Origin of the sequence: Bradyrhizobium icense (assembly GCF_001693385.1) — a bacterium.
Taxonomy (GTDB): Bacteria; Pseudomonadota; Alphaproteobacteria; order Rhizobiales; family Xanthobacteraceae; genus Bradyrhizobium; species Bradyrhizobium icense.
In genome coordinates, this window is record NZ_CP016428.1 from 166,915 (window position 1) to 222,980 (window position 56,066).

Genomic DNA, 56,066 nt, shown 5'->3' on the forward strand with positions numbered 1-56,066 from the left:
CGGACGACACGAGCGTTCCAGCGGTTTGCATTGCAATGTTGGGCTTGCGGCTCCGGCCTGCCGGCGGCAGGTCCGGGCGCGGAGAGTTTGCGGTCAAGATTTTCCGGTTGCCGGTTTCTGCGGCAACCCCTCATAGGCGGCGACGATCCGCGCCACCAGTTCGTGGCGGATGACGTCTTCCGCGGTGAATTTCACCTGCGCAATGCCTTCGACGTTGTCGAGCAGCTTGCAGGCTTCGGCAAGCCCCGACGCCTGTCCGTTCGGCAGGTCGACCTGCGATGGGTCGCCGGTGACGATCATGCGGCTGTTCTCGCCGAGCCGGGTCAGGAACATCTTCATCTGCATCGACGTGGTGTTCTGGGCTTCGTCGAGGATGATGACGGCATTGGTCAGGGTGCGGCCGCGCATGAAGGCCAGCGGCGCGATCTCGATCTCGCCAGCCTGCAGCGCGCGCTCCACGATACGAGAGTCCATCAGGTCGTACAACGCGTCGTAGATCGGCCGCAAGTATGGATCGACCTTTTCCCTGAGGTCGCCGGGCAGGAAGCCGAGCCGCTCGCCGGCCTCGACCGCAGGCCGCGACAGGATGATGCGATCGACTTCCTTGCGCTCGAACAATTGCGCGGCATGCGCCACCGCAAGCCAGGTCTTGCCGGTGCCTGCCGGGCCGATGCCGAACACCAGTTCGTGGCGCTTCAGCGCGCGGATGTAGGAATCCTGCGCCGCGGTGCGGGCGCGCACCGGACGCTTGCGCAGGTTGATGGTCTCGAACGAGGGCTTTGCGGTCTTGGCGTCGAATTCGAACAGCGAGCCCTGCGCGAGCACCGCGCGGATCGCACCCTCGACCTCGCCCTGCGAGAGGTCGTGGCCCTGCACGGCCTGTGAATAGAGCGTCTCCAGCACGCGCCGCGCGGCGTCGCAGCCATCGCGCGAGCCTCCGATGGTGATGTGGTTGCCGCGGGAATCGACGACGACTCCGAGCCGCCGTTCGATCAGCGCCAGATTCTGACCGTAAGGGCCGACGAGCGCGGAAGCGGCGCGGTTGTCGTCGAAGTCGATGACGACCTGGGTCTCGGGCGGAACTTGCATGTCGCGATCAAATTTGCGGCTGGGAGCGAGCGAAGATGAATCCGATGCGCTTTTCGGCAAGGGTTCAGGCTCCCGTCATCATGGTTGAAGGCGTTGATTGGCCGGCTTGCGGGGGAGCGCTCGCGAGTTCGCCGAGCAGGCTGTAACGCTCCCGGCTCTCGATTCTGACCGGCAGCACCTGCCCGATGATGTCGGGCGAGGCAAACACATGCGCGGGCTGAAGATAGGCGGTGCGGCCGACGATCTGGCCGGGATTGCGGGCCGCGCGTTCGAACAGCACATCGACGGTGTTGCCAATCATGGCCCGGTTGAAGGCCGATTGCTGACTGTCGATCAATTCCTGGAGCCGCACCAATCGCTCGTCCATTTCAGCCGCTGACACCGTCTCCCGCATGTCCGCCGCCGGCGTGCCGGGCCGCGGCGAATATTTGAACGAATAAGCCGCAGCGTATCCGATTTGCATGACAAGCGCGAGGGTCGCTGCAAATTCTCCCTCGGTTTCGCCGGGGAAGCCGACGATGAAATCCGATGAAAACGCAATATCTTGGCGGGCGGTACGGAAACGGTCGATGACGCGGCGATAATCATCGGCGGTATGCTTGCGGTTCATGGCCGCCAGAATCCGGTCGGAGCCGGACTGCACCGGAAGATGGACGAACGGCATCAGGCCTGCGAGGTCGCGATGCGCTGCGATCAGCGAGTCCTCGACGTCGCGGGGATGGCTGGTCGAATAGCGCAGCCGCGCGATGCCCTCGATTTCGGCAAGCCGGTGCAGTAGCTTGCCGAGCGGCCAGGTCCGTCCGTCGGGGCCCTCGCCGTGATAGGCGTTGACGTTCTGGCCGATCAGCGTGATCTCGCGCACCCCGTTATCGGCCAGCCGCTTCACGTCGTCGACGATTTTAGCGACCGGGCGCGAGACTTCCGCGCCTCGCGTATAGGGCACCACGCAGAAGGTGCAGAACTTGTCGCAACCTTCCTGCACGGTCACGAAAGCGGAAATGCCGCGCGCGCGGATCGCAGCCGGTTTCGGCTGGGGCAGAAAGCTGAACTTGTCCTCGACCGGAAATTCGGTTTCCAGCGCACGGCCTTCGCTCTTCGCGCGCGCGAGGAGTTGCGGCAGATGATGATAGCTCTGCGGCCCGACCACGACGTCAACCGTCGGCGCGCGGCGGATGATCTCTTCACCCTCCGCCTGTGCGACGCAGCCGGCGACCGCAATGCGCATCTCGCGCCCGTTACGTGCCGCCTCGTCCTTGGCGACGCGCAGCCGGCCGAGTTCGGAGTAGACCTTTTCGGACGCCTTCTCCCTGATATGGCAGGTGTTGAGGATCACCAGGTCGGCGTCGTCAGCGCTTTCAGTCTCGACAAAGCCCTCGCCCGCCAGCGTGTCCACCATGCGTTGTGCATCGTAGACGTTCATCTGGCAGCCATAGGACTTGATATGCAGCTTGCGCGGCGGCTTCATGGAACCTGGGTTTCGGGGCTTGAATGGACGCCAATCCGGCGTCAGGGCTCAATTATAGGCTAAGGGGCCGAAAATCCAGCGCAATAGGCGCCATTTCCGGGGCCGATGCGCCAGAACCCGACCCGGAATCGCGAGATTCCCTCGATAATATGCAGGGACCCGTCTGCCCGCCGAAGGTCCGCTTTCAGGGGGCGTTACGCCGCCTCGGTTGCATGGACGAACGCATCCAGCGAAGCAATGGTGATCCGAATATTGTCCTTACGGACCCTCAGGCTCCGCGCCAGCAGCGGATAGGTCGGGTCCGACAGATCGCGAACGCCCGCGCGGGCCTCCTCGTGGTCTATTTCCAGGGTGAGCAGCTCGACCGAACGCGAGAGGCTTTCGATCAGTGTCGCAATTTGTGGCCGGCTCGACGTTGCGGTTCCCCGGAGAGTCTGAAGTTGATGTGAAATTGCCATTGGTAGCCTCTGCGTTGATCTGGTTTGGGACGCGTTCACGGCGCATTCCGGTGTCCAGCAAAGGCGGTGCCAATCAGGCCCGCGAAAACCTCCGTAGTTCTCCGGTCATGCATCTAGCCGGCCATTAGGCCGATCTGCGCAATCAAATCGGGCAATTGCCGCATATCGTCGAAGATCACGGCCGCGCCAGCAGCGCGCAACCTGTCGCCATATGCTTCCCGGCAATGGCTGCCGCCGTGAAAACCGAGCACGGTCATGCCAGCGGCGCGGCCGCCGGTGACGCCGGGAACGCTGTCCTCGATCACGACGCAGCGTTCCGGCGCAACGTTCATCTGTTCGGCCGCGAACGGAAACAGGTCCGGTGCGGGTTTGCCGTTGGAGACCTGCGAGGCCGAGAAAATATTCGGCGCAAAGCGGTCGTAGAGCCTGGTGCGGCCGAGGCTGATTCGCATGCGTTGATGCGAGCCGCTGGACGCCACGCAGACCGGCTGGGCGATGGCATCGAGCGCGGTGTGAATGTGCGGTATCGCTTCCAGATCGGCTTCGAACGTCCGGTACAACTCATCCTGCAACTGCAGATGAAAGTCGTCAGGTAGAGCGCGGCCGAGTTCGGCCTCGATTTCGATATTCGCCTGGCGTGTCGAGCGGCCGAGGAAGCGGTGAAACACCTGCTCCGACGTGATCGGATAACCGTGGCGCGTCAGTGTTTCCGCGTGCGCGCGGCACGAAATGACTTCGCTGTCGACCAGCACGCCGTCGCAGTCGAAGATGACCAGATCGAAGTTCGGATTCAAGTTGGCACGCGATCAGGATTTGTCGTCGTCGAGCGGCACGCAATAAAGCTCCAGCCGGTGATCGACCAGTTTGTAGCCGAGCTTGCGGGCGATCTCGGCCTGCAATTTCTCGATTTCTTCCGAGGTGAACTCGATCACCTTGCCGTCGCGCAGATTGATCAGATGGTCGTGGTGGCTGTCGGGCATCTGCTCGTAGCGCGCCCGGCCCTCGCGGAAATCGTGCCGCTCGATAATCCCGGCATCCTCGAACAGCTTGACGGTGCGATATACCGTCGAGATCGAGATCTTGTCGTCGACCGCGACACAGCGCCGGTAAAGCTCCTCGACGTCCGGATGGTCGGCCGAATCGGCCAGCACGCGCGCGATCACCCGGCGCTGTTCGGTCATGCGCATGCCGGTGGCGGCGCAGCGAGCCTCGATGCCGGTATTTTTTTGCGCAGACGGGGATTTCAGTACGGGCATGACTTTGGGCCTTGAAGAACAGGTCGGGGCTGTTGTGCCACCCTGCGCATATTACGACAAGTCACGCCGCATCAGAAGCGCATTCAATTGCTCCCCGCCGGGTTGCTGATAGTAGCGTTCCCGGCGGCCGACGACCTCGAAGCCGGCCCATTCATACAGACGCCGCGCCGGCTGATTGTTTTCTTCAACCTCGAGGAATACCTTGCGCACGCCGCGGCCGGCGAGATGACCGAGATGCGTCAGCAACAGGGTGCGTGACAGGCCACGTCCGCGTTGCGTGGCGTCGATCGCGATCGACAATAGCTCCGCCTCGTCGGCCGCCATGCGCGACACCGCAAAGCCGATGATCTTGCGCCCGAGCCTGAGACGGTGAACGAGCGTATTGCGCTCGGTCAGCATCACCTCGAATTCGCCTTCGCCCCAGCCGCGGTGAAACGATGCGCCATGCAGTTGCGCCAGACGTGCTGCGTCGCGCGGACTGGCCGGTTCGATCACCGCCGTGCCGCCACCCCACCAATCGGAGAGCCAAGTCATCATGACGCCGGCGGCTGCGGTGCGCCGGACAGCGGATTCTTCGGTGGCTTGGCGTCGGGGGCGCGCAGATAATAGGGCCGTGCCGGCGAGCTCTCGGGATTGACCGCAGCGCCCAGCCACGCCACCCAGGCGATATCGGGCGCGGCCTGCTGATCGATTTTGAAAGGCGGCGGCGCATCGGCCGGCCAGCGGTCGGCCAGAATTTTTGCTGCATTGCCGACCAGATGCGGCGCGCCGAAGCGCGACGCGGCGACCGCTTCCGCGATCGGCGCTACGGTTGCCTTTATCAGCGAACTGCCGTCGCCGCCGAGCATCTGAAAATAGACGTGTTCATGCCGCGCATCGACGGCTGATATGACGGGGTGTTCGCTGCTCTCGCTGACGATGGGGGCGGCAAACGCGGTCAGCGTCGTTACGCCCACCACGGGCTTGCCGGCGGCGAGTGCAATGCCACGGGCGGCGGAAAGGCCGACGCGCAATCCGGTAAAGCTTCCCGGACCGGTCGTCGCGGCGACGCGGTCGAGCGCAGCAAAGGCAATGCCGGATGCCTTCATCACGCGCGCGATCAGCGGCATCAGGGCCTCGGCATGACCGCGCTTCATCGCCTGCGATTCCTGCGCAATCACACCGCCTGCGCTGGTGTCGAGCACGGCCGCGGCGCAGGCATCGAGCGCGGTATCGATGGCGAGGATCAGCATGGAGAGAGGGCGAACAGCGAGTGGCGAATGGCGAGTAGATTATTCGAGTTCGTCTCTATTCGCCATTCGCTACTCGCCATTCGCCCCTCATCACATCGGCCGGACTTCGACCACGTCGGGCACGAAATGCCTTAGCAGATTCTGGATGCCGTGCTGCAACGTCGCCGTCGAGGACGGACAGCCGGCGCAGGAGCCCTTCATGTTGAGATACACGACGCCGTCCTTGAAGCCGCGGAAGGTGATGTCGCCGCCGTCATTGGCGACCGCGGGCCGTACCCGCGTCTCGATCAGGTCCTTGATCGTGGCGACGGTGTCGGCGTCAGCCTCGTTGAAGAACTCGCCTTCCTCGTCCACCGCCTCGTCATTGCCGGCGGTGCCGTCCGCCAGCAGCGGCGCGCCGGACATGTAATGTTCCATGATGGCGCCGAGGATCGCGGGCTTGAGATGCTGCCAGTCGCCGTCCGCCTTGGTCACGGTGACGAAATCGTAGCCGTAGAACACGCCGGAGACGCCGGGCACGCCGAACAGTCGCTCCGCGAGCGGCGAACGGGCGGCGGCATCGCGGTTGGAGAATTCCATCGTGCCGGTGTCGAGCACGGTGCGACCAGGTATGAACTTCAAGGTGGCGGGATTGGGCGTGGCTTCAGTCTGGATGAACATGATTTTTCTCCGGCGTCGCCGGTTCAAGGCCGGCGCGTGGGTGTCCCTTAGCAGATGGCGACCGGCAGCGCACCTTCAAGGGGCGCAAACCAGCAATTCTCCAAGTAGATCAAGCCCTAAGACAGCCCGTCGATCTCGGAATCGCTGAGGTCGCCGGGCACGATGACGACGGGAATTGGGAACGAGCCGGCGGCCTGGGCCATCATGCTGATCAGCGGCCCCGGCCCCTCGGGACCCGGATTGGCCGCCAGTACCAGCATTGAAATATCGACGTCCTTGTCGATCACGTCGAGAATCTGGGTGGTCGGATCGCCCTCGCGAATCACCCGTTCGGGCGTGATCGCGGCGATGCCGTTGGCGCGGCCGGAGGCGCGGTCGAGCGCCTCATTGGCGGCGTCCTCCGCCTCGGCGCGCATCAGGTCGGCGACACCCAGCCATTGCTGGTTCTGGTCCTCGATGGCGATGATGCGGAGCATCACCACGCCACCGTTGACGCGTACCGCCCATCGGCTGGCGTAGTAGACCGCGCGGTCCCATTCCGCGGTGTCGTCGACGATGACAAGGCATTTTGGGTTGTGACCCGTCTCGTAGCTTCGTCGCTGGGTGGTCATGCATGTCCCGGTGCTGCGCCAAACCGCCGCATGGTGCCACGGCGCAGCCGCTTTCGACAAGCGGCGTCGCTGTTGCAACGCAGTGGGAGCCATCTCTAGCTTTTTCGGATGAAACCGACGATGTCCCGCGTCGCCCGCATGGTTTCATCGGCTAGGACACGCGCGCGGTCGGCGCCATCGACCAGGATTTTGTCGACATGGCCGGGATCGGCGACCAGCCGCTTCATCTCGGAGGCGATCGGCGAGAGTTTTGCCACGCAAAGTTCCACCAGCGCATTCTTGAAGCTGGAGAACTGCCCGCCGCCGAATTCGCGCAGCACGTCGGATTTGCTCTTGTCCGAGAGCGCCGCATAGATGCCGACGAGGTTGTCGGCCTCGGGCCGGCTTTCCAGGCCCTTTTCCTCCGACGGCAACGGTTCCGGATCGGTCTTGGCTTTGCGGATCTTCTGCGCGATCAGGTCGGCATCGTCGGTCAGGTTGATGCGCGAATTGTCCGAGGCATCCGACTTCGACATCTTCTTGGTGCCGTCGCGAAGCGACATCACCCGCGTTGCCGGGCCGGTGATGAACGGCTCCGGCAGCGGAAAGAACTGGCCGTCGTTGAAGCCGTGGCCGCGAATCGAATCGCCGAAATCGTTGTTGAATTTTTGCGCGATGTCCCGCGACAGCTCCAGATGCTGCTTCTGGTCCTCGCCGACCGGCACGTGGGTGGCGCGATAAAGCAGAATGTCCGCCGCCATCAGCACCGGATAATCGTACAGCCCCACGGACGCGTTCTCGCGGTCCTTGCCGGCCTTCTCCTTGAACTGCGTCATGCGGCTGAGCCAGCCGATCCTCGCCACGCAATTGAAGATCCAGGTCAGTTCGGCATGGCCGGCGACCTGGCTCTGGTTGAACACGATATGCTTCTTCGGGTCGATGCCGGCGGCGATGAAGGCCGCGGTGACCTCGCGGGTGTTGCGGGCAAGCTCCGCCGGGCCGCCCCAGACGTCGACGCCCATCGTGATCGCGTGCATGTCGACGACGCAATAGATGCAGTTATGGGTTTCCTGCATCTTCACGAAGTTGACGATCGCGCCGAGGTAATTGCCGAGATGCAGATTACCGGTCGGCTGGACGCCGGAGAAAACCCGTTCAACAAAAGCCATTGTCAGCTTCCCGAGGATGCCTGTTTCGCGCCGTCGTTTGCCACGCAGGGGCTATCTGCGCAAGTCGCTACCCCTTTGTTTGCCTGACGGCGTTAACCGCGTCGCGCCAGCCGGTGACGCCGAAAAACCGCAGAAACAAGCCGTAAGTCACGATTCCTGCCGAGATCAGGACCAGCAGCAGGACGGCCTGCACGAGCCCGTGTGCACCCGAGGTGAGGGCGGGCAGCGAGCGCGCCGCAAGCCACAGCAACGCGCCCATCGCCAGCGCCGCCAGCGCGATGCGCGGCAGCCGCCGTTTTGCTTCCCTGTCGATCGAAAACCCAAAAGTTTCCGCGCCGCGGCGGATCAGGCTGAACGCCATGCTCCACGCGCCGACAGCGATGGCCGCCGCGATGCCCTCAGCGCCGTACCAATGGCTGAGCAGGAAGGCAGAAGCGATCGCCAGCACGACGCCTGTCAGCGCGGCGACCAGCGGCGTCATCGTATCCTCGCGCGCGAAGAACGCTGGCGACAGCGCCTTGACCAGCACATGCGCGGGCAACGCCAGCGTCAGCCACGTCAGCGCGCGGGCGGTGGCTTTGGTGTCATCGCCGGTAAACGCGCCGTGTTCGAACAACAGCCGCACGATCGGCTCGCTCAGCACGATCAGGCCGAGCGTTGCCGGCAGCGCCAATCCAACCGCGAGTTCGAGCCCGCGCGATTCCGCGTGGGCAATCGCGGCAAGGTCGGTGCCGCGCACCGCGCGCGTCAGTTCCGGGATCAACACGGTGCCCATGGCGACGCCAACAATGCCGAGCGGCAGTTCGACCAGGCGGTTGGCGAAATACAGCCACGACACCGCCGATGGCTGGGAGGACGCAATGATCGCGCCGGCGACAATAAGCAATTGCGGCGCGCTCGATGCCATCATGCCCGGCAGCGCCTTGCCGAGAAAGCCGCGGATCTCCTTGTCGAACGAGACGCGCAAAGGGGTCGCGACGGGTGTCGCGATGTTCCCGCCACGGCGCAGCACCAGCACGGAGAGCTGCAACAGCCCGGCGATGCCGACGGTCGCGGCAACGATTTGCGCCGCCTGTACGGCGTCCGGCCGCGCGACCAGCAATACGGCCATTACAGCGATCAGCGCAATGTTGAACAATAGCGGCGAGAACGCCGTCAGCGCAAACCGTCCCTGCGCGTTCAACAGCGCCATCATCACGGTTACCGGCCCGGCGAAGGCGAGGTAGGGCAGCATGAGGCGGGCATTTTCGACGGCGAGCTGCAGCGTCTCCCGGCCGGCAAATCCCGGCGCCAGCGCCGTGATCACCAGCGGCATCGCCAGCGCGAGCAGCGCGGTGGCGATGATCAGCGCCGCCGTGACCGTTCCGAGCACGCGCCCCGCAAACGCCGCCGCCGCAACCGCGCCGTCGGTTTCGCGGACCCGCAGCCAGGCCGGCACCAGCGCCGCGTTCAGCCCGCCCTCGGTCAACAGCCGCCGCACCACGTTGACCAGTTGAAACGCCGCCAGAAATGCATCCGCCACAGGCCCCGCGCCGAGCAGCGCGGCCAGCGACGAATCGCGCGCGAATCCCAATAGCCGCGAGGCCAGCGTTCCCGACGATACCGTGAGAAAGGAGCGGATCATGGAGGCTCTATAGCAGCCGCTTCACTTGCTGGCGCTACGCCGATCTGGTAGGCCGCAGCCTTCTTAGCCGTGCTCGGCTTCTTCGCGCAACGCCGTAAACAGGACGGGTGGATGACTGACGCAAAATACGACGTTCTTGCTATCGGCAATGCGATTTTCGACGTCTTCGCGCAAACCGACGAGAAATTCCTTATCCGTCACGGCATGACCAAAGGCGGCATGGCGCTGATCGACGAGGCCCGCGCCACGGCGATCTACCGCGACATGGGCCCGGCGACGGAGGTGTCGGGCGGATCGGCCGCCAACACCATTGTCGGCATCGCCAATTTCGGCGCCCGCACCGCCTATGTCGGCAAGGTCAAGAACGATCAGATCGGCGGCCTCTACACCCACGACATTCGCGCCGCCGGCGTAGCCTTCGAAACCAGGGCCGCGTCCGACGGCCCCGCCACGGGCTGCTCCTACATTCTGGTTACGCCGGACGGCGAGCGCACCATGAACACCTATCTCGGCGCGGCGCAGAATCTAATGCCGGCCGACATCGACGAGGCGCAGATTGCGGCATCGCGCATCGTCTATCTCGAAGGCTATCTCTGGGATCCCCAGAACGCCAAGGAAGCCTTCGTCAAGGCAGCGGGCATCGCCCATGGTGCCGGCCGACAGGTGGCGCTCACGCTGTCGGATTCATTCTGCGTCGATCGCTACCGCGACGAGTTTCTCGATCTGATGCGTAAACGCACGGTTGATCTCGTCTTCGCCAACGAGGCCGAACTGCATTCGCTGTATCAGACCTCGGATTTCGAGGGCGCGCTGAAGCAGCTCCGCACGGACACAAAACTCGCCGTCGTCACCCGCAGCGAGAAGGGCTGCGTAGTGGTGTCGTCCGATGGCGTTGTCGCGGCGCCGGCGTTCCCGATCGAAAAGCTCGTCGACACCACCGGCGCCGGCGACCTCTTCGCCGCCGGCTTCCTGTTCGGCCTGGTGCGCAATGCCAGCCATGAAATGTGCGGCCGGCTGGGTGCGCTCGCTGCAGCTGAGGTGATCCAGCACATCGGCGCGCGGCCGCAGGTGTCGCTGAGGGAGCTGGCGGGGCAGAACGGGTTGGGAGTGTAGGGCGAAGGTCTTTCCACTTGTCATGGCCGGGCTTGACCCGGTCATCCACGTCTTTTCCTCAGTTGCCGACTAACGTCCATAGCAGCCCGCTTCGTTTTCCATCCGACATTTGGTATGCAACCTGCGAGACGTTTCTCTCGGGGGCTGCATGCTGACTGGTGAACTTCGTTCCAAAATCGACAATGTATGGAACGCATTCTGGGCGGGCGGGATCGCCAATCCGCTCGAAGTAATCGAGCAGATCACTTACCTGCTGTTCATGCGCGGCCTGGATGACGCGCATACGCTCGAGGAGCGCAAGGCCAATCGCCTCGGTAAGCCGATGGAACGACGCATTTTCCCGCCCGGCAAGGACAAGATCGGCAAGAGCGGCGGCGTTGCCTATGAGGAGATGCGCTGGTCCAAACTGAAGCATAAAGACCCCGCAACGATGTTCGAAATCGTCTCCGAACACGTCTTTCCGTTCCTGCGCAACATGGCCGAGGCCGGCACCGCGCACGCCACCCACATGAAGGGCGCGCGCTTCACCATTCCGACGCCCGCTCTGCTCGCTAAAGTGGTCGATCTCCTCGCTGAAATCCCGATGGAGGATCGCGACACCAAGGGCGATCTCTACGAATACATGCTGTCGAAGATTGCGACCGCCGGGCAGAACGGCCAGTTCCGCACTCCGCGCCACATCATCGCGCTAATGGTCGAGATGATGGCGCCGGGACCGAAGGATGTCATCGTTGATCCCGCCTGCGGCACCTGCGGTTTTCTGGTCGCGGCCGGCGAATATCTGCGCGAGAACCATCCGAAGCTGTTTCATGAGAAAAAAAGCCGCGACCATTTCAACGAGGAGATGTTCCACGGATTCGATTTCGACGGCACCATGCTGCGGATCGGCTCGATGAACATGACGCTGCACGGTGTTGAAGACCCCGATATTCGCTACAAGGATTCGCTGTCGCAGGAGCATGCCGGCGACGAGGATCGCTACTCGCTCGTGCTGGCAAATCCGCCATTCGCGGGATCACTCGACTATGAGACGACAGCGAAGGATCTGCTCGCGATCGTCAAGACCAAGAAGACCGAGCTTCTGTTCATGGCGCTGTTCCTGAAGCTGTTGAAACCAGGCGGTCGTGCGGCAGTGATCGTGCCGGACGGCGTGCTGTTCGGCTCCTCGACCGCGCACAAGGCGATTCGAAAGATGCTAGTTGAGGACCACAAGTTGGATGGCATCGTCAAACTGCCGTCGGGTGTCTTTCGACCATACGCCGGCGTATCTACTGCAATCGTGCTGTTTACGAAGACCAATTCGGGAGGCACGGATCAGGTCTGGTACTACGATTGCCAGGCCGAAGGGTTTTCCCTGGACGACAAGCGCATTGCGCTCTTGCCGACAGAAAAGATCGGCTCGAAAGCAAGGCTCGCCGAAGGCGAGCACGCCAAGAACAATCTGCCCGACATAGCCGCGCGCTGGACGCAACGCCATGGCATCGAGCAGAGACGCCCCCGTACCGCGCAGAGTTTTTGCGTTCCCAAGGCCGAGATTGCAGCAGCGAGCTATGACCTTTCGATCAATCGCTACAAGGAGGTGGTGCACGAAACGGCCGCGCATCGTCAGCCGAAAGAGGTCATCGCGGAGTTAAAGGCGTTGGAGAAGGAGATCGCGGATGGGTTGGATGAGCTGGAGGCGATGTTGTGAACATCACGGCGCGCGTCCCTCCAATAGTAGGATGGAAGCGATTTACACTCGGCGAGGTGCTGACCTTAGTAAATGGTCGAGCTTACAAGCAAGACGAGTTATTGGAGAATGGAACGCCGGTTGTCCGCATTCAAAATCTGAACGGAGGAAGCAATTGGTACTACTCTGATCTCAATCTACCCGACGACAAGTATTGTGAGAATGGTGACCTCCTCTTTGCGTGGTCCGCAACATTTGGGCCGTATTTCTGGAGCGGATGCCGCGCAATATATCACTATCATATTTGGAAAGTTCTGCCTTCTCCATTGCTGGACAAGAAATACGCATTCTACCTGCTGCAAAATATTACTGAAAAAGTGAAAGCCTCAGGTCGAGGCATATCGATGATTCACGTGACGAAGTCAGGGATGGAAGCTTGGGAGGTAGATAGCGGCCCGGAGAAGCTATTTGATGAAGAGAGGGTCGCAAAGCTCGTTACAAGAATTAGGGCGATCAATGACAGCGCGGTAGCATAGTACTGTTTGTGCCTAAGCCAGCAGGCTTCGCCGGCGTTGCCGCTTCGTGTCCATCCAGCCGCCAGGCTACTTTGCATGGGGTTGTTTTCGATATTTTAGCTGAGGGGTGCGCGGAGCCCGGCGGCCGATGATGAGGCGAGGGCGCGCGATACGAGGATGCGCCGCCGCCACGCCTTCCCCCTCACGCCGTCTTCGCCGCTTTCAATCCGAGCCGCGCTTCCACCGCCTCCCGCATCAGAAACTTCTGTATCTTCCCCGTCACCGTCATCGGGAACTCGTCGACGAATTCGACGTAGCGCGGGATCTTGTTGTGGGCGATCTGGCCTTGGCAGAAGGCGCGGACCTCGTCGGCGGTGAGCGTATCGCCGGGACGCGTGCGGATCCAGGCACAGAGCTCTTCGCCATAGCGATCATCCGCAACGCCAAAGATCTGCACGTCCTGGATTTTGGGATGGCGATAGAGGAACTCCTCGATCTCTCTTGGATAGAGGTTTTCGCCGCCGCGGATCACCATGTCCTTGATGCGGCCGACGATGTTGCAATAGCCCTCCGCGTCGATCACGGCGAGGTCGCCGGTGTGCATCCAGCCATTGGCGTCGAGCACGTCGGCGGTCTTTTCCGCCTCGTCCCAATAGCCCAGCATGACGCTGTAGCCGCGGGTGCAGAGTTCGCCGCGCTCGCCGCGCGGCACCACGCGTCCCTCGAGGTCGACCACCTTGACCTCGACATGCGGATGAATCCGCCCGACGGTCGACACCCGCCGTTCCAGCGGATCATCGGTCGAACTCTGGAAACTGACCGGCGACGTCTCGGTCATGCCATAGGCGATCGTCACCTCGCCCATGTTCATCTCGTTGTTGACGCGCTTCATCACTTCGATGGGGCAGGGCGCGCCCGCCATGATGCCGGTGCGCAGCGATTTCAGGTCGAAGCGCGCAAACTCTGGATGATCGAGCTCGGCAATGAACATGGTCGGTACGCCGTACAGCGCCGTGCATTTCTCCTGTTCGATGGTCTGCAGCGTCGCCAGCGGATCAAAGCCTTCGCCGGGATAGACCATGGCGGCGCCCAGCGTGACGGAGGCGAGGTTGCCCATCACCATGCCGAAGCAGTGATAGAGCGGCACCGGAATGCAGATCCGGTCTTTCTCGGTCAGCCGCATCGCGCGGCCGACGAAATAGCCGTTGTTGAGGATGTTGTGATGCGTCAGCGTCACGCCCTTCGGCGAGCCCGTGGTGCCGCTGGTAAATTGAATGTTGACGGCGTCGTCGAACTGCAGCGTCTTCGAAAGCTCGGCAAGCTGCTCGCGATGCCGCGCCCCGCCCATCCGCGCCACGTCATCGAACGCGATCGTGCCGGGGCATTTCGGCCCGCCGATCTGGATCACCGTGCGCAGTTGTGGCAGCCGCGTTGCGTTCAATTCGCCGGGCTGCGAGGTCGCGAGTTCGGGCAACAGCGTGTTCAGCATCTCCATGTAGTTGGAAGTCTTGAAGGCGGTCGCCGTGACGATCGCCGCGCAGCCGACTTTCGCCAGCGCGAATTCGAGTTCGCTGAGGCGATAGGCGGGATTGATGGTGACCAGAATTAGGCCGGCCTTGGCGGCGGCGAATTGCGTCAGCGTCCATTCCGGGCGGTTGAGTGACCACACCCCGATCCGCGCGCCGCGTTCGAGGCCAAGCGCGAGAAAGCCCGCCGCCAGCGCGTCGACGCGCCCAGCAAATTCCTTCCACGTCCAGCGCACGCCATGGCTCGGCGAAACCAGCGCGTCGCGATCGCTCCAGCGATGAGCGGCCCGATCGAGGCAGCCGCCAATGGTGTCGCCGAGCAGGGACGCGTCGGAAATGCCGGAGACGTAGCTGTGGATGGTGTCGGTCAAATCATATCTCCAAGTGTTGAGAAAGTATGCGTCGCGATTGCAACTGCGCTCTCTCCCCCGCAAGGGGGGAGGGAACGGAGGGAGTGCGCCGTGACGCACGAAGAGGAAAAGCGATCACGGCGCCGTCTGCAATTAAGCCGCCTTCTGCCCGGCATCGAGCCCGGCATAAACCCCGCGCTCAAACCCCGCAAAGGCTTCCAGGCACCTGGCATCGGCGAACGGCAACAACTGCATCAGGATGACGCCGGCGACGTCGCGCGCCGGATCGATCCAGAAGTAGGTGTTGGCGAGGCCGGCCCAGGCGAGACTCCCGGCGCTGCGGCCCTCCGGCGTCTTGGCGGTGTTGATGAGGAAGGAGAGTCCCCACTTCTTGACCATGTCAGGGTAGAGATCGACATCGTTGGTGTAGATCGGCGCGACCGTCACCATCTTGCCCATGGTGAGTTCGCCGATGTTGTTCTGGCTCATCAGCGCGACCGTCTCCGGCTTCAGCAGCTGGTTGCCGTTGCCGCGGCCTTTGTTGAGGATCATCTGGGTGAATTTGATGTAGTCGCCGGCCGTGCCATAGAGGCCGCCGCCACCCATGTGGAATTCTGGATTCTGTTCCAGCTCGAACGGCATCGGCGCCAGCGATCCATCTTCGCCGCGCGCATGCATGCCGACCAGCCGCTGGCGCATGGAGTCGGTGATCTTGAAAGCCGTATCGTTCATGCCGAGCGGCGTGAGCATGTTATCGCGCAAATACGCATCGAGCCGCGTGCCGGTCACCGCTTCCACCGCCTTGCCGACGAAGTCGATGTTGGTGCCGTATTCCCAGCGCGTGCCGGGCTCGCTCATGATCGGCGTTTTCAGCGCGGCGTTCAGGCAGGTGGTGATAGCCGGGGTTCCGGTCTTGTCGAGATACGTCGCACACACTTCGCTCCACATGTTGTAGGCGAAGCCCGCGGTGTGGGTCATCAGATGGCGCAGCGTGATCGGCTTGGTGGCGGGACGCAGCTTCGGCTCGCCAGTGGCGTCGAAACCTTCCAGCACCTGTGGCGAAGCGAGATCGGGCAGCACTTTTCCGATCGGCTCGTCGAGCGAGAGCTTGCCCTGTTCCACGAGTTGCATGCCGGCGGCCGTCGTAATCGCCTTGGTCATGGAAGCGATCCAGAACACGCTGTCGGCGGTCATGGCATCGTCCTTGGAGAGGTCGCGCTTGCCGAACGCGCCCTGGTAGATCACCTCATTGCCGGTCGCGGCCATCGCGACCACACCGGGAATTTCCTTCGCCTCGCATTTCTGCCGCAGAATCTGGTCGATCTCAGCCTTGCTTTGCATGGGTCACCTCCCGTTTGCTTTTTATGGAGTGGAACGATCTTCCTACCGGCCGTGTGATCCCGCAAGCGCTCGGCGAGCGCCGGCGCCAATGTCGCGATCTCGTGATGGGCAAGAGGGCGGGCAGCGGGCGCGCAGGGGCCACGGCACAAAACTGCAACACCTCCCCACAATTCGCGTGGATGGAGATCTCGGCCGGTGACCCGATTGGGCAGCCACGATAACGTGATTCCGCGGCGATTCCCGGCGCCGATTTTCTGCAGTAAAGCGTTCAGATTCCAGCACAAACGTTGCTGGTTGCAGCATTGATTTGATGAAAAACGTTGTAATTTTCGAAGTTGCGAGGCGGTGCGATGATCTCGACCTGGAGTGAATGGAAGCGGTATCCCCGTCCTGGACGGGGCGAGAACATCGAGGCGCCGATCACGCCCGGGCTCTACGAAGTCCGCTATGCCGGTACCGGCGCGCTACACTCCTTCGAGGCGGTCGACAACGTCGCCCAGGCGCTGGCGCAGCTTGCGGTAGGCTCCAAATCCTGGTTCGGCCGCCGCGACACCGCCAAGCTGCCCGACCTCGAATACCGGACCTGTGCGACCTCCTCGAAGGCCGACGCCAAGGCGGCCGCGCAACGCATGATCGGCCGCCGGGAAACTTATATGAGCGGCGCGGCGTAAGGGCGCACCGTCGCCCTCAACATTCCTTGAAGCAGGGTTGCCTCAGCCGCCGGTGCATCGCCGCGGATATCGGCCTATACTCGGACTAATCCCTCAAGAAAATCCGAGGAGTACGCCATGAACCCGCCCGTCGCCGCACGCGCTTCAAAAACCCCCACACCCTCGTTGCATGACCGCCTGAAAGATCCCTCGCTGCTGCGCGACCGCTGCTACATCGACGGCGCCTGGGTCGGCACGCCGTCGCGCCCCGTCACCAATCCCGTCAATGGTGTGGAACTCGCCAAGGTGCCCGCATTCAGCACGGCCGAAGCGACGCAAGCCGTCGAAGCCGCCGAGCGCGCATTCCCGGCCTGGGCCAAGCTCACCGCCAAACAGCGCTCCAACATTCTGCGCAAATGGTTCGATCTGATCGCGGCGAACCGCGAGGATCTTGCGCTGATCCTCACGTCAGAGCAAGGCAAGCCGCTGGCGGAAGCGCTCGGCGAGGTCGATATCGGCGGCGCCTATGTGGAGTTCTTTGCCGAGGAAGCCCGCCGCGTCTATGGCGAGACCATTCCGACCCAGCGGCCGGATGCCCGTCTCCTCGCGATCAAGCAGCCGATCGGCGTCTGCGGCGCCATCACGCCGTGGAATTTCCCGTGCTCGATGATCACGCGAAAGGTCTCGCCGGCGCTGGCCGCCGGCTGCACCGTGGTGCTCAAGCCCGCCAATGAAACGCCGCTGACCGCGCTGGCGCTGGTGGCGCTCGCCGAAAAGGCCGGCGTGCCCAAGGGCGTGTTCAACATCCTCACCGGCAATTCGTCCGCGATCGGCAAGGTGCTGTGCGAGCACCCGGCGGTGCGTTTCGTCGGCTTCACCGGATCGACCGAAGTCGGAAAAATCCTCTATCAGCAGGCCGCGGTCGGCGTGAAGAAGCTCGGCCTGGAGCTCGGCGGCAACGCGCCGTTCGTGGTGTTCGATGACGCCGATATCGACGCCGCCGTCGAGGGCGCGATCGTCTCAAAGTATCGTAACATGGGCCAGACCTGCGTCTGCGCCAACCGCATCTACGCCCAGGACAAGATCTACGACTCGTTCGTCGAAAAGCTCTCGAAGAAGGTCGCGGCAATGAAGATCGGCGACGGCACGGAGCAAGGCGTGGTGCAGGGTCCCCTGATCAACATGGACGCGGTGCTCAAGGTCGAGAAGCACATCGAAAATGCGGTGAAGGGCGGCGCCAAGATCGTCACCGGCGGCAAACGCCACGCGCTCGGCGGCAGCTTCTTCGAGCCGACGGTGCTTTCGAATGTGAAGCCCGATGCGCTGGTGGCGCACGAAGAAACGTTCGGGCCTTTGGCGCCGGTGTTCCGCTTCAAGGATGAAGCCGACGTGATCGCAATGTGCAACGCCTCGCCGTTCGGCCTCGCCTCGTACTTCTACTCGCGCGACCTCGGCCGCGTCTGGCGCGTCGCCGAAGCGCTGGAGTCGGGCATGGTCGGCGTCAACACCGGTCTGATCACGACGGAAGTGGCGCCGTTCGGCGGCGTCAAGGAGAGCGGTCTCGGCCGCGAAGGCTCGCATCACGGCATGGAGGAATATGTCGAGATCAAATACGTGATGATGGCGGGCGTGTGATCTCTTCACCTTCCACGCGCCAGCCCTGGGCCCGCGCGCAGCGCCGGTGACGAGGGCGACTAAGAGGTCATGACGCGGTCCTTTGCTCGGACCCGCGGCATGACAGTTTAGTTGGTCGCGCGCGAGGGATCAGAATTGGGCACCGACGTACCTGAGGCGGCTTACGTCGGATTGTCCCTGCTCGGGGAATTCGAGCGTCGGCGTGACATGGCCGACGAGTATGCCGGGCGTCACTCTTGTCTTGATGTACTTCGTCTCGCCCGCTGCCAATTGGAACGTAACCGCATTTTCGACCTCGGTTGCCGTTGTAACGGCGTATTTCCCCGGGGATCGGTCGACATAAGAGAACCCGCCGGGCACAGATCTGCCGACGACTTCATTGTTCATCCGAATCTCGGGCTGAATAGCCGACCCCGTAAGTTCGCTCGCCCGCGTGAAGTAGACACGGCCGTAACCCGGCTTCAATGCCGGGATCTGCAAAGGCGGTTCATCGAGGCCGCGTGGACTCGCGCAACTCCCCAGCAAAAATCCGACAAACACAAGGGGCAGCGCCCCGATCTTCGACCCCATATGCCCCGTCTCGATATTGAAAGTGCCCAGTCCCAAATCGACGGCAAACAACAAACGGCTGGCAATTGCCTTGTTGTTTCCTCGCCCCAAGTGCTCAATTAGGCATACACGCGTTGATTGTGCAATCCTTTTTAGCTCCGCGCGATCTCTGCGACCGCGCGCGCGAGCAAATCGCCCCCGGCAACTCAACCGCGCACCAAGGCGCCACTTATTGACGATTTGCCGAGCGTCCACGGCCGCGCTTCAAATGAGCGTCACGAGCAGCACCCTCAATCATTCACCTCACGCCCAAACGCCCCGTGGCGTCCAACGCCCGACGCAAAGCGCGCTGCGCCGGCTAATGTTTCGCCTGAGCCGATCACCTCCAGGCCGCCGCGCATTTCGTTGCTAATCGCTTCCTCTTCCGACAGATCCCATTGCCGCAGCGCCGACAGCCGGTCGGCGCGCAGGCAGGTCTGCGGGAAGCGCGCGATTTCCCGCGCCAGCGCAATCGCCTGAGCGACCGCCTCGCCGCGGCCAACGACGCGGTTGGCGAGCCCCATGCGCAGCGCCTCCTGCGCGCCGACCGGACGTCCAGTGAGGATCAAATCGATCGCCTGCGAATGGCCGATTAGCCGCGGCAGCCGGATGGTACCGAGATCAATCAAGGGCACGCCGAAGCGGCGACAGAAGATGCCAAAGGTCGCGTCTTCCGCGACCACGCGCATGTCGGCCCATAGCGCGAGCTCCATCCCGCCGGCGACCGCAAAACCTTCGACCGCAGCGATGACCGGCTTCGACAGCCGCAGCCGGCTCGGCCCCATCGGTGCGATCGAGTCGTGTCCGCCGATCTCGCGCCTCTTGTTGGGATCGCCCGCCGCGACTGCCTTCAGGTCCGCGCCGGCGCAGAAATAGCCGCCGGTGCCGGTGAATACGGCAACCGAGGCCGCCTCGTCGGCGTCGAATGCGAGAAACGTGTCGTAGAGTTTTCGCGCCGTCGCGCCATCGACGGCGTTGCGGCAATGCGGGCGGTTGATGGAAACGATGGTCACGGGACCATCGCGCTCGACGAGCACGGTCTCGGCTTCGGACATGGGGCGCTCCCTGGATATTATTTCCTGGAAGCTTGGCATTAGACGCGAGGGTGACGCAATCCCAACGCCGTCATTGCGAGCCAACGGGTCGCGCGAATGCGCGCCCGATGACAGGCTCCGCGAAGCAATCCATACTTTCCGGGCGGCGGGATGGATTGCTTCGTCGCTGCGCTTCTCGCAATGACGCGGTTAGATACTCAACTCATCCCCCGTCACCCGCCGGTACGCTTCGAGATAGCGCTTGCTGGTCTCCTCCACCACGCTGGCCGGCAGCGGTGGGGGCGGGGCGTCGCCGTTCCAGCGGCCGGCGCGGCGCTCGGCGTCGAGATAGTCGCGCAGCGGCTGCTTGTCGAAACTCGGCTGCGGCCGGCCGGGCTTGTAGACGTCGGCGGCCCAGAACCGCGAACTGTCCGGCGTCATCACCTCGTCGATCAGGATGATTCGATCGTCGGCCGCCCTGCCGAACTCGAATTTGGTGTCGGCGATGATGATGCCCTGATGGCGCGCGATCCGTTCGCCGAAATTATAGACCGTGCGCGCCATGCCCTCGAGCTTCTCGGCGATGTCGCTGCCGACGATCTCGCGCATGCGCGCGACCGTGATGTTTTCGTCATGACCAGTCTCGGCCTTGGTCGCCGGGCTGAAGATCGGTGGCTCGAGCTTTCCGCTTTCGAGCAGGCCTTCCGCCAGTTCCTCGCCCGCAAGCGTGCCGGAGGCCGCATACTCCTTCCAGGCGGAACCGGAGATATAGCCGCGGATCACGCATTCGACCGGAAATACGGTGGTGCGCCGGCACAGCATTGCGCGCCCGAGGATGTCGGCGCGGTGGTCCTTCAGGCCGGGCACCTTGTGGATGATCTCGTCGGCGTCGGCGCTGATCATGTGGTGCGGCACCACGCCTTCGAGCTGGCGGAACCACCAGGCGCTGATCTGGGTCAGCACTGCGCCCTTCATCGGAATGGTTTCCGCCATCACGACGTCGAACGCGCTGATGCGGTCGGTGGTGAGTAGCAGCACGTAGTCGCTGCCGACGGCATAGATATCGCGCACCTTGCCGTGGCCGATCCGGGGCAGGGGCAAGTCGCTGGCGAGCATTGCGTTCATATGGTCAGGCTTTCAAACAGGCTCGCGCGCTGGCGCGCGGGCCCCGATAAGAGAAAGCGGAGCAATAGCTCACTCCGGCAGCGGAATGAACTCATGTTCTTGCGGAACGGCCGCAAACCGCCCGGTTTTCCAATCCTGTTTGGCCTGCTCGATCCGCTCCTTGCTGGAGGAAACGAAATTCCACCAGATGTGCCGCGGACCTTCCAGCGCATCGCCGCCGAGAAACATCATGCGCACCGGCGTGACTGCTTTCACCGTGATGCGATCGCCGGGGCGGAAGATCAGGAGCCGCGGTCCTTCGTAGCGCTCGTTGGCGATCTCGACCTCGCCGTCGACGAGATAAATCGCGCGCTCTTCATGGTCGGGGTCGAGCGGCACGGAGGTAGCAGCCTGCGCCGTCACTTCGGTATAGAACCAGGGCGAGACCATGCCGACCGGCGATTGCACGCCAAAGCCGTGGCCCGCGATGATGCGCGCGGTGAATCCGCTCTCCCTCACGGTCGGCAGCGCCTCGGCGGCGTAATGCTGGAACGACGGCGCGATCTCTTCCGAGCCCGCCGGCAGCGCGATCCAGCTCTGCAGGCCGAGCATCTTCTGGCCGTCGCGGCGCTGCACGTCGGGCGTGCGTTCGGAATGCGCGATGCCGCGGCCCGCCGTCATCAGGTTCATCGCGCCGGGCTGGATCTCCTGGATGTTGCCCTCGCTGTCGCGGTGCATGATCGAGCCGTCGAACAAATAGGTGACGGTGGCAAGTCCGATATGCGGATGCGGGCGGACGTCCATGCCCTTGCCGGCCATGAACTGCACGGGACCGAAATGGTCGAAGAAGATGAAGGGCCCGACCATCTGCCGCTTGCCATGCGGCAGCGCGCGCCGCACCGCAAAGCCATCGCCGAGATCGCGGGTGCGCGGCACGATGATCAGATCGAGCGCGTCGCAGCTTTTGGGATCGCCGAGCACGGGATCGTTGGAGGGTTGCCAGCTCATGGGGACTCCTTGATGTTTGCGGCGATCATAGCAGGAATTGCGGCGCGGCCTATCCACGTCATTGCGAGCGAAGCGAAGCAATCGTCTCGCCTTGGGGATAGATGGATTGCTTCGCTACGCTCGCGATGACGGCGGTAGGCACGTGCACAGACCTCTCCCACAAGGGGAGACGGCACGCCGTCGATGTGGTGCTAGCTCGATCTATTGCCGCCCCAACTGCGTGGCCTTCTCGACGCGGTCGAACCGCTCCAGCGACAGGATCGCGTCGGCGAGCTGGTCGGCGCGGCCGTTCAGCACGGGGCGGGCGAGCGTGAGAAACTTCTGCTGCATCGCCTGCGCGTCCGGAAACGTATCCGGCTCGCCGGAGGGATCGGCATAGAGCCGCTCGTGCACGCCGTCGTCGGTGGTGATCGAGACGCGCGCGCCGAAGGGGTGGGTGCGGCCGATCTCGAGGCGGTCGTCCTGCACCACGTCGAACTTGTCGGCGAGCGCGTTGACGGCGGCATCGCCGAGCCGCGCGTAATCGTCCCAGCCGAAACGGCCCTGGTCGAGCGCCAGCGCGCCGGTGAAGAACATCGAGAACTGTCCGCCGACGATCGAGGTCGGATGCCGCTTGGTGGCGGCATCTCCCGTCAGCGTGATGCCGTTGCGGTGCAGACCGATCTCGACCCGCTTGATCTGGTCCGGCGTCAGATTGTGTTCCCTGCGCATCGCGATCAGCGCATCCAGCGCGGCATGGGTGTAGCGGCAGCTCGGGTAGGGCTTCACGCCAATCTTGAGCGTCTCATAGGTCCTGCCGAGGCTTGCGACGGCCTTGTCGGGATGAGCGTCGTCGCTGTAGCCGACGAGGAGGCCGTGCTTGCCCTCGACCGACTCGGTCGAGCCGACAAAATTGTTGCGCGCCAGCGTCGCAGCAATCACGCCGTTCATCGCGGCGGCGCCGACCTGGTAGCGCTTGTTCCAGGCGCCGTTGACCAGAAACTGCAGCGAGCCCGCGGCCTGGCTGCCGGAAACGCCGAAGGCGGAGATGATCTGGTCCTTCGACAGGCCGAACAATTTCCCCGCCGCGGCTGCCGCGCCATAGGTTCCCGCCGTCGCGGTCGGATGAAAGCCGCGTGCATAATGCGAGGTCGGATCGAGCGCATTGCCGAGCCGGCAGCACACTTCATAGCCGGCCACGATCGCCGTTAGCACGTCGCGCCCGGATGCGCCGACCATTTCGCCGACCGCAAATGCCGCCGGCACCACGGGCGCGCTCGGATGCAGCGAGGAGTCGGCATGCGTGTCATCGAAATCGAGGGAATGGCCAAGCGCGCCGTTGAGCAGCGCCGCCACCGCGGGCGTCCATGTCTTGCTGTCGCCGAACACGGTCGCTTCGCCCTTGCCGTCCAGCGCCAGCGCTTCCAGCATCTTCAGCAGCGAGGGCGTTGACTCCGCATCGCGCCGCGCCCGGATCGTGCTGCCGAGGAAATCCAGCGTCAGCACCTTGGCGCGCTCCAGCACCTCGGGCGGAATGTCTGCAAATTCCAGGTCGGCGACATAGGCTGCGAGCGTTGCGGTTTCGTGGGCCATCGTGTTTCCTCGTTTTGCCGGGCAGGGTAGGCGGGCCGACTTGACCTTTCAAGCCGCCTCCCGTCGCGGGCATCAGCCATGCCTGGTGTCATCTAGCACAGGCGCGGCGTGCAGTTTCCGGAGTGCAGTGCATGATGGCCTTCGCAAAACGCATGCTTGGAGCGAGCGTCGGCCGGCTGAAGGCGACCCGTGACTGCATGCTTGGTACCGTCGGCGCGCTCCACGGCGGCGCCCCAGAGAGGTGCCGCTCCCGGCCAACATGCAGGCAAGCTGGCGCGGCCGCTGTCCAATGTGAACCAGGCGATCGTCGACTATATGCGCGCGGCAGCCGCCATCCTGCAATGCGGTGCGAGACGGCGGCAGCGATCGGCGCCGAAGCGAAGCGTTAATCGACGTGCGGTGATACCGGCCTCAGGCCGCAACCTGCCGCAGCAGGGCGGGCACGATCAGCCGATGAAACGGCATGATGATCGCAAGATAAGCTCGCCCGAGCCAGTTATGCGTCTTGACCAGCGTCGTCGCCGTGACCTGCCTGACGTCGCCGGGCGCCGTCACGTCCACCACGACGCGAAAGTCGAGATGGCGATCGTTGAAGCCGGCGATAAGTCGATCCGGCGTTTCGCTGACGACCGGAAAAATCCCGATCATGTCGCGGGGCACATTCGGATTGACACCTGACGTTTTCAACCCGAGCGGAGAAACCAGCAAATTCCGCAGCGTCAACAGCGCCTCGGCCCATCGCGGCTGCCGCGCCATCATGCGCTCCGCGGCGCGGCGGGCGTCGAGATTGCGGTCGGCGATTTCAATGCAGAAGGCATCCGCGAATTGCGCGCCGGCCAGCAGCGCATCGGCATCGACGGAAGGTGCGATTTCGCGGACGGTCATGGAGACGCCAGTCTGTTCGCCAATAGCCGGAATCGCAAGACCAGCAGAATGGCGAAGACAACGGTGCCGATCGACAATCCGATCCAGACGCCGCTGGCGCCAAGCGATGTCCAGAACCCGAGTACGCAGGCGGAAGTAAAGCCGATCAGCCAGTAGCTGAAGGTGGCGAATAGCAGCGGCACGCGCGTGTCATTCATTCCGCGCAGCGCACCGGCGGCGATGGTTTGGATACCGTCCGCGACAAAGAAGGTAGAGCCGATCAGGAGCAGGGTCGCCGTCAGTGTCGCAGTCGCGTCTACGGCCTCGCCGAGGAAGAGTTCGGCGATAAGGAACCGTCCAAGAATCACGGCGAGCGTCATCGTGGCCATGAACGTGGCGCCGAGCAGTATCGCCACATAACCTGCGCGCCTGACGGCGTCGCTGTTGCGGCGCCCGACCGCATGACCGACCCGCACAGTCGCTGCCATACTGATTCCGAACGGCACCATGAAAAGGATGGCTGCGATCTGTAGTGCAATCTGGTGCGCAGCGAGTGCTGTGGTGCTGATCAGACCCATCAGCAGGCCGGCAGCGCCGAACAGCCCGTACTCCAGCAGAAACGCCATCGAGATCGGCGCGCCGACGATCGCGAGCTTCGCCATCAACGGCCAGTCGATGCGCCAGATGTTGCCGAGCACGTGATATTTCCTGAACGGCGGGCGTAGCGCGGTGAACCACAGCCCCGCGAGAAACGTGCCGAGATTGACCATGCTGGTCGCAAGGCCCGCGCCGAATAGCCCAAGTTCGGGCAGGCCCCATTTCCCGTAGAGCAGCAGATAGACCAGCAACGCGTTGGCCGGGATCGCGGCCAGTGTGATCCATAGCACCGGCTCGGGCCGGTTCACCGCGCTCATGAAGCCGCGAATCGCGATGAACCACAGCGCCGGCAGGATGCCCCAGGCAAGGCCGAACAGATATTGCTGCGCGGGCCCGGCGGCAGTCGGCGCCTGGCCGAGCGCGATCAGGATCGCCTCGCCGCGAAATGGCAGTGCCATCAGCGGCAGCGCGATCAACAGCGCCGCCCACAAGCCGACGCGCAGCGCGCGTCGTACCATGCGCGGATCGCGAGCGCCGAAAGCCTGCGCCGCCAGCGGTGCCACGGCCGATACCAGGCCCATGCCGAAAGTGAAGGCGACGAAGAACACCGTATGGGCGAGGGCTGCCGCGGCCACTGTTTCGCTGCCGAGCCGACCGATGAATGCCAGATCGGTCGTCATCATCGCGATCTGTCCGAGCTGAGTCAGTGCGAGCGGCACCGCGAGTTTTAGCGTCTCGGCAAGTTCAATCGCGAGATGGCGGCCGGGCACGGCCGCAGAGGCAGGCGGCGCAACGCTTGCGCGGTCGATTTTTTCGAGCGAGGTCATTGCAGCAGACTAATACCGGCGAAGGTCGAAAAAATGACGCCGGCGTCCACCGGCCTAATGGCCGTCGCGTGCCGGCACTCGGGTGATTCTGGCGCCCAGCGCATTGAGCCGCTCCTCGATGCGCTCATAGCCGCGCTCGATCTGGTCGGCGTTGTTGATGGTCGAAGTGCCTTCGGCGGCCACCGCCGCCAGCAGCATAGCCATGCCGGCGCGGATGTCGGGGGAGGTCATCGGCGCGCCGCGCAGCCGGCTCGGGCCGGCCACGATCGCGCGATGCGGGTCGCACAGCACGATACGGGCGCCCATCGAGATCAGCTTGTCGACGAAGAACATCCGCGACTCGAACATTTTTTCGAACATCAGGATCACGCCGTCGCATTGCGTCGCGGTCACGATCGCAATCGACATCAGGTCGGCCGGGAAGGCCGGCCACGGCTGGTCCTCGAGCTTCGGCACATGCCCGCCGAAATCGTCATGGATCTTCATGGTCTGCCCTGAGGGCACCACGAGATCGTCGCCCTCGACGCCGCAGACGATGCCGAGCCGCTCAAACCCCATCCGGATCGAACGCAGATGCTCGACGCCGGCCTTGGCGATGCGCAGTGGCGAGCGCGTCACCGCGGCGAGCCCGATCAGCGAGCCAACCTCGATATGGTCGGGCTGGATCGAATAGTTCGTGCCGCCGAGCGTTGCCGGGCCGTGCACGATGATGGTGTTGGTGCCGATGCCCTCGATCTTGGCGCCAAGCGCGACCAGGAAATGCGCGAGATCCTGCACATGCGGCTCCGAGGCGGCGTTTCGCAAATAAGTGGTGCCATGGGCGGCAACCGCCGCGACAAGTGCGTTCTCGGTGGCGGTGACGCTCGGCTCGTCGAGAAAGACGTCGGCGCCCTTGAGGCTGCTCGCGCGGAATTCCAGCCGGTGGGTGGCCGTGACGGTGGCACCTAACTGCTCGAAGGCGAGGAAATGGGTATCGAGACGGCGGCGTCCGATGACGTCGCCACCGGGCGGCGGCAGCGCCACCTCGCCGCAGCGGGCCAACAGCGGTCCCGCCAGCAAGATCGAGGCGCGGATCCGCGCGCAGAGTTCGGGATCGAGATCGGCGGCGCGGACCTCCTTGGCGTGGATCGCAAGCGTATTGCGCGCCTGCCATTCGGCCGAAGCGCCGACCGAGCGGATCAGTTCGACCAGCGTTTCGGTGTCGCGGATCCGCGGTACGTTTTCCAGCGTGACGGGATGCTCGGTGAGCAGCGCAGCGGCGATGATCGGCAGCGCCGAATTCTTGTTGCCGGACGGCTCGATCGTTCCCGAAAGCCGGTGGCCGCCTTCAACGATGTACTGAATGGGCGGCACGGGCGTTTTGTCCAACGCAGTCTCCTGACTGTGATGCTTAAAATTCCACAACGGAATCAACGATCAATAGGATTGCCATAACACATAAAGCTATCTCGGGGTAATGCAATCCTCTCGCGCTACCGTTCTAACAATGGAGTCTCACACGTCCAAGAATTTGCGCTCGCGAGGGTCGGTATCCGCGAAAGCCTTGCTAAGCTGACCAGTAGAGGGGCGATGTATCGCAGATCGAAAGGGGGAAACCTCGAGGTGGTCAAATGCACTGAGGTTGCGTGGTTGTTGCTAGCCAATCGACAGCGGCTGCGCGCGACATTTAATTAATTGTGGCATTGAGAGTGCGAATCTCTACTGCACCCACCATTTAAGCTGTTGTGATAGCGGCATTGTTCTTCTGCCTTTGCCCAATCGTTAGGAATTCGGACGGTCACCCTAGGAATTCGCAAGCAGGCTTTGCTCGATGGTGAATTTGCAAGAATTATCCCCGCCCGTCATTGGGCAGCTCATAACGTCCACGTTCGGTTTAGCACGGCTCAAATTTCCGGAACTTAGCCAAAGGTGGACTACTGCATCTTGGCGGACTGGCTCAAGAATCCCCGGCTCGCTCGCCATGGTGTCTGTGCAGCGTGTCGGCGAACTCGATCTGCTTTGTCGTGCGCTAGAAGTTGAACTCGTCGAACATCCTCCAAAGCCGGAGGAGATGGATCTTCGTGACAACTACTTGTTCATGTACTCTGAGCTTTGGATAGGTGCCGCTTACGCCGTCTCATTTGCGCTTAAGGACCGAAAACTCCTTTTGGATGACGCAAACTTTGTTGAATTGGCGGAAGACTTGCGGTTGGTGCGCGTGCAGATAGAAAAGCACCAGATAGCGTCAGATAGAGCTTTGAAGGAGCCGTTGCCGCTATCTACAGGTCCAGATCCGCGGGGCGAGGCACCTGAACAATTCTATACTTACGATAAATCTGATCCTCGTCGAGCGCATATTGGACGAACGGGTGTTTCGGATAGGCGCTCGATAATGTGGGAGGTAATCGAAGCAAAGACGCAGACGATGCGATGGATTGAGCGGCGAACGGTCGCAGACAAAATGTTGGATGTATTTTCCAAGTGACCTGCGGCACGGGCGCGTCCTGCCTCACACGTCGACATTGGCGCTGAGCGAGTTATCCTGGATGAACTCGCGGCGTGGCTCGACCACGTCACCCATCAGCTTGGTGAAGATGTCGTCGGCCTCGTCGACCTCCTTGATCTTCACCTGCAGCAGCGAGCGCTCGTTGGTGTCGAGCGTGGTCTCCCAGAGCTGGTCGGGATTCATCTCGCCGAGGCCTTTGTAGCGCTGCAGCGCCACGCCCTTGCGGCCGGCATCGGTGACCGCCTCGAACAGGCTGACCGGCCCGTGAATCGTGGTCTCGGTGTCCTTGCGGCGCAGCAGGCCAGGGTTCGGATAGGCCTCCTGCAGCTTCGCGGCGTAGTCATCGAGCTTGCGGGCGTCCGCCGAGCCGAGCAGGGCGTCGTCGATGACGGCTACATCCTTGACGCCCCGGATCGTGCGTTCGAAGGTGAAGCCTTCGCCCTCGGCGAAATGGCCGACCCAGCCGCGCTCGACTTCGTCGGCCAGCTTGTCCAGGCGCCTGGCGATGTATTCGGCCGCGGCGTTTGCCGTGGCAAGATCGCCGGTGATCTTCGGCGTCAGGACGCCCGCGATCGCGGCTTGCTCGACCACCTTGCGGTTATAGCGGCTGTGCAGGTTGTTCAGGATGCCGCGGATCACGCGCGCATCCTCCACCATCGACAGCAGGTCGCGCCCGGCGCGTTCCGAGCCCGATGCGGGCTTGAAGACGCAGTCATCGAGGCCGGTCGCGATCAGATAATCTTCCAGTGCGCGCTCGTCCTTCAGGTACTGCTCGGACTTGCCGCGCGTCACCTTGTAGAGCGGCGGCTGGGCGATATAGAGGTGGCCGCGATCGATCAATTCGCGCATCTGCCGGTAGAAGAAGGTCAATAGCAGCGTGCGGATGTGGGCGCCATCGACGTCGGCGTCCGTCATCACGATGATCTTGTGGTAGCGCAGCTTGTCGGCCGAGAAGTCGTCGCTGATGCCGGTGCCGAGCGCGGTGATCAGGGTGCCGATCTGCTCGGACGAAAGCATCTTGTCGGTGCGGACGCGCTCGACATTGAGGATCTTGCCGCGGAGCGGCAGCACCGCCTGGAACTCACGGTTGCGGCCCTGCTTGGCGCTGCCGCCGGCCGAGTCGCCCTCGACGATGAACAGTTCCGACTTGGCCGGGTCTTTCTCCTGGCAGTCGGCGAGCTTGCCAGGCAGCGAGGAGACGCTAAGCGGGCTCTTGCGTGTCAGCTCGCGCGCCTTGCGGGCGGCTTCGCGCGCGGCGGCCGCCTGGATCACCTTGCCGACGATGACTTTCGCTTCGGCCGGATGCTCCTCGAACCAGGCCGCCAGGGCCTCGTTCAGCACGTTCTCGACCACCGGGCGCACTTCCGAGGACACGAGCTTGTCCTTGGTCTGCGACGAAAATTTCGGGTCCGGCACCTTTACCGACAGCACGGCGGTGAGACCTTCGCGGCAATCGTCGCCGGTCAGCGCGATCTTTTCCTTCTTCGCGTTGGCGTCGGCATAGCCGTTGACCTGGCGTGTCAGCGCGCCGCGGAAACCGGCGAGATGGGTGCCGCCGTCTCGCTGTGGGATGTTGTTGGTGAAGCAAAGCACGTTCTCGTGGTAGCTGTCGTTCCACCACAGTGCCGCCTCGACACCGATGCCGTTGGCTTCCGACCGCACCATGATCGGGACAGGCACGATGGCCTTCTTGTTGCGGTCGAGATATTTGACGAACTCCTCGACGCCGCCGTCGTAGCGCATCTCCTCGCGCTTCTCGACGGCGTGGCGCATGTCGGAGAGGATGATGTGAACGCCGGAATTGAGGAACGCGAGCTCGCGCAGCCGGTGTTCCAGCGTCGCGAAATCATATTCGATGTTCTTGAATGTCTCGCTCGAGGCGAGAAAGGTGACCTCGGTGCCGCGCTTGCCCTGGGCCTCGCCGACCACCTTCAAGGGTGCCAGCGAGTCGCCATGGGCGAACTCGACGAAATGCTCCTTGTCGTCGCGCCAGACCCTGAGCTTCAGCGAGCTCGACAGCGCGTTGACGACGGAAACGCCAACGCCGTGCAGGCCGCCGGAAACCTTGTAGGAGTTCTGGTCGAATTTACCGCCGGCGTGGAGCTGGGTCATGATGACCTCAGCGGCAGAGATTCCTTCGCCCTTGTGGATGTCGACGGGAATGCCGCGGCCGTCGTCGCGCACGGTAACGGAATTGTCTGCATTGAGGATCACATCGACGCGCGTGGCGTGGCCCGCGAGCGCCTCGTCGATCGCGTTGTCGACGACCTCGTAGACCATGTGGTGCAGGCCGGAACCATCATCGGTGTCGCCGATGTACATGCCCGGCCGCTTGCGAACGGCATCGAGGCCCTTCAACACCCGGATCGATTCCGCACCATACTCAACGGGAATGGGATGCTCAGTGTCGGCAGGGGTCCGCCGGGCAGGTTCTGTCATGTGAGGCCTTCGAGGGTGTCCCAAATCAGCCGCGCAATATGAGGCGCTGATTACTCTATTTGTGCCACGAAAGAGGCATCGCGCCTAGCGCAATCTCTCCGTCCGCAAGTTATTGAATAAATGGTGATTTTTTACTCTTTTTCAAGGTGTCCAAGGGCCGATTCAGAGGGCCTCGAAAAGCGCGATTCGAGGGCTGATTTCAAGCCCCCGGAAGCTGAGTTTTTAAGGGCACCGGGCAGGAATTCGCAGACTGCCGCGGATAGTTCGGCCCACGATCAAACGACCGAGAAGGGATCGGCGTATTCGATTCCTTCCATCATTGATCGCGTGCTCGCGATGCCAATCGCCGCGAGCAAGCTCCGCCGGGACGTGATCAGTACATCTGCAGGGGTAACACATCGCCGCCCGGGCCGATCATTAGGCCCCAGGTATCGTTAGCGGTGACTTCGATGAAGTTGTTGCGCGCCGGCCTGCCCGCGATTTTCAGCGCATACCGGTATTTGCCCGGCGGCAGATCGATCATCGGCGGCCTTGCCGATTGCGGTCCGCCGGCGCCGGCGGCGATCCTGATCGTCTGCTTGTTGATCGAAACCGTGGCGTCGCTCTCGCCGATATTGCCGAACATCAGTTTGGACTGGCCCGGCTTCGGCACGACATCGGCTTTGGCGGCGGTCGCCGGATATTTTTGCGCAAGATTGACCGACGTCTCGCCGTTCCTGCGGCCGAGTTTCAATGTGGCAGGACCGTCGGGCGAAGCAAATGCGAGTTGCACCTGGTCGGGCTTCACGATGGCGCCTTCGGCCGTCTCCTGCCAGCCTCGCTTGGTGAGTTCGCGACGGTAGAAGGCGAGCACCGTGTCGAGTTCGGCTGGGATACTGGCCTCGAGCTCCCTGCGGAACGGCGCATCGCTGCCGGGCATTTTGCCGGTACCCATCGAAGTCATGGTGCGTTGCTTCGGCACTGGCAAGGCGGAATCCGGATCGGCATCGAGCGTTTCTGCCACGGCCTTGCCGGCCGATCCGCTTGACGCCTTAGTACCTTCCGGCCCGGCGTTTGCCATAACGAGCGCCGATCCACCGGCGCTGACGCGGACCTTCGGGCCCATCTGCATGGCGGTGAGCGACAGCGTCTTGCGGCCTTTGGAAAATCCCATCACGGCCATATTGGGTTGGTTGATGACCGATGGCTTCTCCCTCCAGCCCTGCGAGTGCAGGGAGCCGCGGTAGAATGCTGCGACCGCCTTCACGCTGGAAGCGGAATTGAATTCGAGCCTGCCGTCGGCGCCGTCGAACTTCACGTTCTCCGCATTCTCCGGCAAGGGCACCGGTGTCGAACTGTCGGCAAGCGCACGCAGCGGCGCATCCGACAGATTGGCGGCTTGCGCGACCCGCCGCGCCTCGTCGGCGGCGATTACCTGCTTGGCCATCGCTGCAGCGTCGTTCATGAACTTCTCGTCGGCTTGCTTCTTCGCCTTGGCGCGTGCGGCCATTGCCGCTTCGCTCATCTGCGTGACGAGGCTGACGACGGTCAGATCGTATTTGCGCCCGAGCGTCAGCGTCGCGGTCTGCTCGGCAGAGGAAAAATTCAAGGTGACATTATCCGGCGTGACGACCGCGCCCTTCGTCTCTTCGGTCCAGTTGCGGCTTGCGAGTTCGCGGCGATAGAAGGCAAGCGTTGCGGGAAGCTCGGCAACGACGGCGACCTCGAGCTGGCGGCGGGCGGAATCGGAGCCGCCTAAACTCTTTGCGGTCCTGGTCGGCTTCGGCTTGGGCAGGCCGGCCATTTCGGAATCGGCTTCCAGCGTCTGCGGCAAGGCGAACGGCGCAACCCGGATTTCAACCCCGGTCCGGCCGTCGCTTCGCCGCTGCAGGGTCAGCATGACCGGCCGCTGCCGATAGAAGCCGTCGCCGTCGTCATGGGTGTAGTAGGCGCGGACGCCGTTCTCTACGGTCTCGCTGAATTCCGCGTTCGGCCATCGCGCAGCCGCCTCAGTGGCGGTGAGCTGCTTCCAGCCGATCGCGGCCATCTCCTTGCGGAAGAAGTCGAGCGTCGCGTCAAAGGCGGCCGGCGCGATGCAGCCGAGATAGGGCCGGTGCTGGTCAAACACGATGCCGGTGGCCTCGGGCGGAAACGGTAGGTTCGAGGTGATCCGGTCGGAGTTGTAGTGCACGACCGATTGATCGGGGCGGCCGAGTCCCTGGGTGAGACGTACGCTCAGCCCCTGCTGCGCCTTCTTGAAAGTGAGGATAGTGCTCTTCTCGTCCAGCGGCCGCAAAAATTGTACCCAGCCGTCGGCGGCGAGCAGCTTTCCGGTGGCTTCAGTCGTGATCGCGACGGCGGTGCCGACGCCGTAACTCAGGCTATGGGGCTGGGTACGAGAAGCATCTTCTACGGCGCCTTCCAGCCGAGGCAGCGTACGGACGTCGACGATGCCGTTGTCGGCCCTTGCAGTAAGCGGCATGGCGGCGGTGATCGCGAAAATCAGCGGCAGCAGTCGTCTTCCGGCCGGCAGGATTCCCTGCGCGATCTCAGGCATATTCATCTCCGGTATTTGCGAGTTGCGAACGAGGGTGCACGGCTGCACGGGCCGCGGGGCCGGCGCCGGTTCCCCTAACCTAGTCGTGCCGGCGCGGGATTAGGTTCAAGATGGCCCTATTGGCCGCGCTCAGGCACGGCGGCTCACCCGGCCAGACTCGACGTCGAAAATCTCGCCGGTCGCTCCGATATCGACGAACGCCGCTGGATCGGCACCGGTCATCCAGACCTGTGCGCCGAGCTTTGCCAGTTCATCGAACAGCGCCTTGCGCCGGCTGGGATCAAGATGTGCGACGACTTCGTCGAGCAGCAATAGCGGCACGATCCCGGTCATCTCGGCAACCAGGGTGGCATGGGCCAGCACTAGCCCGATCAGCAGCGCCTTTTGTTCGCCCGTGGAGGCGTCGCGCGCCGGCATGTTCTTCGGCGCATAGACCACCTGCAAGTCCGTGAGATGGGGACCATCCAGCGTGCGGCCGGCCGCGGCGTCGCGGGCACGGTTGGCGCGCAGGATCTCGCGGTAGCGATCCTCGACCGCGGTTGCGGATTCGTTGACCAGCGCGTTTTCCATCCAGCCGTCGAGCATGATCTGCGCCGATGGAAAGGCGGAGGCCGCGCCGCGTTCGCGCAGCATCGCAGCCAGTCTGGTTACGGTCTGGCCGCGCGTGGCGGCAACCGCAACAGCGAGCTCGGCGGTTTCGCGCTCGATCGCTTCGCACCAGTGGTCGTCATAATTGCGCACTTCGAGCAGGCGGTTGCGCGAACGCAGCGAGCGCTCCAGCGCCGAGACGCGGCTGGAATGCTCGCTGTCGATCGCCAGCACCAGACGGTCGAAGAAGCGCCGCCGCTCGGAAGCTGCGCCGAGGAACAGCCCGTCCATCGCCGGCGTCAGCCATACCATGCGCAAATGATCGCCGAATGCGGTTGCCGAGCTCACCGGCTCGCGGTCGATCCGGCAGCGGCGGCTGGAGGCGGCGTCCGCGGTCGGCGCATCGATGCCGGTGCCAAGCGTGGCAAGCCCCAGCGCGCCCTCGACCTCGGCCGACACCGCCCAGGAGCCGTCACCCTGATTGTCGGCAACATCCTCCAGCGTCGCGCGCCGCAGGCCACGTCCCGGCGACAGAAACGAGATCGCCTCCAGGCAATTGGTCTTGCCGGCGCCGTTCGGCCCCACCAGCACCACCATATCGCCGCGCACCTGCACGCTCGCCGCGCGATAATTGCGGAAGTGCGTGAGCGACAGGCGATGGATGCGGGAGGGGGTCATGCCAAGCTGTCATTGCCGGGCTTGACCCGGCAATCCATCGTCCGCGCTAGCGGGCAATATCTTCGTATAAATCCCGCCAGTCGGGATTGCCCGCCACGATCAGATCGATTTTCCACTCGCGCGACCAATGCTTGATGTTCTTCTCGCGTTGAAGCGCGACAGCAATTGTTTCGTGCGCTTCGAAATACACCAGTGTCTTGACGCCGTACCGTTTGGTGAAACCGTCTGCCAGACCTTCCCGGTGCTCGTATACACGCCTGATCAGATTGTTTGTTACACCGATGTACAGCGTTCCGCCTGGTTTGCTCGCGAGGATGTACACCCAATAGGTCATTTTTGTTTGATGGATTGCCGGGTCAAGCCCGGCAATGACAGTTGGAGCTCAAACCCGCATCGGCATCAGCACGTAGAGGGCGCCTTTGTTGTCCTTGTCCTGCACCAGGGTCGGCGAGCCAGGGTCGGCGAGGCGGAGCACGGCGACGTCGCCTTCGATCTGGGCGGCGATGTCGAGCAGGTAGCGTGAGTTGAAGCCGATATCGAGCGCGTCGGAGGCGTATTCGACTTCGAGCTCTTCGGTGGCGCTGCCGGAATCCGGATTGGTCACCGACAGCACGAGCTTGCCGGCGGACAGCGCAAGCTTCACGGCGCGGCCGCGCTCGCTGGAAATGGTCGAGACGCGGTCGACGGCGGCCTCAAAGTCCTTCTTGTCGACGATCAGTTCCTTGTCGTTGTTCTGCGGAATGACGCGGCCGTAGTCCGGGAAGGTTCCGTCGATCAGCTTTGAGGTCAGCACGACGTTGCCGAGGGTGAAGCGGATCTTGCCCTGCGAAAGTTCGATTTTGACTTCGGCTTCATTGTCCTCGATCAGCCGCAGCACCTCGCCCACCGTCTTGCGCGGCACGATCACGCCGGGCATGCCGGTGGCGCCGGAGGGCAGTGCCAGATCGATCTGCGCCAGCCGATGTCCGTCGGTTGCAACCCCGCGCAGTGTCGCGGCCTTGGCGCTGCCGGCGGTGTGCAGGTAGATGCCGTTGAGGTAATAGCGGGTCTCTTCGGTCGAGATCGCAAACTGCGTACGGTCGATCAGACGCTTGACGTCGGCAGCCGCGAGCGAGAACGAATGCGTCATCTCGCCGGCGGCGAGATCGGGGAAATCGCTTTCGGGCAGGGTCTGCAGGGTGAAGCGCGAGCGGCCGGCACGGATGGCCATGACCGAGCGGTCGCCATCGGCCTCCAGCACGATCTGCGCGCCGTCGGGCAGTTTGCGGACGATGTCATAAAACATATGCGCCGGCACGGTGGTGGAGCCGGCCGTTCCGGTCTCCGCTGCCAGCGTTTCGGTCACCTCGAGATCGAGGTCGGTCGCCTTCAGCGACAGCCTGGCGTTTTCGGCGCGGACCAGCACATTGCCGAGGATCGGGATGGTGTTGCGGCGCTCGACCACGCGATGGACGTGACCCAGCGATTTCAGCAGTTGCGCGCGTTCGACGGTGACCTTCATTGCAATACCCGCCAGAGATGGAAAAGCCGGGCGGCCCGTCAAGGCAGCGCCGCGGCATTGGAAACCCGAAAAGCCGGATCAGGACCGGATTTGATCAAACCCCCGGGGGGACCGCAAGGTGGCGCGGATGGGGCGCCGGTGCAAGGGAGCAGGCCGCCGTTCCCCCACTTTTGCGGCGAAAAATGGCGGCAGAAAAAAATTCTCCCGCCCCCCAACTCGGGTTTACCCGAGTTGGGCATCATAATTATCGAAGTCGGATAAATCCGACTTCGATTGGATCAGGGCGGGAGAGGCTGGGGAGGAGCAAGGTCCTGTTCCAGCTGGCCGCTATTCCTGCAACTGCCGCTTCAGCGACTCGACCTCTTCGGACAGTGCGGTGTCCCGGGCCACCAGTGCCTCGATCTTGCGCACGGCGTGCAGCACCGTGGTGTGGTCGCGTCCGCCGAACCGGCGTCCGATCTCGGGCAGCGAGCGGAGCGTCAGCGTCTTCGCCAGATACATCGCGACCTGGCGCGGCCGAACCACATTCGCGGTGCGCCGCGACGAGAGCAGGTCCGAACGGCTGACATTGTATTGCCGGGCCACCACCCGCTGGATGTCCTCGATCTTGATGCGCTTGGGTTCCTGCGGACGGATCAGGTCGCGCACCTCGCGCTCGGCCATTTCCAGCGTCACGGGCTGGTTGTTGAGCTTGGAGTGCGCGAGCAGGCGATTGATGGCGCCTTCGAGATCGCGTCCGTTATGGGTGATGGTGCGCGCCAGATAATCCAGCACCGCTTCCGGCACGTCGAAGCTTGCGTGATGCGCACGCGCAGCCGCTACGCGCGATTTCAATATGCCGAGCCGCAGCTCTTCGCCGAGCGAACCCATCTCGACAACGAGACCGCCAGCCAGCCGCGAACGCACGCGGTCGTCGAGGCTCTCGAGATCGGAGGGCGGGCGGTCGGCGGCGATCACCACCTGTCGTCCGGCATCGATCAGCGCGTTCAGCGTGTGGCAGAACTCGGCCTGGGTCGACTTGCCCTGCAGGAACTGCAAGTCGTCGATGACAAGCACGTCGATGCCGCGCAACGCTTCCTTGAACGCCAGCGCCGTCTGCGTCTTCAGCGCTGCGACGAAGCCGTACATGAATTTTTCAGCGGTGAGATAGAGCACCTTGCGCTCGTTCCCCGAATTGCCAGCCCATGTCACGGCCTGCAGCAGATGGGTTTTGCCGAGGCCGACGCCGGCGTGGATGTAGAGCGGGTTGAACATCACGGGATCGCCGCGGCGTCCTTCTGCAACCTGGCGCGCCGCCGCATGGGCGAGGGTATTCGAGCGACCGATTACAAAACTTGCAAAGGTCAGGCGTGGGTCGAGCGGCGAGCCGCCGAGCGCATCATGGCTGGCGGACACCGGCGCAGTGGCAGTCGCGCGCAATTCAGGCGCCGGCCGGCCATTGGTCTGCTCGATACGGCGTTGATCGGCCGGCGCGGTCGGCTCCTTGGCCGGAGCGGCGGATCGCATCGCCGTGCGTACGGTGAGGTCGATCCGGTGCACTTCCGGCATCTCGGCCTGCCAGCAGGTCAGGACACGGTCGGCGTAATGCGCCTGGATCCAGCTCTTGAGGAAGCGGGTCGGCACCGACAGATGGACGCTTTCGTCCTGCACGCCTTCGAGGTCCATGCGCGCAAACCAGCTCGTGTAGACGTCCTCGCCCACACTCGTCCGCAACCGCCCCTTCACGCGCGACCAGCGATCTTGTTCCGTATTTGTCATTGCCTGAGAACTTTTCTGAATGAGTAATAGTGTCTTGCGAAATCGGCTGGCGCGACCTTGCAGGTTTTCTGCCAGACGTGACCTCGGCGCGGCGCTTCAACCACCAGACATGGATCGGGCGTTCGGCGGGATCGCCGTTGCACAGATCAGAGGTTGGATGGAGTGAGAGGCTGCCGCGAGGTCAGCGCGTACTCGACGCGCCGGGCGGAGTTCGCATGGGGGGCGGGCTAAAAGCGTTGCTCAGGGATTCTAAAGCGGTCTCGATGGAAATGAGCGTGCCGAATGTCGCGTTGATTTCGTAAAGCATAGTACCTCCCCCTCTCGCCGCGAGAACGCGCAGCGAGCAACCAGATCACCAGTGTTTTCAAAGCCAGTCTGCCGCTTCCGAACATCCGCTTGTTCGACCGCTGCGTCCGCCGCGTACCTCAGTCTGTCGTCTTCAACACGTTCGCGAGCTACGCGTTCCCAATCGCTGCATCGTCGGTAAGCATCTTATTCCCCTTGTCCGGAACGCGCTTGAAACGTGAGCGCCACGCCGGGAAATTTAGACACAGAACGACCGTTCCCATATTGCTATGAGTTACCAACTCAGCTTCGCTTGGAAAGCGTCGCTAACGCGCACACCGCCGCCGATTTGCACGTCCGCTCTTGGGTCTCATACCGCGCTGGTCAGGAGAGCCTTGAGCGTCGCGAACGAGTAACAAATACACCAAGCGTGATTTCTGACAATCCGTGATTCGACGATGTCGCGTGACTCTTTGGCTATGTTGCAACACTGCAAATGCGACACTCCACACCAAGTTTTTGAATCAGCGCAGAGAATCCCGCGGCGCGAACGAGCGTGACAATTTTCGCCGCACTCGCAAAATTTTTTAAGAAACCGTTACAATCGTGGTTACCGGGACCAATTTTCAAAACGCTTGTCCTCGCTATGTGGATAAGTGATTAGCGAGACGAAGTTTTTCGGAATTGTTTTTGCAGGGTAACCCGCGCCAGCGATGCTGCGGAAGAAGCAGGCGTTGTCTGATCAGGTCAGCCGCCGCGATCGCGTTTCGCGCAAATGCGCATGGCAACGCCGGTGCAATAAGTTGCACCTCGTAAAACCACGGGTGCCCGAAATATGACACGCAACGCGGTGGTCAGCAACGAGACGATTGAATTGTCACGGTCGATCCGGCAGGTGCCTTTCAATGTGTGCCCAAAATCCAACAGGTGGCACGTTCGTGACGAGATGAATTTTGCGCACGCGCCCGGCATGACTGAAAAAGAAAAGCCCGGCGAAGCCGGGCTTTGACGAATATCTATTTCTGTCAGTTCACTTTGCGAGCTTGGCGATCGCATGCGTCAGGCGGGATACCTTCCGACTCGCATTGTTCTTGTGAATGATGTTGCGCTGCGCTGCCTGCATCAGTTCCGGTTCCGCGCGCTTCATCGCTTCGAGCGCTGCATTGCGGTCGCCGCTCTTGATCGCTTCCTCGACGGTGCGGACCGCGCCGCGCATCTGGGTGCGGCGCGACTTGTTGACGATGGTGCGGCGGGCAATCTTGCGGGTCGCCTTTTTGGCGGAAGTGGTATTGGCCATGTTCTCAACTATCCTTCGGCTGTCATCGCTCGGGTGGTCGGCCCTTGAGCGCGCCGGCCGTTCAAATTGCGTGATCGCTGGTTGTATTTTCCAAGGTGTTCGTAACCTAAGCCGTTCTTGAGGATGCCATGGACGGAAGCCAAAATGCTCCCGCAAGCGGCGCTGCTCAAAGAACAGCGGCGGCGGGATTGCGCCCGCCGCCATTGGGGGTCTTATAGAGGGCGCGTCCTGCACCGTCAACGCCTTCCGGCCTCCCCGAAAGGCCGGAAAGGCGGCGGAAAGGGGCGCGTAAGGTGCTGACAAGGTTGAATTTCCGGGGTGTCCCCGGTATTGGCTGACGGCCTTTTGGGGGCGACAGATATAAGGTGATACATGATCCGCGGTTTTTTCCGGCTTATCGGCCTGCTCCTTCTGGCCGGCGGATTCATCTTCATGGTCTATGACGGTGCCCGTTTCGTTGCCGACCAGACCCTGCGGTTTACCCGGTTCGGCCAGTTCTGGAACGACGTCCATCAGTCCAGCCAGCTTGCGCTTCGGACCTGGGTCGAGGGTACCGCGCCCTGGCTTTGGAACAGTGTCATAAGGGTCCTGCTGGATCAGCCGGTTTTCGCCGTGCTGGGCGTGGTCGGCATTCTGCTCATGATCCTGTTCCGGCCCCGCAAGCCGCTGATCGGCTATTCGCGGGACTAACCCGGCCGGCGCCCGCCCCGGGGCCAGGTAACAGGGCTGCGGTAACAGGCGTAAAGACATATATAGAAGTCCAACCGGCCGATGCCGTCGTCGCGTCCGCCGATGTCCCGCCTGGAGGTGCTCCATGTTGTTCATGCGCAAGACCACCGCGTTGCCGAGTGCAGCCGAGGCGCTGCCGGGCCGTGCCACTCCGATACCGACCGCGACCACGCATTTCGTTAACGGCCGCAAGCTGCAGCCGCCCTATCCTGGGGGCCTCGAACAGGCGGTGTTTGGCCTCGGCTGCTTCTGGGGCGCAGAGCGCAAGTTCTGGGAGCTCGGCGACGGCATCTATGCGACCGCGGTTGGCTATGCCGGCGGGCATACGCCCAATCCGACCTATGAAGAGGTCTGTTCGGGCCGTACCGGCCATACCGAAGTGGTGCTGGTCGTGTTCGATCCGAAGAAGGTCTCCTACGAGCAGCTCCTGAAGACGTTCTGGGAAAATCACAACCCGACGCAGGGCATGCGGCAGGGCAACGATGTCGGTACTCAGTATCGCTCGGCGATCTACACGTTCGGCGACGCGCAGCGGCAAGCCGCCGATGCGTCGAAGGCTATGTACCAGAAGGCGCTGGCGGCGAAGGGGCTGGGTGCCATCACCACCGAGATTGCGCCAGCGGGCGATTTCTATTTCGCCGAGGACTATCATCAGCAATATCTCGCCAAGAACCCGGCGGGCTATTGCGGATTGGGCGGTACCGGCGTGTCCTGCCCGATCGGCGTCGGCGTGAGTGCTTGATTCTTGCTTCTCTCCCTCTCCCCGTGAAGAACGGGAGAGGGAGCTTTGAGCGCCGGCGTCGCGCCCCACCTTCCAAAACCCTTTATTAACCATACCCGGTGCAAGACTAGAGCTGTCTCGCTTTGAGGGATGGCTCTGGTGCGGGTTGTGCACGCGTTTCGAATACCGATCACTGCGATCATCACTGCGCTCGCTCTGTCGGGCTGCATGCGCACGACCGGGCCGGTTGCGGTCGCACCGCCGGGCGATCTCGACCAGATGGCCTATGGCCAGCCCAACAGTCCGCCGCCGCGGACGGCCGCGGCCGATTCCGGCGGCGGCGCCATCGGCGCACTTCGCGCCGCCTTTGCTTCAGCGCCGCGTGCAGCATCAGCACCCGCCGTCGTTGCCGCGCCGGTCGCTTATGCCGAACCCGCGCCCGTGCGATACGACGCGGCCTATCATCTCGATGCCGGCGACAAGCTGCGCGTCGTCGTCTATGGCCAGGAGGGACTAACCAACACCTACGCGATCGACGCTGGCGGCGCGATCACGATGCCGCTGATCGGCTCGGTGCGGGCGCGCGGCCGCACCACGGCGGGACTGGCGGAAGAGATATCAGCGAAATTGCGCCGCGGATTCATCAGGGAGCCTTCGGTCGCGGTGGAGATCGAAGCTTATCGGCCGTTCTTCATTCTCGGCGAAGTCGCAGCCCCGGGGCAATATCCCTACGTGCCGAACATGACGGTCGAGAGCGCGGTGGCGATCGCCGGCGGCTTCTCGCCGCGCGCCCGCCGCGACAGCGTCACGGTCACCCACACCGATGCCTCGGGAACGTCGCGCTTCGTCGTACCGCCCGGCAGCCCGATCAGCCCCGGCGATACCGTGCTCGTCAGCGAGCGCTGGTTCTAGAACGCGAAGCCTTTCCATCATCGCATGGTCATTCTGACACCGCTCCTTTCCTGAGCATTGGTGTCAGGCAAATGCCTTGCATTTGACCAAGAAAATTCACCATCCGTTTCGCGCAGAGGTGGCCACTCCGTTCTGCACCATGTCGCGGGAGTAATCTGACAAACTGGTCTAACTTGCAGTGGCAGACGTGCGGTTTCGCACGTGCCTGGAGTTCTTTTGGTGTCCTGCATCAGCGTCGGGCCGCTCCGGTGCGATGAATTGGCGCTATGCGCTGAATACGTTCGAAACCATGTTCCATCTTGCGCTGCAGCGATGTAGAAAGCCGTCGTTCAAATCTAGGCGCGCCGGTTTGTCGGTAGAGTGCCTGCAATCCGGAGTGTGACCATGAACTATCATTTGCCGGTCCGCGTGGTGCGTGCGATGACTGCGGCAGCGTTGCTCGCTTCCATCGCCGTGACCGCTTTGTGCGCCTCTTCGCATCAAGCATCGGCGGCGGATCCCTATCCGAGCCGCCGCATCACCTTCGTGGTGCCCTATCCTGCGGGCGGCGCCACCGATGTCCTGGCCCGCTTGCTGGCCAACAAGCTGCAGGAGTCGTGGAAGCAGACCGTCCTCGTGGAGAATAAGTCGGGCGGCGGCGGCGTGGTCGGCAACGACCACGTGGCCAAGGCGCAGCCCGACGGCTACACCGTGCTGATCGGCATTACGCAGATCATTCAGGCGCCGAGCCTCGTTTCGAAATTGCCCTACGACGTCTTCAAGGATCTCGCGCCGGTCACCCAGATTGCGCTGTCGACGATCGTTCTGGTGGTCCCCGAGCAGCAGCCGATCAAGTCCGTCAAGGAGCTGATCGATTATGCCAAGGCGAACCCCGGCAAGCCTTACGGCACCTTCGGCAACGCCACGACGTCTCACCTCTACGGCGAATTGCTCAAGAAGACCGCCAATATCGACATGACCCATGTCCCCTATCGCGGCTCGGCGCCTCTCACGAACGACTTGCTCGCGAACACGGTTACCTCGGCGTTCCAGGACCTGACCACGGCGAGCGCGCAAATCAAGGCGGGCAAGCTCAGGCCGTTGGCGGTTGGCGGCGAAAAGCGCCGGACTGCCTTGCCCGACGTGCCGACGATGGCCGAACTCGGTTACCCCGGCTTTGAAATCGAAGGCTGGCTCGGCGTGTTCGTACCCGCCGCAACGCCCAAGGAGATTGTGAAGAAGCTTTCCGATGAGCTCGCCCGCATCATCGCCTCGCCCGAGGGCGTCGCCGGGATCGAGACGCTCAGCCTCGTGCCGGTGGGTGGATCGGCGGAAGCGTTCGAGAAAGTCCTGCGCCGCGACTACGAGAAATGGGCCGATGTCGCGAAGGCCACCGGCGTCAAGGGCGAGTGAGGCTTTAGTTGATGTCCGTCATTCCGGGATGGTCCGAAGGGCCAGACCTCAGATGCGCAATTGCGCATCGGGGAATCTCGAGATTCTGGGGTGCGCAATTGCGCACCATAGTTCACGCGAAGACGCGCGCCCCGAAGTGACGCCCTCCGGGCGTCACTTCAAATGGTTCTCAAAAAACGCCAGGCTCCGCGGCCAGGCGATGTCTGCGCTGGCCTTGTCGTAGCTGGACCGTTCGTCGCAGTGAAAGCCGTGCTGCGCGCCGGGATAGATATGGACTTCGACCTCCGGCCGCTTGGCCTTGATGGTTTCGACGTCGGTTAGCGGAATGCCCGCATCCTTTTCGCCGAAATGCAGTTGCGTCGGCACTTGCGGCTTGTCGTCGGCAAAGCGGACGACGGCGCCGCCGTAATAGCCGACCGCGGCAGATAGGCCCGACAGCTTGGTCGCTGCCGCATAGGCGATGCTGCCGCCGAGGCAGAAGCCGATGATGCCGACCGCGCCGACATCCCTCACGGCGTCGATCGCGGCCTGGGTATCGCGCAGCATCGCGGCCCAATCCGGATTGGCGATGAATTTTCGCGCCGTCGCAATCTCGTCGGGCGAATAGCCGCATTGGAAGTTGGGTTGGGTGCGATCGAAGATCGACGGCGCGATCGCGACATAGCCTTTGGCCGCGAGACGGTCGCAAACCGAGCGAATGTGGTGATTGACGCCAAAAATCTCCTGGATCACCACGATGGCCGCTTTCGGCGCACCTGCAGGATCGGCGCGATAGCCGCCCAGTTTGAAACCGTCCGAGGCCGTCAGTTCGATATCCTGTCCCACGGGTCATCCATTTGCGTTTGAGTTGCACGAAGTCGATTGGGTAAAGGCTTGTCCAACCGCGGCTACTGCCACATCCAGTTGTGACCCCAGTCGCCCTTCCAGCCGGCCAACCTGCCCTTACGGAATTGCAGAAAGAGCCGGTCTTTCTTGTAGAACAGTCCGCTGCCGCCGATGTTGCGGAACGCGAGGAAGATTTCATCGCCCCGCCGGCCGCGGACGTAATTGAGCGGGACGCCGAGTGCGTGCGCGGCCGCATTGGCATCCATGCCGAACGCCAGCGGGATGTTGTTCGACAGCGTCTCGGTGAACGGTGGTGGGTAGGGGCCGCCGATCGGCGGCAAGTGCTGCGCGGCAGCTTGCGTGACGCCGCTTGCGATCAGGGCGAGGACAACAGCGGCTGTCTTCATGATGCGGCTTTCTGTGGTGCCTTGGCGTTGAGGCCATCGAGGAACGGCAGCACGGCGTCGACGAAGGCCTGCGGCTGGTCGATGTTGACGGCGTGGCCGGCGGCCGGGATCACCACCTTCTGCGCACCGGGAATCCTGGCCGCCATGTAGTCGGAAGCGGCGAGGAACGGCGTGTCGTCGGCGCCGACCACGATCAGCGACGGCACCTTGATATCGGGCAGGGATTCGATCACGCGGGCATCGCGCTGGGTCAGCATGCCGCGCGCGGCGCGTGCCAGGCCCGATGCGTCGCGATGGGTGACGCTGGAGCGTTCGCGGCTGGCCGATTTCAGGACCTCCAGGCCCTCGCGCTCGAAGCGGTCTCCGGTGTCGTATGCGCGCTTGTTCCAGACCTCGCGTGCCTCGTCCTTCTTGAAGCCGGGGCCGGTGTCGATGATCAGCAGCGCGCGGACGCGCTCGGGATGGGCGCGGTAGAACGCCAGCGACATGTAGCCGCCGAGCGAGAGCCCGCCGATGACTGCCTGCTCGGCGCCGACGGCATCGAGCAGCGCCGCCATGTCGGCCACCGTCAGCGCTTCGCTATAGGCTGCGGGGTCGTCGGGATAGTCCGACTGGCCATGGCCGCGCATGTCCCACAGAACGAGCTTGTGATGCTTCGATAGCGCAGCGATCTGCCCCTGCCACATCCCACAGGTCGACGAATAGCCGTGGGTCAAGAGCAACGGTGGGCCGGAGCCGTGAACCTCGTAATAGATGCGAACTCCGTCACGATCGATTGTCGGCATTGCGGCTCCCTAGGAGTTCCCGTGCAATTGTCGGCCTCATCCTAACGCGATCTGATCGGGATTGGGAAATGCGGAAAGCGAGGGTGGTGCCTGCGCATTGTTATGACCTTGTTGACGGCAGCCCGCATTGCTCCATCGCGAACTGTGAGCAAAGCGGCGACGAGCATCGGCTCGCGATCTCGGCCGCTTCAATGTTTCAACCTTATCCTCCTTCATGTTCGACAGAACCCGTAAGCCAATCCGGCAAGTGCAGTTGCCGCACGAATGCCCGCAGCAAGCATGGCGTCTGACGCGGCGCGAACACGCGCGATCGCGCTCGTCATCCGCTTTCTCAGATGATGACGCCGTGGGACGGCGCGCGGCGGCGCATCACGAACCGCTAAAATTTTAGCGTTCACATTAGGCTGTATTCACAATGCCTCTTAAGGCCCGGGGAACTCCTTATCCGCTAGCCTCGGTTGCAAGTCATCATCGCTAGGGGTCTGGGGTTTCATGACATCCGCAACCAACAAAGCTTCGACGAGGCGCCGGCTGCTGCTCGCTTCGGATCGGAGCGATCAAAGCAGCGAACTCGCCAGCATTCTGCGATCCGTCGGCCAGGTCGACACCATCGCGACGTCTGACATTCCCGACAGCCCGGAACGGGACCTGGCGGGCATCGTGGTCGACATCAACCTGCGTTCCGCCGAGAGCGTGCAACTGGTGCGCAACAAGCTGCGAGCTGAGGCCTATCGCGAGATGCCGCGGCTGTTCGTGCTGGCGGATGCGCTGCATCACGGATCGATGCAGGCCTGGGCGCTCGGCGCCACCGACACGATCGCGCGGCCGTTCGACGCGCAAGGCATCCTGCAGCGGATCCGCGCCGCGTTTCCGGACAGCGACGGATTTGACGAGACCGATCGCGGCAAGGCCCTGAACAGGGGCGTCGAGGCGGCGCATGCCGTGATGGTCAAGATCTTCGAAAAGCTTCCGGCCGGCGTTCCCCTAAAGTTCAGCGACATCATCGAGGCCGAGAACAAGATTCTCAAGGCGATCAGGCATTCATCCTTGCGGGAATGGCTGACGGCGGTCGGCTGCCACCACACCGGCAGCTACCGCCATTGCCTCTTCGTCACCGGCTTTGCGGTCGCGTATGCGCAGCATCTCGGCATGCGCGACGACGACCAGCGCCGTCTCGCCCGCGCAGCACTGTTGCACGACGTCGGCAAGGCATTCATTCCGGTGGCGATCCTGGACAAGCCGGGTCCGTTGACCCTGGAAGAGATGGAAGAGATGCGCCAGCATCCGCGCCGCGGCTATGACGCGCTGGCCGCCCAAGGCGGCTTCCCGCCCGAAATGCTGGACGTGGTGCTGCACCACCATGAATTCCTCGATGGCACAGGCTATCCCAACGGCCTGAGCGGCAAGGAGATCAGCGACATCGTGAGGCTGACCACGATCGTGGATATCTACGCCGCCCTCGTCGAGAAGCGCGCCTACCGGCTGCAGTTCACCCACGCCCGGGCCTACGGCATGATGGAAGAAATGGGCGACAAGCTCGACCAGCATCTGCTGCACGCCTTCCGCCCGGTGGCGTTCGGGTATTATTGAGCGTCCGATTCTCCGCCGTCGTTCCGGGATGGCCCGAAGGACCAGACCCGAAATCTCGAGATTCTCAGGTGCGCAATTGCGCACCATAGTTCGCTTCGCGCCCCGGAATGACGGGCCGTTCGGCACTCACCCCAGCATCTTCCGCAACTCCGCCTTTGCCACCTTTTCCAGCGTCGAGCGCGGCATGTCGTCGACGAAGTGAATCTCGCGCGGCACCTTGAAGTCGGCGAGCCCGCTGCGGCAGGCGGCCATCACGGTGTCGTGCAGATCAGGCGGGGCGCCCGCCACACCGGCCTGCGGAATGATGAACACGACGGGCACTTCGTCCAGCATCGGGTGCTTCTTCGCTACCACCGCGGCCTCACGCACGCCGGGCACGACCGCGATCACCTGCTCGATCTCGGAGGCCGCGACGTTCTCGCCGCCGACCTTCAACATGTCCTTGGTACGGTCGCCGAACTTGATGAAGCCGTTATCGAGCAGCGTGACGCGGTCGCCGGTGATGAAGTAGCCGTGCTCGTCGAAACTTTCGCGCGTGGCTTGTTCGTTGTGCAGATATTCTGAAAACAGCGACAGGCCGGGAATGCCCCTGATCAGGAGATTGCCGGTGCCGCCGACTTGTGTCGGCGTGCCGTCGTCCTCGACGATGCGGATCTGATATTCCGGCGCCGCACGGCCGATCGACATCGGCGTATTGGGCTGGTCGACCTCGCCGACGATGCCGTGTGTGATGGTTTCCGTCATGCCCCACCAGCCGATCGTCTTGACGCCGAATGCCGCAAACGGCGGCGGCTCGGATACCGCAGTGCCCCACAGCCGGAATTTGTGGTTCTTCGGAACCTCGTGTTCCAGCAGCGCCTTCATGCAGAAGGGAATCGTCGAGGTCCAGGTGCAGTTGTGCTTGAGCGCCACGCCCCAGAAGCGGCTGGCCGAAAACCGCGGCTGAATCACGCAGGTTGCGCCGACCCAAAGCGATGCCAGCATCGAATAGGCGAGCGCGTTGGTGTGAAACAGCGGCAGATAGGTCTGGTGCACGTCGCCCGCGTGCAGGTCTTCATGTGCGGCGTTGATCTTGGCGCCCCACAATGCGTTGGCATGCGTCCACAGCACCGCCTTCGGCCGTGACGTGGTGCCGGAGGTATATTGCACGCTGCACGGCGCGAACGGATCGGTTAAGCGGCGCGACCGGTCGGCGCTGTCGGTGAAGAGTTGCTCAAAGCTGTCGCCGCGCGACGTGCCTCGCGCCGGCGTACTGCCAGCGTCGTGCGAGATCACGGCGATCCAGCGCAGGCCGCGGCAATTGGCCGAGATCAGCTCGGCATAGGCTGGCTGGGTGATGGCGGCGACCGCGCCGCAATGACCGGCGAAATATTCCATCTCGGCTGCCGCCGAGCGGGTGTTGGTGGTGACCGCGATCGCGCCGAGTTCGACGCAGGCGAACCAGGTCAGCATGGCCTCGATGCAATTGTCGAGATGGATCAGGACGTATTCGCCGGGCTTGACGCCGCGTTTGGCGAGGCCAGCGGAAAGTTGGCCAACCCGCTCGTGGAATTCGCCGTAAGACCAACTTCGCGCGGGCCCCTCGAATGGCGCCCAGATCAGGAACGGATGGCTGCGGCGACTCTCGGCGCGCATCCGCAGCAGCCACGGCACGTCGAGTCCTGCGAATGGTCCGACAATGCCCGGTGCGGCCTGTGAAAGTGGCATGATTCCTCCCGTGCCGCGTTATGGCGGCTTTTGGTTCTTGCTTGGGAGTAGTTCTGCCATCGGAAGGCGCGATGGGCAAATCGGGAATTGCGGTCGCGCTCTCTCCCCGTCATTGCGAGCCAACGGCTCGCGCGAATGCGCGCCCGATGACAGGCTCCGCGAAGCAATCCATACCTGCCGCGGGGAGGGTATGGATTGCTTCGCCGCTACGTTCCTCGCAATGACGGGAGGGAGTGGCGCGTTACTTCACCTCATCCTCATACGACGAAATCTCGATCAAGCTGCCGTCCGGATCCCGGCAATAGACCGAGCGCAGCGTGCCGCGGGCGCCTTGCTTGGCGACCGGGCCCTCCTCGATCGCGACGCCGTTGGCCTTCAGATGCGCCACGACATCGTCTGGCGTGCTCGACGTCAGGAAACACAGATCGTCGCTGCCAGCGGTTTCGTGGTCGGCGGTGAACCACTCGACCTTGTCGGCGTCGCGCGGCCGCACGTTGATCTTCTGGTTACCAAACACCAGCGAGGTCCGCGGCGTTTTGCCCGGACCCGGATCGAACACCTTGACCTCCATGCCGAGGATCTTCCGGTACCACTCGGCGGAACGCGCGACGTCCGACACATTGATGACGAGATGGTCGAGAGCGTTAACCCTGACGGACATGCCTTATCCTTTTGTTGTGGTCGAAGACGCTGCGCCCCACTGGCCGCACCGGGGTTTGTTTGTTACAACGCGCGCCGCGTTCGGTTCAATGGAACCGCGCCTTAATAGAAACGGACCGGGCCTGAACCCGGCCACCAAGGAGAAGTTTTTATGATTTCACGTCGCACTGCGATTTGCCTGGCCGCCATCGGCCTTTCCACTGCCGCTTCGATCGGCAGCGTTTCGGCGGCGGATTATCCGACCCGGCCGGTGAAATGGGTCGTCGGATATCCGCCGGGCGGCGCGACCGACATCATCGCGCGGCTGATCGGCCAGCGGCTTTCCGAGCGACTCGGCCAGCAATTCGTGATCGAGAACAAGCCCGGCGCCGGCAACAATATCGCGACCGAATCCGTCATCAATGCCGAGCCGGATGGCTATACATTGCTGCTGGTCAATCCCGCGAACTACATCAACGCCACGCTCTACGCCAATCTGAAATTCAACCTCGTGCGCGATCTCGCGCCGATTGCGGCGTTCAATCGCGTGCCGAACGTAATGACGGTCAACAAGGACGTGCCGGCCAAGACACCCGCCGAGTTCATCGCACTTGTGAAGGCCAGTCCCGGCAAGGTGAACCTGGCCTCGTCCGGCAACGGCACATCCGTGCATCTGTCGGGCGAAATGTTCATGGCGATGTCCGGCGCCAAGATGCAGCACGTGCCCTATCGCGGTGCCGCGCCCGCGATCACCGATCTGCTCGGCGGCCAGGTCCAATTGATCTTCGACAACATGCCCTCCATCCTCCAGCATGTCCGCGCGGGTTCGGTACGGGCGCTGGCCGTCACCAGCACGACGCGGTCGCCGCTGTTGCCGGAGGTGCCGGTGCTTGCCGACACCATCCCGGGCTACGAGGCGAGTGCGCTGTTCGGAGTCGGCGCACCGAAGAACACGCCCAAGGAGGTCATCGCCAAGCTGAACAAGGAGATCAACGAGATCCTTGCCGAGCCGGCGATCAAGGCCCGCCTGACCGAGCTTGGCGGCGAACCGCTGATCGGGCCGCCGGAGGCGTTCGGCAAGATGATCGTGGCCGAAACCGAAAAGTGGAAGAAGGTGATCGAGGAAGCCAAGATCGAAAAAGTGCAGTGATCTACCTCACGGAACATTGGCAAGGCCGCGGTGTTTTATGGCAAAGGCGACGCGGCCTTGCGTCCATGTGAAGGAGATCGAAGATGCGTAACGCAACCGTAGCGGCATTGGCGCTGTCGGCGGCGACAGTTGCCACCATCGCGGGCAGTTCACCCGCGGCGGCGTATGACTATCCCTACTGCCTCCAAGGTCGGGGTATCGGCGTTCCCGGCGATTGCTCGTATGCTACCTACGGTCAGTGCATGGCATCGGCGTCGGGGCGTGCGCTCTACTGCAACGTCAATCCGCGCTTCGCCTACGGACAGCAGCGGCGGATGCGGATTTATCGGGATTATTGATCGCCCCTTGCGATCCTCCTGCATGATGGCCGGGCGAGAGCGCTGTTTCGCGCTGTACGATCCGGCCATCGGAGTTTCTTCTTCCGCCACTCCCGAGTTTGTGATGCACACGCCGGCTTGACGGCGTTTTATTTGCGTCTATACTAAACCACATGGTTAAGTATCAGGAAGACGTTCTGGATCGCACATTTGCCGCGCTGTCCGATCCGACACGGCGCGCGCTGCTGGCGCGGCTCGGCGATCGAGACGGCCTGTCGGTCAGCGAACTGGCGCAGCCGTTTTCGATGTCGCTGCCCGCGATCATGAAGCATCTCGATGTGCTGTCGGACGCTGGCCTGATCGCGCGCGAAAAGACCGGCCGCACGGTCGCGTGCCGGCTGACCGCCCAGCCGATGGAGCAGGCGATGGACTGGCTCAACCGCTACCGGCGCTTCTGGTCCGACGCTCTCGATCGCCTTGCCGCTTTTGTGGAGGAAGACCCATGGCCACCCAGTCAAGCCTTGCCAAGCCAAACGTCCGCGACGGCGCGCCCGCCGAGCGCCCCAGTCTCACGCTCACGCGCCGGTTCAGCGCGGCGCCCGAAAAGGTCTACGCCGCGTGGGCCGACCCGCAAAAGCTAGTGCAATGGTTCGGGCCCGTCTCGGTCGAGGCCGGCTCGGTCAAGGCCGACATCGACCTGCGCGTCGGCGGCCACTACCGCATCAGTTTCCGCGCCAACGGTACTTACAACGAGGTCGGCGGCGTCTATCGCGAGGTGGTGCCGAACCAGCGGCTGGTTTTTAGCTGGGCGTGGCATTCCACGCCGGAGCGGGAATCGCTGGTGACCATTTCGATCAGGCCGGAAGGTGGCGGTTCGCTGCTCGTCTTCAATCACGCGCTGTTCGTTGATGCCGCCGCCCGCGACAATCACCAGCGCGGCTGGACCGAATGCCTCGGCAAGCTCGAAAGCTACCTGGCCTGAACAAGAGGATCCGATTATGCAACCGCACCCCGTCGTCTCTCGGGAAGAATGGATCGCCGCCCGCAAGGCGCACCTTGCGCATGAGAAGGAATACACCCAGGCGCGCGAGCGCCTGAGCGAAGAGCGGCGCGCGCTGCCCTGGGTCAGGGTCGAGAAGAACTACGTGTTCGATGGGCCCGGCGGCAAAGTCTCGCTCGGGGACCTGTTCAGGGGGCGCAGCCAGCTCGTGGTACAGCACCTGATGTTCGCACCCGACTGGAACGAGGCCTGCAAGAGCTGCTCGTTCTGGGCCGATGGGTTCGAGCGCATGATCCCGCATCTGGCCGCCCGCGACACCACGATGGTGGCGATCTCGCGGGCGCCGCTGCAAAAGCTCACCGCATTCAAGCAGCGGATGGGCTGGACCTTCGACTGGCTGTCGTCGGGTGCAGACGAGTTCAACTACGATTTCGATGTCTCATTCACGCCCGAGCAGCTCAAGTCAGGCGCCACGCTCTACAATTTTGGGACCACTCCGTTTGGAGGCGAAGAGGCGCCGGGCATCAGCGTGTTCTACCGCGACGAGGCCGGGAACATCTTCCACACCTATTCCTGCTACGCGCGCGGCCTCGACATGATGAACGCCGCCTATCACTATCTCGACCTCACCCCGCTCGGGCGTCACGAGGAAGGCCTGCCGTATCCGATGGACTGGGTGCGACTACGTGACCAATACCAGCCGTCACAGGTTCAGGCATCTTGTTGTCATGGTTAGTCGTCGCTAGCCCCACATTCTCAGTCGTCATTCCGGGATGATGCGAGAGCACCAGACCCGGAATCTCGAGATTCTCAGGGGCGCAATTGCGCACCACAGTTCGATGCTGCGCATCTCCCCGAGATGGCGTCGTATCGACAGAAATACCGGAGAGTAACGCAATGCCTTACGTCGATGGCTTCATCGTCGCCGTGCCAAAGAAAAATCTCGAAGCCTACTCCCGCCTGTCGAAAAAAGCCGGCAAGATCTGGCGCGAATATGGCGCGCTCGATTATCGCGAATGGGTCGCTGAGGACGTCAAGGTCGGCAAGGTCACGTCATTTCCGCGCGCCGTGAAGCTCAAGCCGGGCGAGACCGTCGTGTTCGCCTGGATCACCTACAAGTCGCGCGCCCAGCGCGACAAGATCAACGCCAAGGTGATGAAAGACCCGCGTCTCAACGAAATGATGGATCCGAAATCGAAGCCGCCGTTCGACGGCAAGCGGATGATCTATGGCGGATTCGAGAGCCTGGTGAAGGTGTAGGCGGGATTGCACTTCTGCGTCAGTCGGCAGGACGACCGGTGGAAAGCTGGGGCCAAGCCCGCTCTGTTCGTTCCACTGTGATATAACTGTCAAACAAGCCAATTAGGAAGTCCGGTATCGCAGCCACGGATACCGGATTGAAATGGCCGAGATCGAGATTCGGGCGCTTCGCAAGACTTTTGACGGCGCCGAGGTTCTGAAAGGTGTCGATCTCACGATTCAAGACGGGGAGTTCATCTCGCTCGTCGGGCCATCGGGATGCGGCAAATCCACGCTTCTGCGCGTCATTGCCGGTCTCGAACCGCAGTCATCCGGCGAAGTCCGAATCGACGGTGTCAGCGCCGACGGCATCAGGCCGAGCGCGCGCAATCTGGCGATGGTGTTCCAGTCCTACGCGCTTTATCCGCATCTGAGCGTGTTCGACAATATCGCCGTCCCGCTGCGGATGAAGCGCTTATCCGCGCTGGAGCGGACGCCGTTCCTCGGCCGGCTGATGCCGGGCCGCCGCCGCGCCGAGCGCGTCATTCGCGACGATGTCGAAAGGGTGGCCGAGCAGCTCGAAATTTCGCCGTTGCTGAAGCGCAAGCCCGGGCAATTGTCCGGCGGTCAGCGCCAGCGCGTTGCCGTCGGCCGCGCTATCGTGCGTCAGCCACGGGCGTTTCTGTTCGACGAGCCGCTATCCAATCTCGACGCCAAGCTTCGCGTGCACATGCGCGCCGAGATCGCCCAGTTGCACCGCCAGCTCAAGACGACCTTCATCTACGTCACTCACGACCAGGCCGAAGCCATGACCATGTCGGGCCGGATTGCCGTCATGATCGGAGGCGAGCTCATTCAGGTAGGTACGCCCTCGGCGATCTATGAGGAGCCCTGCGACATCCGCGTCGCCGAATTCGTCGGCACGCCGAAGATAAATGCATTTCCCGGTCGTATCCGCAGCGATGGCCGGCTGGAGATGCTCGGACATGTTCTCCATGTGGCAACGCCGGCGCCGGCGGGAGGGTGTCGCGTCTGCGTCCGGCCGGAGCGGATCGAGTTGGGTTCACACGGACCGTTTTCCGGCACGGTCGTGCACCTGGAAAACCTGGGATCGGAAGCCTTCGTCCATATCGGCGGCGCGGGCACGGACACGCCGGTGGTCGCGCGCGTTAACGACCCCAGCCAGTTGCCCGCGATCGGAGCGTCAGCCGGCTATGGCTTTGCGCCCGCTGCAGTTCGCGCCTTCGACGCCGATGGCAAGCGCATCGTGACCTCCATCCCGTCGCGCGTCGAGCGGCCGCGGGAGGTCGCCGTTGTCTGACGCCGCTACCACGCTGCAGGGGATGGCGATGGCGCCACGGGTCCGTGCGCGGGCATTCGCCGGTGCCGACCAGGCAGGGCGATCGCAGGCGGCCTACGCGTTGGCGGCGCCGGCCTTCGTGCTGATGCTGCTGATGCTGATCGGCCCGCTCGCCGGCGTGATCGCCCTCTCGTTTACGGACTATCAGCTCGGTGCGCCGGCCTTCTCCTGGATCGGCCTCTCGAACTACCACGAGATGTTCGCCGATCGGGTGTTCTGGATCTCGCTGAAGAACACGTTGACCTACGTCGCCATCGTTGTGCCCGGTGCGGTGGCGCTCGGGCTCGGCGTTGCGCTCCTGATCCAGAGCGGCGCCGCGCTCAAGAGCTGGTATCGTACCGTCTATTTCCTTCCTGTAATGGCGACGCTGATCGCGATGGCGATCGTCTGGGAATTCATGCTGCATCCGCAGTTCGGCCTGGTGAACGGACTTTTGCGCGCCGCTGGCCTGCAGGGCCATAGCTGGCTGCAGGACGGCAGCACCGCGCTTTATTCGCTGTGCGCGATCGGCATCTGGCAGGCGGTGACAAACCAGATGCCCGACGTGAGCTTCCAGGGTCTCAATCGCATCCGCGTGCTGGTCGACAAGAACATTCCTGCCGAACTCGACGGCTATATCGCAGCCGAGAAGGATTTCGACAAGCAGGGCTTCCATCAGGCGATGTTCGATATCGGCACCGCGAGCGGCAAGGTCTATGCGCTGCCGTTCGCGATTTCGTTGCCGATCGTCTACGTCAATGTCGATCTGGCGAAGAAGGCCGGCGCCGATCCGGCCAACCTGCCAAAGACGTGGGACGGGCTGATCGATCTCGCCAAGAAGATCAAGGCGCTCGGTCCCGACATCAACGGCATCACCTATGCCTGGGACATCACCGGTAACTGGCTGTGGCAGGCGCCAGTGTTTTCGCGCGGCGGCACGATGCTGAATGCCGAGGAAAACAGGGTGGCGTTCAACGGACCGGAAGGCCAGTTCGCGATCAGGACGCTGGCGCGTCTCGTTAGCGAAGCCGGTATGCCCAATCTCGATCAGCCCGCGATGCGCGCGGCCTTCGCTGCCGGCAAGACCGGCATTCACATCACCTCGACTTCCGACCTCAACAAGACCACGCAGATGATCGGCGGCAAGTTCGAGTTGAAGACACATACGTTCCCGGACGTGGTGTCGCCGAACGGCCGGTTGCCGGCGGGCGGGAATGTCGTGATGATTCTGGCCAAGGACAAGGCCAAGCGTGACGCGGCCTGGGAGGTCGTAAAATTCTGGACCGGTCCGAAGGGCGCGGCGATCATGGCGGAGACCACTGGCTACATGCCGCCGAACAAGATCGCCAACGACGTCCACCTGAAGGATTTCTACGTCAAGAACCCGAACAACTACACCGCGGTCAGCCAGCTTGCGCTGCTGACCAAATGGTACGCCTTCCCCGGCGACAACGGCCTCAAGATCACCGACGTGATCAAGGATCATCTCAACTCCATTGTGACGGGTGCACGCACCAAGGAGCCGGAAGCCGTGCTCGCCGACATGACGAGCGACGTGCAGAAACTGCTGCCCAAGACGGTGGGTTCGGTGCGCTGAGATCACGGCCTGGAGATCAATGACCGCTGCGGTGTGCCGCCGCGGCGGTCGCTAACAGGAGACCATGGTTCGATGAAATTCATCATCCTCACTGACACTCATTTCGTCGCCCGTGGCCGTAAGCTCTACGGGCTGGATCCCGCCGAGCGGCTTGCCGCGGCAGTTGAGCGGATCAATCGCGATCATCCGGATATTTCCTTCGTGATCGTGACCG

Annotated in this window: 55 protein-coding genes (2 of these 55 only partly in view); 21 read left to right on the top strand and 34 right to left on the bottom strand. The window is 63.0% G+C overall.

All coding sequences use genetic code 11. From position 1 onward, the window contains the following. From ybeY to murJ, 12 genes are all read right to left on the bottom strand, one after another. Positions 1-31 carry the 5' end (the start) of an rRNA maturation RNase YbeY gene (ybeY, locus tag LMTR13_RS00835; RefSeq protein ID WP_065726272.1) on the bottom strand. Its footprint begins 494 nt before the window's first position, so only the first 31 of its 525 coding nucleotides appear in the window; its start codon is at positions 29-31; its stop codon lies off the left edge, out of view. Positions 32-93: 62 nt separating this feature from the next. Next, on the bottom strand, positions 94-1,089 hold the full coding sequence (locus tag LMTR13_RS00840; protein WP_065726273.1) for a PhoH family protein: 996 nt from the start codon (positions 1,087-1,089) through the stop codon (positions 94-96). 64 nt (positions 1,090-1,153) lie between these two features. Then, the gene (miaB, locus tag LMTR13_RS00845; RefSeq protein ID WP_065726274.1) at positions 1,154-2,554 is read right to left on the bottom strand and encodes a tRNA (N6-isopentenyl adenosine(37)-C2)-methylthiotransferase MiaB; all 1,401 of its coding nucleotides are present in this window, start codon (positions 2,552-2,554) and stop codon (positions 1,154-1,156) included. Between the two features lie 194 nt (positions 2,555-2,748). Beyond that, positions 2,749-3,012 (bottom strand): hypothetical protein, encoded by a 264-nt coding sequence (locus LMTR13_RS00850; RefSeq protein WP_065726275.1) that lies wholly within the window; start codon positions 3,010-3,012, stop codon positions 2,749-2,751. Positions 3,013-3,125: 113 nt separating this feature from the next. Continuing rightward, positions 3,126-3,806: an HAD family hydrolase gene (locus LMTR13_RS00855; protein ID WP_065726276.1), complete on the bottom strand. Its 681-nt coding sequence runs from the start codon at positions 3,804-3,806 to the stop codon at positions 3,126-3,128. Between the two features lie 12 nt (positions 3,807-3,818). Then, positions 3,819-4,268, bottom strand: a complete 450-nt coding sequence (locus tag LMTR13_RS00860) for a Fur family transcriptional regulator (protein WP_065726277.1) — start codon at positions 4,266-4,268, stop codon at positions 3,819-3,821. Between the two features lie 51 nt (positions 4,269-4,319). Beyond that, the gene (rimI, locus tag LMTR13_RS00865) at positions 4,320-4,805 is read right to left on the bottom strand and encodes a ribosomal protein S18-alanine N-acetyltransferase (protein WP_065726278.1); all 486 of its coding nucleotides are present in this window, start codon (positions 4,803-4,805) and stop codon (positions 4,320-4,322) included. Next, positions 4,802-5,500, bottom strand: coding sequence for a tRNA (adenosine(37)-N6)-threonylcarbamoyltransferase complex dimerization subunit type 1 TsaB (gene tsaB, locus LMTR13_RS00870; protein ID WP_065726279.1), 699 nt, complete (start codon positions 5,498-5,500; stop codon positions 4,802-4,804). Before tsaB ends, rimI begins: the two co-directional genes overlap by 4 nt. 90 nt (positions 5,501-5,590) lie before the next feature. Continuing rightward, positions 5,591-6,160: a NifU family protein gene (locus LMTR13_RS00875; protein ID WP_065726280.1), complete on the bottom strand. Its 570-nt coding sequence runs from the start codon at positions 6,158-6,160 to the stop codon at positions 5,591-5,593. A gap of 116 nt (positions 6,161-6,276) precedes the next feature. Further along, positions 6,277-6,771, bottom strand: coding sequence for a universal stress protein (locus tag LMTR13_RS00880; protein WP_065726281.1), 495 nt, complete (start codon positions 6,769-6,771; stop codon positions 6,277-6,279). A gap of 95 nt (positions 6,772-6,866) precedes the next feature. Then, positions 6,867-7,919 carry a tryptophan--tRNA ligase gene (gene trpS, locus LMTR13_RS00885; RefSeq protein ID WP_065726282.1) on the bottom strand — a complete coding sequence of 351 codons (1,053 nt, stop codon included), beginning with the start codon at positions 7,917-7,919 and terminating at the stop codon, positions 6,867-6,869. A gap of 67 nt (positions 7,920-7,986) precedes the next feature. Next, the gene (gene murJ, locus LMTR13_RS00890; protein WP_065726283.1) at positions 7,987-9,543 is read right to left on the bottom strand and encodes a murein biosynthesis integral membrane protein MurJ; all 1,557 of its coding nucleotides are present in this window, start codon (positions 9,541-9,543) and stop codon (positions 7,987-7,989) included. Positions 9,544-9,654: 111 nt separating this feature from the next. Between murJ and LMTR13_RS00895 the strand changes: the two genes are divergently transcribed. The 3 genes from LMTR13_RS00895 (at position 9,655) to LMTR13_RS00905 (ending at position 12,861) form a co-directional block, all read left to right on the top strand. Next, complete coding sequence (locus LMTR13_RS00895) at positions 9,655-10,656, top strand: adenosine kinase (protein ID WP_065732308.1); 1,002 nt, start codon at positions 9,655-9,657, stop codon at positions 10,654-10,656. Positions 10,657-10,804: 148 nt separating this feature from the next. Next, positions 10,805-12,346, top strand: a complete 1,542-nt coding sequence (locus LMTR13_RS00900) for a type I restriction-modification system subunit M (RefSeq protein WP_065726284.1) — start codon at positions 10,805-10,807, stop codon at positions 12,344-12,346. Next, positions 12,343-12,861 (top strand): restriction endonuclease subunit S, encoded by a 519-nt coding sequence (locus LMTR13_RS00905; RefSeq protein WP_083218577.1) that lies wholly within the window; start codon positions 12,343-12,345, stop codon positions 12,859-12,861. The genes LMTR13_RS00900 and LMTR13_RS00905 overlap by 4 nt, the downstream gene beginning before the upstream one ends. Positions 12,862-13,042: 181 nt before the next feature. Here the strand turns inward: LMTR13_RS00905 and LMTR13_RS00910 are convergent, their stop codons facing one another. Both LMTR13_RS00910 and LMTR13_RS00915 read right to left on the bottom strand, forming a co-directional pair. Further along, positions 13,043-14,737: an AMP-binding protein gene (locus LMTR13_RS00910; protein WP_065726286.1), complete on the bottom strand. Its 1,695-nt coding sequence runs from the start codon at positions 14,735-14,737 to the stop codon at positions 13,043-13,045. Positions 14,738-14,869: 132 nt separating this feature from the next. After that, positions 14,870-16,057, bottom strand: coding sequence for a serine hydrolase domain-containing protein (locus tag LMTR13_RS00915; protein ID WP_065726287.1), 1,188 nt, complete (start codon positions 16,055-16,057; stop codon positions 14,870-14,872). A gap of 350 nt (positions 16,058-16,407) precedes the next feature. Between LMTR13_RS00915 and LMTR13_RS00920 the strand changes: the two genes are divergently transcribed. Together LMTR13_RS00920 and LMTR13_RS00925 are read left to right on the top strand one after the other, a co-directional pair. Further along, the gene (locus LMTR13_RS00920) at positions 16,408-16,728 is read left to right on the top strand and encodes a hypothetical protein (RefSeq protein ID WP_065726288.1); all 321 of its coding nucleotides are present in this window, start codon (positions 16,408-16,410) and stop codon (positions 16,726-16,728) included. A 117-nt stretch (positions 16,729-16,845) separates the two neighbouring features. Then, positions 16,846-18,342, top strand: a complete 1,497-nt coding sequence (locus tag LMTR13_RS00925; RefSeq protein ID WP_065726289.1) for an NAD-dependent succinate-semialdehyde dehydrogenase — start codon at positions 16,846-16,848, stop codon at positions 18,340-18,342. A 129-nt stretch (positions 18,343-18,471) separates the two neighbouring features. Here the strand turns inward: LMTR13_RS00925 and LMTR13_RS00930 are convergent, their stop codons facing one another. The 8 genes from LMTR13_RS00930 to murA all read right to left on the bottom strand — a co-directional run bounded on the left by LMTR13_RS00930 (position 18,472) and on the right by murA (position 27,289). After that, positions 18,472-19,002, bottom strand: a complete 531-nt coding sequence (locus tag LMTR13_RS00930; RefSeq protein ID WP_236843253.1) for a DUF2846 domain-containing protein — start codon at positions 19,000-19,002, stop codon at positions 18,472-18,474. A gap of 179 nt (positions 19,003-19,181) precedes the next feature. After that, a complete protein-coding gene (locus LMTR13_RS00935; protein ID WP_065726290.1) occupies positions 19,182-19,985 on the bottom strand; it encodes a crotonase/enoyl-CoA hydratase family protein in 804 nt (267 codons plus the stop codon). 189 nt (positions 19,986-20,174) lie between these two features. After that, complete coding sequence (locus LMTR13_RS00940) at positions 20,175-21,089, bottom strand: phosphoribosylaminoimidazolesuccinocarboxamide synthase (RefSeq protein ID WP_065726291.1); 915 nt, start codon at positions 21,087-21,089, stop codon at positions 20,175-20,177. Between the two features lie 69 nt (positions 21,090-21,158). Next, on the bottom strand, positions 21,159-22,076 hold the full coding sequence (locus tag LMTR13_RS00945; RefSeq protein WP_065726292.1) for a pirin family protein: 918 nt from the start codon (positions 22,074-22,076) through the stop codon (positions 21,159-21,161). A gap of 201 nt (positions 22,077-22,277) precedes the next feature. Then, the gene (locus tag LMTR13_RS00950; RefSeq protein WP_065726293.1) at positions 22,278-23,648 is read right to left on the bottom strand and encodes an MmgE/PrpD family protein; all 1,371 of its coding nucleotides are present in this window, start codon (positions 23,646-23,648) and stop codon (positions 22,278-22,280) included. A gap of 411 nt (positions 23,649-24,059) precedes the next feature. Further along, complete coding sequence (locus tag LMTR13_RS00955; protein WP_065726294.1) at positions 24,060-24,533, bottom strand: DUF2867 domain-containing protein; 474 nt, start codon at positions 24,531-24,533, stop codon at positions 24,060-24,062. After that, positions 24,530-25,936 (bottom strand): MATE family efflux transporter, encoded by a 1,407-nt coding sequence (locus LMTR13_RS00960; protein WP_065726295.1) that lies wholly within the window; start codon positions 25,934-25,936, stop codon positions 24,530-24,532. Before LMTR13_RS00960 ends, LMTR13_RS00955 begins: the two co-directional genes overlap by 4 nt. A 54-nt stretch (positions 25,937-25,990) precedes the next feature. Further along, a complete protein-coding gene (gene murA, locus LMTR13_RS00965) occupies positions 25,991-27,289 on the bottom strand; it encodes a UDP-N-acetylglucosamine 1-carboxyvinyltransferase (RefSeq protein ID WP_065732310.1) in 1,299 nt (432 codons plus the stop codon). A 457-nt stretch (positions 27,290-27,746) separates the two neighbouring features. Between murA and LMTR13_RS00970 the strand changes: the two genes are divergently transcribed. Beyond that, positions 27,747-28,400, top strand: a complete 654-nt coding sequence (locus LMTR13_RS00970; RefSeq protein ID WP_156795378.1) for a hypothetical protein — start codon at positions 27,747-27,749, stop codon at positions 28,398-28,400. A 24-nt stretch (positions 28,401-28,424) separates the two neighbouring features. On the opposite strand, the gene gyrB is transcribed toward LMTR13_RS00970, so the two are convergent. From gyrB to dnaA, 6 genes are all read right to left on the bottom strand, one after another. Then, positions 28,425-30,860, bottom strand: a complete 2,436-nt coding sequence (gene gyrB, locus LMTR13_RS00975; RefSeq protein WP_065726297.1) for a DNA topoisomerase (ATP-hydrolyzing) subunit B — start codon at positions 30,858-30,860, stop codon at positions 28,425-28,427. Positions 30,861-31,233: 373 nt separating this feature from the next. Further along, positions 31,234-33,396, bottom strand: a complete 2,163-nt coding sequence (locus LMTR13_RS00980; RefSeq protein WP_065732311.1) for a hypothetical protein — start codon at positions 33,394-33,396, stop codon at positions 31,234-31,236. A 129-nt stretch (positions 33,397-33,525) separates the two neighbouring features. After that, on the bottom strand, positions 33,526-34,662 hold the full coding sequence (recF, locus tag LMTR13_RS00985) for a DNA replication/repair protein RecF (protein ID WP_065726298.1): 1,137 nt from the start codon (positions 34,660-34,662) through the stop codon (positions 33,526-33,528). Between the two features lie 46 nt (positions 34,663-34,708). Further along, positions 34,709-34,996, bottom strand: coding sequence for a GIY-YIG nuclease family protein (locus tag LMTR13_RS00990; protein ID WP_065726299.1), 288 nt, complete (start codon positions 34,994-34,996; stop codon positions 34,709-34,711). A gap of 48 nt (positions 34,997-35,044) precedes the next feature. Then, positions 35,045-36,163 (bottom strand): DNA polymerase III subunit beta, encoded by a 1,119-nt coding sequence (gene dnaN / locus LMTR13_RS00995; RefSeq protein WP_065726300.1) that lies wholly within the window; start codon positions 36,161-36,163, stop codon positions 35,045-35,047. A 327-nt stretch (positions 36,164-36,490) separates the two neighbouring features. Then, complete coding sequence (dnaA, locus tag LMTR13_RS01000; RefSeq protein WP_065726301.1) at positions 36,491-37,921, bottom strand: chromosomal replication initiator protein DnaA; 1,431 nt, start codon at positions 37,919-37,921, stop codon at positions 36,491-36,493. A 1,120-nt stretch (positions 37,922-39,041) separates the two neighbouring features. On the opposite strand from dnaA, the gene LMTR13_RS40160 reads away from it, so the two are divergent. Continuing rightward, positions 39,042-39,215, top strand: a complete 174-nt coding sequence (locus LMTR13_RS40160) for a hypothetical protein (protein WP_156795379.1) — start codon at positions 39,042-39,044, stop codon at positions 39,213-39,215. A gap of 21 nt (positions 39,216-39,236) precedes the next feature. Here the strand turns inward: LMTR13_RS40160 and rpsT are convergent, their stop codons facing one another. Next, positions 39,237-39,503, bottom strand: a complete 267-nt coding sequence (gene rpsT / locus LMTR13_RS01005; protein WP_028347803.1) for a 30S ribosomal protein S20 — start codon at positions 39,501-39,503, stop codon at positions 39,237-39,239. A gap of 372 nt (positions 39,504-39,875) precedes the next feature. Between rpsT and LMTR13_RS01010 the strand changes: the two genes are divergently transcribed. The 4 genes from LMTR13_RS01010 to LMTR13_RS01025 all read left to right on the top strand — a co-directional run bounded on the left by LMTR13_RS01010 (position 39,876) and on the right by LMTR13_RS01025 (position 43,257). Then, positions 39,876-40,193, top strand: coding sequence for a hypothetical protein (locus tag LMTR13_RS01010; RefSeq protein WP_065726302.1), 318 nt, complete (start codon positions 39,876-39,878; stop codon positions 40,191-40,193). Between the two features lie 124 nt (positions 40,194-40,317). Next, positions 40,318-40,974 (top strand): peptide-methionine (S)-S-oxide reductase MsrA, encoded by a 657-nt coding sequence (gene msrA / locus LMTR13_RS01015; protein ID WP_065726303.1) that lies wholly within the window; start codon positions 40,318-40,320, stop codon positions 40,972-40,974. Between the two features lie 129 nt (positions 40,975-41,103). Continuing rightward, entirely contained in the window at positions 41,104-41,865 is a 762-nt protein-coding gene (locus LMTR13_RS01020) for a polysaccharide biosynthesis/export family protein (protein ID WP_156795380.1), read from the top strand. 384 nt (positions 41,866-42,249) lie between these two features. Next, on the top strand, positions 42,250-43,257 hold the full coding sequence (locus LMTR13_RS01025; protein WP_083218581.1) for a Bug family tripartite tricarboxylate transporter substrate binding protein: 1,008 nt from the start codon (positions 42,250-42,252) through the stop codon (positions 43,255-43,257). 153 nt (positions 43,258-43,410) lie between these two features. Here LMTR13_RS01025 and LMTR13_RS01030 read toward each other — a convergent pair whose 3' ends face one another. The 3 genes from LMTR13_RS01030 to LMTR13_RS01040 all read right to left on the bottom strand — a co-directional run bounded on the left by LMTR13_RS01030 (position 43,411) and on the right by LMTR13_RS01040 (position 45,274). Next, positions 43,411-44,082, bottom strand: a complete 672-nt coding sequence (locus LMTR13_RS01030; RefSeq protein WP_065726304.1) for a dienelactone hydrolase family protein — start codon at positions 44,080-44,082, stop codon at positions 43,411-43,413. Between the two features lie 62 nt (positions 44,083-44,144). Further along, entirely contained in the window at positions 44,145-44,489 is a 345-nt protein-coding gene (locus LMTR13_RS01035; protein WP_065726305.1) for a hypothetical protein, read from the bottom strand. After that, positions 44,486-45,274, bottom strand: coding sequence for an alpha/beta fold hydrolase (locus tag LMTR13_RS01040; protein ID WP_065726306.1), 789 nt, complete (start codon positions 45,272-45,274; stop codon positions 44,486-44,488). The genes LMTR13_RS01035 and LMTR13_RS01040 overlap by 4 nt, the downstream gene beginning before the upstream one ends. 492 nt (positions 45,275-45,766) lie before the next feature. Between LMTR13_RS01040 and LMTR13_RS01045 the strand changes: the two genes are divergently transcribed. Beyond that, positions 45,767-46,864 carry an HD-GYP domain-containing protein gene (locus tag LMTR13_RS01045; protein ID WP_065726307.1) on the top strand — a complete coding sequence of 366 codons (1,098 nt, stop codon included), beginning with the start codon at positions 45,767-45,769 and terminating at the stop codon, positions 46,862-46,864. A 126-nt stretch (positions 46,865-46,990) separates the two neighbouring features. Here LMTR13_RS01045 and LMTR13_RS01050 read toward each other — a convergent pair whose 3' ends face one another. Beyond that, entirely contained in the window at positions 46,991-48,571 is a 1,581-nt protein-coding gene (locus LMTR13_RS01050; RefSeq protein ID WP_065726308.1) for an AMP-binding protein, read from the bottom strand. Between the two features lie 241 nt (positions 48,572-48,812). Continuing rightward, positions 48,813-49,232: a VOC family protein gene (locus tag LMTR13_RS01055; RefSeq protein WP_065726309.1), complete on the bottom strand. Its 420-nt coding sequence runs from the start codon at positions 49,230-49,232 to the stop codon at positions 48,813-48,815. A gap of 150 nt (positions 49,233-49,382) precedes the next feature. Between LMTR13_RS01055 and LMTR13_RS01060 the strand changes: the two genes are divergently transcribed. The 9 genes from LMTR13_RS01060 to LMTR13_RS01095 form a co-directional block, all read left to right on the top strand. Next, entirely contained in the window at positions 49,383-50,360 is a 978-nt protein-coding gene (locus tag LMTR13_RS01060) for a Bug family tripartite tricarboxylate transporter substrate binding protein (RefSeq protein WP_065726310.1), read from the top strand. 83 nt (positions 50,361-50,443) lie between these two features. Further along, positions 50,444-50,698 (top strand): DUF3551 domain-containing protein, encoded by a 255-nt coding sequence (locus LMTR13_RS38575; protein WP_083218583.1) that lies wholly within the window; start codon positions 50,444-50,446, stop codon positions 50,696-50,698. Between the two features lie 152 nt (positions 50,699-50,850). Beyond that, positions 50,851-51,318 (top strand): ArsR/SmtB family transcription factor, encoded by a 468-nt coding sequence (locus LMTR13_RS01065; protein WP_083218585.1) that lies wholly within the window; start codon positions 50,851-50,853, stop codon positions 51,316-51,318. After that, a complete protein-coding gene (locus tag LMTR13_RS01070) occupies positions 51,318-51,659 on the top strand; it encodes an SRPBCC family protein (protein ID WP_197521134.1) in 342 nt (113 codons plus the stop codon). The genes LMTR13_RS01065 and LMTR13_RS01070 overlap by 1 nt, the downstream gene beginning before the upstream one ends. Positions 51,660-51,675: 16 nt before the next feature. Next, positions 51,676-52,413 carry a DUF899 domain-containing protein gene (locus LMTR13_RS01075; protein ID WP_065726312.1) on the top strand — a complete coding sequence of 246 codons (738 nt, stop codon included), beginning with the start codon at positions 51,676-51,678 and terminating at the stop codon, positions 52,411-52,413. A 161-nt stretch (positions 52,414-52,574) separates the two neighbouring features. Further along, entirely contained in the window at positions 52,575-52,937 is a 363-nt protein-coding gene (locus LMTR13_RS01080) for a DUF1428 domain-containing protein (RefSeq protein ID WP_065726313.1), read from the top strand. A gap of 142 nt (positions 52,938-53,079) precedes the next feature. After that, a complete protein-coding gene (locus tag LMTR13_RS01085) occupies positions 53,080-54,237 on the top strand; it encodes an ABC transporter ATP-binding protein (RefSeq protein WP_065726314.1) in 1,158 nt (385 codons plus the stop codon). Continuing rightward, a complete protein-coding gene (locus LMTR13_RS01090) occupies positions 54,230-55,852 on the top strand; it encodes an extracellular solute-binding protein (RefSeq protein WP_197520981.1) in 1,623 nt (540 codons plus the stop codon). The genes LMTR13_RS01085 and LMTR13_RS01090 overlap by 8 nt, the downstream gene beginning before the upstream one ends. Before the next feature lie 72 nt (positions 55,853-55,924). Beyond that, positions 55,925-56,066 carry the 5' portion of a phosphodiesterase gene (locus LMTR13_RS01095; RefSeq protein WP_065726315.1) on the top strand. 683 nt of this gene lie beyond the right edge of the window, so 142 of the gene's 825 nt are visible here — the first part of the coding sequence; it begins with the start codon at positions 55,925-55,927; the stop codon falls past the right edge of the window.

Excerpts from the sequence above, each read along its gene's own strand:
- LMTR13_RS00840 (WP_065726273.1), bottom strand. The coding sequence starts at position 1,089 with ATGCAAGTTCCGCCCGAGACCCAGGTCGTCATCGACTTCGACGACAAC.
- miaB (WP_065726274.1), bottom strand. The coding sequence starts at position 2,554 with ATGAAGCCGCCGCGCAAGCTGCATATCAAGTCCTATGGCTGCCAGATG.
- LMTR13_RS00850 (WP_065726275.1), bottom strand. The coding sequence starts at position 3,012 with ATGGCAATTTCACATCAACTTCAGACTCTCCGGGGAACCGCAACGTCG.
- LMTR13_RS00860 (WP_065726277.1), bottom strand. The coding sequence starts at position 4,268 with ATGCCCGTACTGAAATCCCCGTCTGCGCAAAAAAATACCGGCATCGAG.
- rimI (WP_065726278.1), bottom strand. The coding sequence starts at position 4,805 with ATGATGACTTGGCTCTCCGATTGGTGGGGTGGCGGCACGGCGGTGATC.
- tsaB (WP_065726279.1), bottom strand. The coding sequence starts at position 5,500 with ATGCTGATCCTCGCCATCGATACCGCGCTCGATGCCTGCGCCGCGGCC.
- LMTR13_RS00875 (WP_065726280.1), bottom strand. The coding sequence starts at position 6,160 with ATGTTCATCCAGACTGAAGCCACGCCCAATCCCGCCACCTTGAAGTTC.
- LMTR13_RS00880 (WP_065726281.1), bottom strand. The coding sequence starts at position 6,771 with ATGACCACCCAGCGACGAAGCTACGAGACGGGTCACAACCCAAAATGC.
- trpS (WP_065726282.1), bottom strand. The coding sequence starts at position 7,919 with ATGGCTTTTGTTGAACGGGTTTTCTCCGGCGTCCAGCCGACCGGTAAT.
- murJ (WP_065726283.1), bottom strand. The coding sequence starts at position 9,543 with ATGATCCGCTCCTTTCTCACGGTATCGTCGGGAACGCTGGCCTCGCGG.
- LMTR13_RS00895 (WP_065732308.1), top strand. The coding sequence starts at position 9,655 with ATGACTGACGCAAAATACGACGTTCTTGCTATCGGCAATGCGATTTTC.
- LMTR13_RS00900 (WP_065726284.1), top strand. The coding sequence starts at position 10,805 with ATGCTGACTGGTGAACTTCGTTCCAAAATCGACAATGTATGGAACGCA.
- LMTR13_RS00915 (WP_065726287.1), bottom strand. The coding sequence starts at position 16,057 with ATGCAAAGCAAGGCTGAGATCGACCAGATTCTGCGGCAGAAATGCGAG.
- LMTR13_RS00920 (WP_065726288.1), top strand. The coding sequence starts at position 16,408 with ATGATCTCGACCTGGAGTGAATGGAAGCGGTATCCCCGTCCTGGACGG.
- LMTR13_RS00925 (WP_065726289.1), top strand. The coding sequence starts at position 16,846 with ATGAACCCGCCCGTCGCCGCACGCGCTTCAAAAACCCCCACACCCTCG.
- LMTR13_RS00935 (WP_065726290.1), bottom strand. The coding sequence starts at position 19,985 with ATGTCCGAAGCCGAGACCGTGCTCGTCGAGCGCGATGGTCCCGTGACC.
- LMTR13_RS00940 (WP_065726291.1), bottom strand. The coding sequence starts at position 21,089 with ATGAACGCAATGCTCGCCAGCGACTTGCCCCTGCCCCGGATCGGCCAC.
- LMTR13_RS00945 (WP_065726292.1), bottom strand. The coding sequence starts at position 22,076 with ATGAGCTGGCAACCCTCCAACGATCCCGTGCTCGGCGATCCCAAAAGC.
- LMTR13_RS00950 (WP_065726293.1), bottom strand. The coding sequence starts at position 23,648 with ATGGCCCACGAAACCGCAACGCTCGCAGCCTATGTCGCCGACCTGGAA.
- LMTR13_RS00955 (WP_065726294.1), bottom strand. The coding sequence starts at position 24,533 with ATGACCGTCCGCGAAATCGCACCTTCCGTCGATGCCGATGCGCTGCTG.
- LMTR13_RS00960 (WP_065726295.1), bottom strand. The coding sequence starts at position 25,936 with ATGACCTCGCTCGAAAAAATCGACCGCGCAAGCGTTGCGCCGCCTGCC.
- LMTR13_RS00970 (WP_156795378.1), top strand. The coding sequence starts at position 27,747 with ATGGTGAATTTGCAAGAATTATCCCCGCCCGTCATTGGGCAGCTCATA.
- gyrB (WP_065726297.1), bottom strand. The coding sequence starts at position 30,860 with ATGACAGAACCTGCCCGGCGGACCCCTGCCGACACTGAGCATCCCATT.
- LMTR13_RS00980 (WP_065732311.1), bottom strand. The coding sequence starts at position 33,396 with ATGCCTGAGATCGCGCAGGGAATCCTGCCGGCCGGAAGACGACTGCTG.
- recF (WP_065726298.1), bottom strand. The coding sequence starts at position 34,662 with ATGACCCCCTCCCGCATCCATCGCCTGTCGCTCACGCACTTCCGCAAT.
- LMTR13_RS00990 (WP_065726299.1), bottom strand. The coding sequence starts at position 34,996 with ATGACCTATTGGGTGTACATCCTCGCGAGCAAACCAGGCGGAACGCTG.
- dnaN (WP_065726300.1), bottom strand. The coding sequence starts at position 36,163 with ATGAAGGTCACCGTCGAACGCGCGCAACTGCTGAAATCGCTGGGTCAC.
- dnaA (WP_065726301.1), bottom strand. The coding sequence starts at position 37,921 with ATGACAAATACGGAACAAGATCGCTGGTCGCGCGTGAAGGGGCGGTTG.
- LMTR13_RS40160 (WP_156795379.1), top strand. The coding sequence starts at position 39,042 with ATGACACGCAACGCGGTGGTCAGCAACGAGACGATTGAATTGTCACGG.
- rpsT (WP_028347803.1), bottom strand. The coding sequence starts at position 39,503 with ATGGCCAATACCACTTCCGCCAAAAAGGCGACCCGCAAGATTGCCCGC.
- LMTR13_RS01010 (WP_065726302.1), top strand. The coding sequence starts at position 39,876 with ATGATCCGCGGTTTTTTCCGGCTTATCGGCCTGCTCCTTCTGGCCGGC.
- msrA (WP_065726303.1), top strand. The coding sequence starts at position 40,318 with ATGTTGTTCATGCGCAAGACCACCGCGTTGCCGAGTGCAGCCGAGGCG.
- LMTR13_RS01020 (WP_156795380.1), top strand. The coding sequence starts at position 41,104 with ATGGCTCTGGTGCGGGTTGTGCACGCGTTTCGAATACCGATCACTGCG.
- LMTR13_RS01025 (WP_083218581.1), top strand. The coding sequence starts at position 42,250 with ATGAACTATCATTTGCCGGTCCGCGTGGTGCGTGCGATGACTGCGGCA.
- LMTR13_RS01035 (WP_065726305.1), bottom strand. The coding sequence starts at position 44,489 with ATGAAGACAGCCGCTGTTGTCCTCGCCCTGATCGCAAGCGGCGTCACG.
- LMTR13_RS01040 (WP_065726306.1), bottom strand. The coding sequence starts at position 45,274 with ATGCCGACAATCGATCGTGACGGAGTTCGCATCTATTACGAGGTTCAC.
- LMTR13_RS01045 (WP_065726307.1), top strand. The coding sequence starts at position 45,767 with ATGACATCCGCAACCAACAAAGCTTCGACGAGGCGCCGGCTGCTGCTC.
- LMTR13_RS01050 (WP_065726308.1), bottom strand. The coding sequence starts at position 48,571 with ATGCCACTTTCACAGGCCGCACCGGGCATTGTCGGACCATTCGCAGGA.
- LMTR13_RS01055 (WP_065726309.1), bottom strand. The coding sequence starts at position 49,232 with ATGTCCGTCAGGGTTAACGCTCTCGACCATCTCGTCATCAATGTGTCG.
- LMTR13_RS01060 (WP_065726310.1), top strand. The coding sequence starts at position 49,383 with ATGATTTCACGTCGCACTGCGATTTGCCTGGCCGCCATCGGCCTTTCC.
- LMTR13_RS38575 (WP_083218583.1), top strand. The coding sequence starts at position 50,444 with ATGCGTAACGCAACCGTAGCGGCATTGGCGCTGTCGGCGGCGACAGTT.
- LMTR13_RS01065 (WP_083218585.1), top strand. The coding sequence starts at position 50,851 with ATGGTTAAGTATCAGGAAGACGTTCTGGATCGCACATTTGCCGCGCTG.
- LMTR13_RS01075 (WP_065726312.1), top strand. The coding sequence starts at position 51,676 with ATGCAACCGCACCCCGTCGTCTCTCGGGAAGAATGGATCGCCGCCCGC.
- LMTR13_RS01080 (WP_065726313.1), top strand. The coding sequence starts at position 52,575 with ATGCCTTACGTCGATGGCTTCATCGTCGCCGTGCCAAAGAAAAATCTC.
- LMTR13_RS01085 (WP_065726314.1), top strand. The coding sequence starts at position 53,080 with ATGGCCGAGATCGAGATTCGGGCGCTTCGCAAGACTTTTGACGGCGCC.